The 57,671-nt window shown below is 70.4% G+C and carries 41 protein-coding genes, 1 tRNA gene and 1 pseudogene (2 of these 43 running past the window's edge); 31 read left to right on the forward strand and 12 right to left on the reverse strand.

Annotated elements, in window-relative coordinates:
* On the forward strand, positions 1-568 hold the 3' portion of the coding sequence (locus ACFWEE_RS09425) for an MBL fold metallo-hydrolase (RefSeq protein WP_386887864.1). Its footprint begins 263 nt before the window's first position; the window shows 568 of its 831 coding nt (coding positions 264-831); the start codon falls outside the window, past its left edge; it ends in the stop codon at positions 566-568.
* A gap of 160 nt (positions 569-728) precedes the next feature.
* Here ACFWEE_RS09425 and ACFWEE_RS09430 read toward each other — a convergent pair whose 3' ends face one another.
* A complete protein-coding gene (locus ACFWEE_RS09430) occupies positions 729-1,403 on the reverse strand; it encodes a Crp/Fnr family transcriptional regulator (RefSeq protein ID WP_150489041.1) in 675 nt (224 codons plus the stop codon).
* 586 nt (positions 1,404-1,989) lie between these two features.
* Here ACFWEE_RS09430 and nth point away from each other — a divergent pair.
* The 3 genes from nth to ACFWEE_RS09445 all read left to right on the forward strand — a co-directional run bounded on the left by nth (position 1,990) and on the right by ACFWEE_RS09445 (position 5,081).
* Positions 1,990-2,835: an endonuclease III gene (gene nth, locus ACFWEE_RS09435; RefSeq protein ID WP_386887954.1), complete on the forward strand. Its 846-nt coding sequence runs from the start codon at positions 1,990-1,992 to the stop codon at positions 2,833-2,835.
* Positions 2,836-3,036: 201 nt separating this feature from the next.
* Entirely contained in the window at positions 3,037-3,795 is a 759-nt protein-coding gene (locus ACFWEE_RS09440) for an NUDIX hydrolase (RefSeq protein ID WP_386887866.1), read from the forward strand.
* Between the two features lie 86 nt (positions 3,796-3,881).
* Positions 3,882-5,081 carry a MarP family serine protease gene (locus ACFWEE_RS09445; protein WP_386887868.1) on the forward strand — a complete coding sequence of 400 codons (1,200 nt, stop codon included), beginning with the start codon at positions 3,882-3,884 and terminating at the stop codon, positions 5,079-5,081.
* 105 nt (positions 5,082-5,186) lie between these two features.
* Here the strand turns inward: ACFWEE_RS09445 and ACFWEE_RS09450 are convergent, their stop codons facing one another.
* From ACFWEE_RS09450 to ACFWEE_RS09475, 6 genes are all read right to left on the reverse strand, one after another.
* Positions 5,187-5,390 (reverse strand): hypothetical protein, encoded by a 204-nt coding sequence (locus ACFWEE_RS09450; protein WP_386887870.1) that lies wholly within the window; start codon positions 5,388-5,390, stop codon positions 5,187-5,189.
* 106 nt (positions 5,391-5,496) lie between these two features.
* Positions 5,497-6,585, reverse strand: a complete 1,089-nt coding sequence (locus ACFWEE_RS09455) for an alpha/beta fold hydrolase (RefSeq protein ID WP_386887872.1) — start codon at positions 6,583-6,585, stop codon at positions 5,497-5,499.
* Positions 6,582-7,115, reverse strand: a complete 534-nt coding sequence (locus tag ACFWEE_RS09460) for a phage holin family protein (RefSeq protein WP_386887874.1) — start codon at positions 7,113-7,115, stop codon at positions 6,582-6,584. Before ACFWEE_RS09460 ends, ACFWEE_RS09455 begins: the two co-directional genes overlap by 4 nt.
* A gap of 39 nt (positions 7,116-7,154) precedes the next feature.
* On the reverse strand, positions 7,155-8,555 hold the full coding sequence (gene nhaA, locus ACFWEE_RS09465; RefSeq protein WP_386887956.1) for a Na+/H+ antiporter NhaA: 1,401 nt from the start codon (positions 8,553-8,555) through the stop codon (positions 7,155-7,157).
* Positions 8,556-9,005: 450 nt separating this feature from the next.
* Complete coding sequence (acs, locus tag ACFWEE_RS09470) at positions 9,006-11,003, reverse strand: acetate--CoA ligase (protein WP_386887876.1); 1,998 nt, start codon at positions 11,001-11,003, stop codon at positions 9,006-9,008.
* A gap of 193 nt (positions 11,004-11,196) precedes the next feature.
* Complete coding sequence (locus ACFWEE_RS09475; RefSeq protein ID WP_386887878.1) at positions 11,197-13,743, reverse strand: SulP family inorganic anion transporter; 2,547 nt, start codon at positions 13,741-13,743, stop codon at positions 11,197-11,199.
* A 282-nt stretch (positions 13,744-14,025) separates the two neighbouring features.
* On the opposite strand from ACFWEE_RS09475, the gene ACFWEE_RS09480 reads away from it, so the two are divergent.
* Positions 14,026-15,405 carry a hypothetical protein gene (locus ACFWEE_RS09480; protein ID WP_386887879.1) on the forward strand — a complete coding sequence of 460 codons (1,380 nt, stop codon included), beginning with the start codon at positions 14,026-14,028 and terminating at the stop codon, positions 15,403-15,405.
* A 249-nt stretch (positions 15,406-15,654) separates the two neighbouring features.
* Here the strand turns inward: ACFWEE_RS09480 and ACFWEE_RS09485 are convergent, their stop codons facing one another.
* Positions 15,655-16,647, reverse strand: coding sequence for an ATP-binding protein (locus ACFWEE_RS09485; RefSeq protein ID WP_386887881.1), 993 nt, complete (start codon positions 16,645-16,647; stop codon positions 15,655-15,657).
* 102 nt (positions 16,648-16,749) lie between these two features.
* On the opposite strand from ACFWEE_RS09485, the gene ACFWEE_RS09490 reads away from it, so the two are divergent.
* Positions 16,750-17,574, forward strand: a complete 825-nt coding sequence (locus tag ACFWEE_RS09490) for an oxidoreductase (protein WP_386887883.1) — start codon at positions 16,750-16,752, stop codon at positions 17,572-17,574.
* Between the two features lie 447 nt (positions 17,575-18,021).
* Here ACFWEE_RS09490 and ACFWEE_RS09495 read toward each other — a convergent pair whose 3' ends face one another.
* Positions 18,022-18,858: an HAD family hydrolase gene (locus ACFWEE_RS09495; protein ID WP_386887885.1), complete on the reverse strand. Its 837-nt coding sequence runs from the start codon at positions 18,856-18,858 to the stop codon at positions 18,022-18,024.
* A 560-nt stretch (positions 18,859-19,418) separates the two neighbouring features.
* Between ACFWEE_RS09495 and ssd the strand changes: the two genes are divergently transcribed.
* From ssd to ACFWEE_RS09530, 7 genes and pseudogenes are all read left to right on the forward strand, one after another.
* Complete coding sequence (gene ssd, locus ACFWEE_RS09500) at positions 19,419-20,474, forward strand: septum site-determining protein Ssd (RefSeq protein ID WP_386887887.1); 1,056 nt, start codon at positions 19,419-19,421, stop codon at positions 20,472-20,474.
* Entirely contained in the window at positions 20,471-21,616 is a 1,146-nt protein-coding gene (locus tag ACFWEE_RS09505; RefSeq protein WP_386887889.1) for a TadA family conjugal transfer-associated ATPase, read from the forward strand. Before ssd ends, ACFWEE_RS09505 begins: the two co-directional genes overlap by 4 nt.
* Complete coding sequence (locus ACFWEE_RS09510) at positions 21,616-22,539, forward strand: type II secretion system F family protein (protein ID WP_386887890.1); 924 nt, start codon at positions 21,616-21,618, stop codon at positions 22,537-22,539. The genes ACFWEE_RS09505 and ACFWEE_RS09510 overlap by 1 nt, the downstream gene beginning before the upstream one ends.
* Positions 22,540-22,544: 5 nt before the next feature.
* Entirely contained in the window at positions 22,545-23,474 is a 930-nt protein-coding gene (locus tag ACFWEE_RS09515) for a type II secretion system F family protein (RefSeq protein ID WP_386887892.1), read from the forward strand.
* 231 nt (positions 23,475-23,705) lie between these two features.
* Positions 23,706-23,900 carry a DUF4244 domain-containing protein gene (locus tag ACFWEE_RS09520; RefSeq protein WP_386887957.1) on the forward strand — a complete coding sequence of 65 codons (195 nt, stop codon included), beginning with the start codon at positions 23,706-23,708 and terminating at the stop codon, positions 23,898-23,900.
* A complete protein-coding gene (locus ACFWEE_RS09525; protein WP_386887894.1) occupies positions 23,887-24,432 on the forward strand; it encodes a TadE family type IV pilus minor pilin in 546 nt (181 codons plus the stop codon). Before ACFWEE_RS09520 ends, ACFWEE_RS09525 begins: the two co-directional genes overlap by 14 nt.
* A 32-nt stretch (positions 24,433-24,464) precedes the next feature.
* Positions 24,465-24,707: pseudogene (locus tag ACFWEE_RS09530) on the forward strand (Rv3654c family TadE-like protein); the annotation flags it as partial.
* Between the two features lie 40 nt (positions 24,708-24,747).
* On the opposite strand, the gene ACFWEE_RS09535 reads toward ACFWEE_RS09530, so the two are convergent.
* Positions 24,748-27,303, reverse strand: a complete 2,556-nt coding sequence (locus ACFWEE_RS09535; RefSeq protein WP_386887896.1) for a DEAD/DEAH box helicase — start codon at positions 27,301-27,303, stop codon at positions 24,748-24,750.
* A 78-nt stretch (positions 27,304-27,381) separates the two neighbouring features.
* Between ACFWEE_RS09535 and ACFWEE_RS09540 the strand changes: the two genes are divergently transcribed.
* The 14 genes from ACFWEE_RS09540 to ACFWEE_RS09605 all read left to right on the forward strand — a co-directional run bounded on the left by ACFWEE_RS09540 (position 27,382) and on the right by ACFWEE_RS09605 (position 50,339).
* The gene (locus ACFWEE_RS09540; protein WP_003967428.1) at positions 27,382-27,735 is read left to right on the forward strand and encodes an STAS domain-containing protein; all 354 of its coding nucleotides are present in this window, start codon (positions 27,382-27,384) and stop codon (positions 27,733-27,735) included.
* Positions 27,736-27,928: 193 nt separating this feature from the next.
* Positions 27,929-28,405, forward strand: coding sequence for an ATP-binding protein (locus tag ACFWEE_RS09545; protein ID WP_386887898.1), 477 nt, complete (start codon positions 27,929-27,931; stop codon positions 28,403-28,405).
* Between the two features lie 605 nt (positions 28,406-29,010).
* Positions 29,011-29,607 carry a small secreted protein gene (locus ACFWEE_RS09550; protein WP_386887899.1) on the forward strand — a complete coding sequence of 199 codons (597 nt, stop codon included), beginning with the start codon at positions 29,011-29,013 and terminating at the stop codon, positions 29,605-29,607.
* A 177-nt stretch (positions 29,608-29,784) separates the two neighbouring features.
* On the forward strand, positions 29,785-31,266 hold the full coding sequence (locus ACFWEE_RS09555) for a methyltransferase (RefSeq protein ID WP_386887959.1): 1,482 nt from the start codon (positions 29,785-29,787) through the stop codon (positions 31,264-31,266).
* A 195-nt stretch (positions 31,267-31,461) separates the two neighbouring features.
* Positions 31,462-31,659, forward strand: a complete 198-nt coding sequence (locus ACFWEE_RS09560) for a hypothetical protein (protein ID WP_386887901.1) — start codon at positions 31,462-31,464, stop codon at positions 31,657-31,659.
* A 423-nt stretch (positions 31,660-32,082) separates the two neighbouring features.
* Positions 32,083-34,971, forward strand: coding sequence for a type I DNA topoisomerase (topA, locus tag ACFWEE_RS09565; RefSeq protein ID WP_386887903.1), 2,889 nt, complete (start codon positions 32,083-32,085; stop codon positions 34,969-34,971).
* Positions 34,972-35,243: 272 nt separating this feature from the next.
* Positions 35,244-38,582: a dTMP kinase gene (tmk, locus tag ACFWEE_RS09570; protein WP_386887905.1), complete on the forward strand. Its 3,339-nt coding sequence runs from the start codon at positions 35,244-35,246 to the stop codon at positions 38,580-38,582.
* A gap of 274 nt (positions 38,583-38,856) precedes the next feature.
* Entirely contained in the window at positions 38,857-40,062 is a 1,206-nt protein-coding gene (locus ACFWEE_RS09575; RefSeq protein WP_386887906.1) for a DNA polymerase III subunit delta', read from the forward strand.
* A gap of 165 nt (positions 40,063-40,227) precedes the next feature.
* A complete protein-coding gene (locus tag ACFWEE_RS09580) occupies positions 40,228-41,766 on the forward strand; it encodes an alpha/beta hydrolase (RefSeq protein WP_386887908.1) in 1,539 nt (512 codons plus the stop codon).
* A gap of 213 nt (positions 41,767-41,979) precedes the next feature.
* Positions 41,980-42,053 (forward strand) — tRNA-Thr (locus ACFWEE_RS09585).
* 434 nt (positions 42,054-42,487) lie between these two features.
* Positions 42,488-44,971, forward strand: a complete 2,484-nt coding sequence (locus ACFWEE_RS09590) for an N-6 DNA methylase (protein ID WP_386887910.1) — start codon at positions 42,488-42,490, stop codon at positions 44,969-44,971.
* Between the two features lie 181 nt (positions 44,972-45,152).
* Entirely contained in the window at positions 45,153-46,205 is a 1,053-nt protein-coding gene (locus ACFWEE_RS09595) for a restriction endonuclease subunit S (RefSeq protein ID WP_386887912.1), read from the forward strand.
* A gap of 42 nt (positions 46,206-46,247) precedes the next feature.
* Positions 46,248-49,604, forward strand: coding sequence for a type I restriction endonuclease subunit R (locus tag ACFWEE_RS09600; protein ID WP_386887913.1), 3,357 nt, complete (start codon positions 46,248-46,250; stop codon positions 49,602-49,604).
* A gap of 6 nt (positions 49,605-49,610) precedes the next feature.
* Entirely contained in the window at positions 49,611-50,339 is a 729-nt protein-coding gene (locus ACFWEE_RS09605) for a M48 family metallopeptidase (protein WP_386887915.1), read from the forward strand.
* A 230-nt stretch (positions 50,340-50,569) separates the two neighbouring features.
* Here ACFWEE_RS09605 and ACFWEE_RS09610 read toward each other — a convergent pair whose 3' ends face one another.
* Complete coding sequence (locus ACFWEE_RS09610) at positions 50,570-51,001, reverse strand: hypothetical protein (RefSeq protein WP_386887917.1); 432 nt, start codon at positions 50,999-51,001, stop codon at positions 50,570-50,572.
* A 63-nt stretch (positions 51,002-51,064) separates the two neighbouring features.
* Positions 51,065-51,499, reverse strand: a complete 435-nt coding sequence (locus ACFWEE_RS09615; protein WP_386887918.1) for a hypothetical protein — start codon at positions 51,497-51,499, stop codon at positions 51,065-51,067.
* 1,641 nt (positions 51,500-53,140) lie between these two features.
* Here ACFWEE_RS09615 and asnB point away from each other — a divergent pair.
* The 4 genes in view from asnB to ACFWEE_RS09635 are tightly spaced (at most 52 nt apart) and all read left to right on the forward strand, a layout consistent with a single transcriptional unit that may run on beyond the window.
* On the forward strand, positions 53,141-55,309 hold the full coding sequence (gene asnB, locus ACFWEE_RS09620; RefSeq protein WP_386887920.1) for an asparagine synthase (glutamine-hydrolyzing): 2,169 nt from the start codon (positions 53,141-53,143) through the stop codon (positions 55,307-55,309).
* 10 nt (positions 55,310-55,319) lie between these two features.
* Positions 55,320-56,366 (forward strand): diiron oxygenase, encoded by a 1,047-nt coding sequence (locus ACFWEE_RS09625; protein WP_386887922.1) that lies wholly within the window; start codon positions 55,320-55,322, stop codon positions 56,364-56,366.
* A complete protein-coding gene (locus ACFWEE_RS09630; protein WP_386887923.1) occupies positions 56,363-57,610 on the forward strand; it encodes an MFS transporter in 1,248 nt (415 codons plus the stop codon). The genes ACFWEE_RS09625 and ACFWEE_RS09630 overlap by 4 nt, the downstream gene beginning before the upstream one ends.
* A gap of 52 nt (positions 57,611-57,662) precedes the next feature.
* Positions 57,663-57,671, forward strand: the beginning of a protein-coding gene (locus ACFWEE_RS09635) for a hypothetical protein (protein WP_386887925.1). Its footprint extends 780 nt past the window's final position; only the first 9 of its 789 coding nucleotides appear in the window; the start codon lies at positions 57,663-57,665; the stop codon falls past the right edge of the window.

Genomic DNA, 57,671 nt, shown 5'->3' on the forward strand with positions numbered 1-57,671 from the left:
TCACCCGGACCACGCCGAGGGCGCCGCCCGTTTCGCCGAGCTCACGCGCACGAAGGTGCGCGCGCTCGACCCGGCGCTCCGGCTCGGCGACGAGGGGCTGGCGGCGGGAGACGTGATCACCACCGGAGGGCTCGAACTCCGGGTCGTCCCCACACCCGGCCACACCGCCGACTCGCTCTGCTTCCACCTGCCCGCGGACGGCGCGGTGCTCACCGGCGACACGATCCTCGGCCGGGGCACGACCGTCGTCGCGCATCCGGACGGCCGGCTCGGCGACTACCTCGACACCCTGCGACGGCTGCGCTCGCTGACCACGGACGACGGCGTCCACACCGTGCTGCCGGGCCACGGGCCGGTCCTGGAGGACGCGCAGGGCGCGGTGGAGTTCTATCTCGCGCACCGCGCGCACCGGCTCGCCCAGGTGGAGACGGCGGTGGAGTCCGGGCTGCTCACGCCGTCCGAGGTGGTGGCCCGGGTGTACGCGGACGTCGACCGGTCCCTGTGGCCGGCGGCGGAGCTGTCCGTACGGGCACAGCTGGAGTACCTGGCGGAGCACGGGCTGATCTGACCCGGGTCCTCCGTCCCCCGGAGAGCCCGTGTGCCGGGGAACGCCGAGAGGCCCCGCCTGGCGGCAGGGCCTCTTCGTGCGTGTACTGCGTCGCGGTACGCCGGTGTACGGCGTCGCGTGCACGGACGGCGTGCGGTACGGGCTCCGGGAGCCCACCGGGTCAGCGCGAGCGCTTCGCCAGCCGCTCGACGTCGAGCAGGATCACGGCGCGGGCCTCCAGGCGGAGCCAGCCACGGCCCGCGAAGTCCGCGAGCGCCTTGTTGACCGTCTCGCGGGAGGCGCCGACCAGCTGGGCCAGCTCCTCCTGGGTGAGGTCGTGGACGACGTGGATGCCTTCCTCGGACTGGACGCCGAAGCGGCGGGACAGGTCCAGAAGTGCGCGGGCGACACGGCCCGGCACGTCGGAGAAGACCAGGTCGGACATCTGGTCGTTGGTCTTGCGCAGACGGCGGGCGACCGCGCGCAGCAGCGCGGTGGCGACCTCGGGGCGGGCGTTCAGCCAGGGCTGGAGGTCCCCGTGGCCGAGGCCGAGCAGCTTGACCTCGGTGAGCGCGGTCGCGGTGGCGGTGCGCGGACCCGGGTCGAACAGGGACAGCTCGCCGATCAGCTCCCCGGGGCCCAAGACGGCGAGCATGTTCTCGCGGCCGTCGGGGGAGGTGCGGTGGAGCTTCACCTTGCCGTCGGTGACCACGTACAGGCGGTCGCCGGGGTCACCCTCGTGGAACAGCGCGTCTCCGCGCGCGAGGGTCACCTCACTCATCGAGGCGCGGAGTTCCGCGGCCTGCTCGTCATCGAGCGCCGCGAAAAGCGGGGCGCGTCGTAGAACGTCGTCCACGAGATCTCTCCTTGTCGGCCTGTTCAGGGAACCGTGGTCCCCATCATGCCGGACGGTAAAACAGTGCGATCAATCACAAACCAGTTTGACGCACGAGCCGCCCGGATCGTACGGCAGGGGGCCGATCGGGGGTGGAAACCCGCCGACAAGGGCGAATCCGGGGGCCGGGGACACCTCCGGCCCCGCGCGTCGGGCGGCGGGCTCCCCGGTACCGGCCCCCCGGCCCCCCGCGGATTCGCCGGCCCGTCCGAACGCGTCCCGTACGCGCGCGGTCCTCCGCCTCGCGATGCACCGCGCCGGACACCGGCCGCCGATCCGACGCGAAGTGCCGGACACGGCCTAGGCTGACCGGGTGTCCGGAAAGCTGCTGGGAGCGAAGGGCGAGGGGGCCGTCGAGGTGTCGGAGAAGCGAGATTCAGCTGTGGGCGAACAGGGCTCGGGGGCGTCGCGGAAGGCCCGTACCCGGACGCCCGCCACCGCCGCCCGGACCTCCGACCGGCCCGCCGCGAAGGCAGGCCCGGCCCGGTCGAGAACCGTCGGCGCGTCGAAGACCGTACGGGCGAAGCCGGCCAAGCCGGAGTCGCATCTGGCGATGGTCCGCCGCGCCCGCCGGATCAATCGCGAACTGGCCGAGGTCTACCCGTACGCCCATCCGGAACTGGACTTCCGCAACCCCTTCGAACTTCTCGTCGCCACCGTCCTTTCCGCCCAGACCACCGACCTGAGGGTCAACCAGACCACCCCGGCGCTCTTCGCCGCGTACCCGACCCCCGAGGACATGGCCGCCGCCGTCCCGGAGGACATGGAGGAGCTGATCCGGCCGACCGGGTTCTTCCGGGCGAAGACCAGGTCGCTCCTCGGGCTCTCGGCGGCGCTCCGGGACAACTTCGGAGGCGAGGTGCCCGGCCGGCTGGAGGATCTCGTGACGCTGCCGGGCGTCGGCCGCAAGACGGCCAACGTGGTCCTCGGCAACGCCTTCGGAGTCCCCGGAATCACCGTCGACACCCACTTCGGCCGCCTTGTGCGGCGCTGGAAGTGGACCGACGAGGAGGACCCGGTGAAGGTGGAGGCCGTCGTCGCCGGGATCTTCCCCAAGAGCGAGTGGACGATGCTCTCCCACCGGGTCGTCTTCCACGGCCGCCGGATCTGTCACTCGCGCAAGCCAGCGTGCGGCGCGTGCCCGATCGCGCCGCTCTGCCCCTCGTACGGAGAGGGGGAGACCGACCCCGAGAAGGCCGGAAAGCTGCTGAAGTACGAGAAGGGCGGCTATCCGGGACAGCGCCTGAGCCCGCCCGCCGACTACCCGGGCGACCCCGCGCCCGGCCTGGGCGAGCGGGAGGCCGCCGCACAGGCCGCCGCCCTGGTGACCGCGCTGGAGGACGGGGCCGGGGGCGCGGGCTCCACGGCCGCGCCGGGTACGGGAACCGCATGAGGGAGAACGCGCCCCGCCCGAGGGAGAAGGAGGCCCGCGCCTTACGCCCGGAGCCCGCCGCGCCCCCGCCGCCCCCGGCGACCGCGGTGGGCCGTGCGCCCTCGGCGGCCGTCGTCATGGAACGTCCCGGTGCGTCCCCCGTACGGATGAGGCCGGAACGAAATGGCAGATGACAGGCGTTGTGAGAAATCGGGGGTGCCCATGACCTACACATCGAGCACGACGCGGCCGACGAGCGCCGCGCAGACGGACGACGGCACGCACCGGCCGGGCGGGCGGCCCGCCGCCGGGGACGCGGTCACCGTCACCACCGAGGGCATGCCGTCGTGGCTCGCCCCGGTCGCCGAGGCCGCCCGCGGGGTGCGCCCGCAGCAGCTGAGCCGCTTCCTGCCGCCGGAGAGCGGGGCCGGGCGCCAGTCGGCCGTCCTCATCCTCTTCGGCGAGGGCGCACGCGGACCGGAGCTGCTGCTGATGGAGCGCGCCGGAACCCTCCGCTCGCACGCGGGGCAGCCGGCCTTTCCGGGCGGCGCGCTCGACCCCGAGGACGGCGACCCGGCGACGAGCGGTCCGCTCCGGGCGGCGCTGCGGGAGGCCGAGGAGGAGACCGGTCTCGACCCGCGGGGCGTGCAGATCTTCAGCGTGCTGCCCCGGCTCTACATCCCGGTCAGCGGCTTCGTGGTGACCCCGGTGCTCGGCTGGTGGCGGATCCCGAGCCCGGTGCGCGCGGTCGACGCCGCCGAGACGGCCCGGGTCTTCACCGTCCCCGTGGCCGATCTCACGGACCCGGCCAACCGGGTGATCACCAAGCACCCCAGCGGCTTTCTGGGCCCGGCGTTCCAGGTGGAGAACGCCCTGGTCTGGGGGTTCACCGCCGGTCTGATCGACCGGATTCTCCACTTCGCGGGCTGGGAACGCCCCTGGGACAGGACCAGGCAGGTGCCGCTCGACTGGCACGCATGACAGGCTGGCTCCCCTGCTGGGCTGTTCCGGGCCCCCGGACCCCGTCACCCGACGGGCCAGGTGACGAATCTGCGAGGCTATAGACGGTGAACGTGCTGGACATCCTGCTGCTCGTCGGCGCCGTGTGGTTCGCGGTCATCGGCTACCGCCAGGGTTTCGTCGTCGGCATCCTGTCCGTGATCGGCTTCCTGGGGGGAGGCCTGGCCGCGGTCTACCTGCTGCCGCTCCTCTGGGACCGGGTCACGGCCAACTCCGAGGTCTCCTCGACGGCCGCCGTGGTGGCGGTCGTGATCGTGATCGTCTGCGCGTCGGTGGGCCAGGCCCTCACCACCCACCTCGGCAACAAGCTCCGCGGGCACATCACCTGGTCGCCCGCGCGCGCCGTGGACGCCACCGGCGGCGCCCTGGTCAACGTGTGTGCGATGCTGCTGGTCGCCTGGCTGATCGGGTCCGCCCTGGCCGGCACGTCCCTCCCCACCCTGGGCAAGCAGGTCCGCAACTCCTCCGTCCTGCTGGGTGTCTCCCGCGTGATGCCCCAGCAGACGTCGACCTGGTTCGACGACTTCTCGTCGGTCCTCGCCCAGAACGGCTTCCCGCAGGTCTTCAGCCCGTTCGCCAACGAACCCATCACCGAAGTCGAGCCTCCCGACCCGGCGTTGACCGGCAGCCCGGTGGTGGCCCGTGCGAAGAAGTCCGTCGTCAAGGTCGTCGGCATGGCCCCGAGCTGCGGAAAGGTCCTGGAAGGCACCGGTTTCGTCTTCGCGGACGGGCGCGTCATGACCAACGCCCACGTCGTCGGCGGCGTCGACGAGCCCACCGTCCAGGTCGGCGGCGAGGGACGGGTGTACGACGCGAAGGCCGTCGTCTACGACTGGCAGCGCGACATCGCCGTGCTCGACGTTCCGGAACTCCGGGCCACCGCACTGGACTTCACCGGGACGGACGCCAAGACCGGCGACAGCGCCATCGTGGCCGGCTTCCCGGAGAACGGCGCCTACGACGTCCGCTCCGCCCGGGTCCGCGGCCGGATCGAGGCCAGCGGACTCGACATCTACCACCGGGGCACCGTCCACCGCGACGTGTACTCGCTCTACGCCCTCGTACGGCAGGGCAACTCCGGTGGCCCCCTGCTCACTCCGGACGGCCAGGTGTACGGAGTGGTGTTCGCCAAGTCCCGCGACGACGCCGACACCGGTTACGTGCTGACCGCCGACGAGATCCGCCCGGACATCGACGCCGGCCGCACGGCCGACCAGCAGGTCGACACCCAGGGGTGCGCTCTCTGACAGCCGTCGCCTCCCCGCGCGGGCGAAGTGCCGGTGCGGGGAGACGACTGTGTACGTGGGTGGTCGGGTGTGTACGGGGTGGTCGGGTGTGTGCCCGGGTCGCGGTCAGGCGCGGGGATGGCGCAGCCGCGCCGACACCCAGCGGGCCCGCCGACGGAGGATGCGAGGAATGCCGAGCCGAGGATCGTGTATGACCTGCACGGTATGCGTCTGGCCCGTGGGGCCGCCCCCCTCGTGAGTGCTCACCGCGGCAGTGGCGGTCGAGCGGCGGTTGCGTGCTGCGTCACCGAAGTCGTGCGTCCAGCCCATACCCCGACGTCTGCCCCTGACCCATGGTCGGTAATCGTGGGGAAGCAAGCCAATTGGCCTATGCGCCCGGCACGTGGCCGTCCGGCGCACACCTGTACGGATCGGGTCAGCGATCGGGCTCGGGATCCTTGAGCCAGTTGATGAGTTCGGCCGAGAAGGCGGCCGGATCCTCCTCGTGCGGGAAGTGCCCGAGACCGTCGAAAAGTCGCCACCGGTAGGGGGCTTCGACGTACTCGCCGGATCCCGCCGAACTCCGCGTACGCATCGCTGGATCGAGTGAACCGTGCAGGTGCAGGGTGGGCACCCGGACCGGTCGCTTCATGCGCCGGTAGAACTGCACCCCGTCGGGCCGGGCCAGGGACCGCACCATCCACCGGTACGGCTCCACCGAGCAGTGCGCCGTCGACGGGATGCACATCGCCCGGCGGTAGACGTCCAGTGTCGGGTCGTCCGGGAAGGCGATGTCGTTCGGACCGGCCCACTCCTCGATCAGCCGGCCCACCAGGGCGCCCTCGTCCGCAACGAGCTGACGTTCCGGCAGCCACGGCCGCTGGAAGCCCCAGACGTACGAACCGGCCCGGGACTGGGCGAAGTCCGAGAGCATGGAGGAACGCCAGCGGCGCGGATGCGGCATCGAGGACACCACGAGGCGCCGCACCAGCTTCGGCCGCATCACGGCCGCCGTCCACGCGAGGTAGCCGCCCATGTCGTGGCCGACCAGAGCCGCGTCCGGCTCGCCGAGCGACCGGATCACTCCGGTGACGTCGAGCGCCAGGTTGGCGGGGTCGTAGCCCCTGGGCGTACGGTCGCTGCCCCCGACGCCGCGCAGGTCCATCGCGACGGCGCGGAAGCCCGCCTCGGCGAGCGCGGGCAGCTGGTGGCGCCAGGTCCACCAGAACTGCGGGAAGCCGTGCAGCAGGAGCACGAGGGGGCCGGAGCCCATCTCCGCGATGTGGAACCGCGCCCCGTTGGCGGCCACGTCGCGGTGCGTCCAGGGGCCGTCCAGCCGGACGGGGCCGCCGGACGGCGCCGGGCTTCCGGCGCCGTCCGGAGCGACGGGGACCACCGGACCGGACGGTGCCGTCGGCCCGCCGCCCGGGGCGGGCCGTGCACCGTCCGGGGTGGACCCGGACGGCTCCGGCGCGGGGCGCGCGGAGCCTGTCGTACCGAATGCGCTGCTTTCGGGGACCGTCATGCCGAAGAGCGTGCCACAGTGGACGACTTGTCCTGAACCGGGCTCTTCTCGACGGCCTTGTCCGCGAGGGAGGAGCCACCGATCGCGGGGCGGGACGGGCCGGGCGCGGTGACCGGGCGGGGGTGCGGCTTGACGCCCTGAAGGACGGCCGCGCTCTGCTTCGCGGACGCGATCGACTTCTCCGGCGGCTTGACCTTCTTGAACTTGGCGACGGCGAAGAGTGCCAGCAGTACACCCAGGAGAATGAAGGCTCCACCGACGATCAGGAACGACCAGGCCAGGCCCAGTCCCAGGTTGTGGATGCCGTACGCTGCCGCGAAGCTCAGCGTCGGGATCGCGAAGAGGAGCAGCACGCCCGCGATGATGCCGGCGGCGCTGCCCATGACGCCCCGCTTGACGTCCTGGCGTACCTCGGCCTTGGCCAGGGCGATTTCGTCGTGCACCAGTGCGGACATCTCGGCGGTCGCCGTGGCGACCAGCTGTCCCAGACTGCGGTCCGCGCCGCCCACGAAATTGCCGGGGTCGCTCATCCCTGACTCCCTCTCCTCTTCAACACATCCGGTGACAGATCATGCCGGACTGTCCGGCTTGTTGCGCGCTGCCCCCGCCCGTTCGGCGAGACGGCGGTGTTCGGCCGCCTTCCGTTCGTGGAGTGCGGCCATCCGCAGGTGGTACCCGGGATCGTCCTGCTCGTAGACGTCGGGAACCCCCGACGCGTCCTCGTCCCGCTCCTCCGCCTCGTACAGCGCCCGGTGGACGCGTACCCGGAGTTTGAGCAGTACACCGGAGACTACGGTGGCGATGAGCGAACCGAGCAGAACGGACGCCTTGACTTCGTTGGTCATGTCCTCGTCGCCGGCGAAGGCGAGCTCGCCGATGAGCAGCGAGACGGTGAATCCGATTCCGGCGAGCGCGGCGACCGCGAAGACGTCCGCCCAGGCCAGGGCCGGGTTGAGCTCGGCCCTGGTGAAGCGGGTGGCGAGCCGGGCGCCCCCGTAGATGCCGACGGTCTTGCCGACGACGAGGCCGAGGACCACCCCGAGCGTCTCGGGCCGGGTGAACACGTCGGCGAGCGCGTCGCCGCGCAGGGTCACGCCGGCGGCGAAGAGCGCGAACAGCGGGACGGCCAGCCCGGCGGAGAGCGGGCGCACCAGATGCTCGATCCGCTCCCCGGGCGACCGCTCCTCGCCCTCGCGCCGGACGCACCGCAGCATCAGCCCCATGGCGACGCCCGCGATGGTGGCGTGGACGCCGCTGTTGTACATCAGCCCCCAGACGACGACGGCCAGCGGTACGTACACCCACCAGCCGCGGACCTCGAAGCGGAGCAGGGCCCAGAAGAGGGCCAGCCCGAGGAAGGCGCCGCCCAGGGCCAGCAAGTCGATCGACTCGGTGAAGAACACCGCGATGATCAGGATGGCGAAGAGGTCGTCGACGACGGCCAGGGTCAGCAGGAAGGCCCGGAGCGAGCCCGGCAGCGCGGTGCCGAGGACGGCGAGGACGGCGAGCGCGAAGGCGATGTCGGTCGCGGTCGGCACGGCCCAGCCGCCCAGGCTGCCCCCGCCGACGGTGTTGGTGAGTACGTAGACGAGCGCGGGCACCGCCATGCCGCACAGGGCGGCCACGACGGGCAGGGCGGCCGTCCTGGGGTCGCGGAGTTCGCCCGCGACCAGTTCACGCTTGAGCTCCGCGCCCGCCACGAAGAAGAAGACGGCGAGCAGCCCGTCGGCGGCCCAGTGCTCCACGGAGAGGTCGAGCCCGAGGGCCGCCGGGCCGAAGTGGTAGTCGCTGACCGCCGTGTAGGAAGAGCCGAGCACATTGGCCCAGACGAGTGCCGCGATGGCCGCAACCAGCAGGACGACGCCGCCCACCGTCTCCGTGCGCAGCGCGTCCGCGAGGTAGGTCCGCTCCGGCAGCGACAGGCGGCCCAGCAGGGTCGGCCGCGAGGACGCGGAGAGACACGAGGACACGGAGAGGCGCGGGGACGCGGAGGGCTTGGACGGCCCGGAGGGAGCCTCTGCCGGGGGCGCCGGGGCTGCGGCCGTCGAGTCCGACGCTGTTGGGGCTCCGGCGGTCGGGTCGGATGCCGTCGGGTCGGGCGCCGTCGGGTCGGATGCCGGGGTGCGGCGGGGTTCTGCCACGGGAGAGACCTCCGGGGTTCGGGGCGGCGGTGAGGACATGGCTGACGCGCTCGCCGACCAGACTTCCCGGCACCCCTATGAAGATCTTCCCCGCTTTCGCGCGGCCACGGCCACTCGCGGGTACGGCCACTGTAGACCCGTGGCCCGCACGCCCGAGGGGCATCCGGCGCGTGCGTTGCCGGATGCCCCTCGGAGCCGTACCTCTGCTGCGGGTTCTCGGTGCCGGCCTGCTGTCAGGCCGTGCCTGTCGTCAGGCTGTGCCCGCTCCCGGGACGGGCCTCAGTCCCCGGAGGGTTCCTTGGGGAACTCCGCCTGGATCAGGGACATCACCGACGGGTCGGTGAGCGTGGTGACGTCGCCCAGCTCGCGGTTCTCGGCCTTGTCGCGCAGCAGACGGCGCATGATCTTGCCCGAGCGGGTCTTGGGCAGCTCCGCCACCGGCAGCACCCGCTTCGGCTTGGCGATCGGGCCGAGCGTGGCGCCGACGTGGTTGCGGAGCTCGGCCAGCAGCTCGTCGGAGGAGGTCGCCGTCCCGCGCAGGATGACGAAGGCGACGATCGCCTGACCGGTCGTCTCGTCGGCCGCGCCGACCACCGCCGCCTCGGCGACCGCCGGGTGCGACACGAGAGCCGACTCGACCTCGGTGGTCGAGATGTTGTGACCGGAGACGAGCATGACGTCGTCGACCCGGCCGAGCAGCCAGACGTCGCCGTCCTCGTCCTTCTTGGCACCGTCGCCCGCGAAGTACTTGCCCTCGAACCGCGACCAGTAGGTGTCGATGAAGCGCTGGTCGTCGCCCCAGATGGTGCGGAGCATCGACGGCCACGGCTCGGTGAGGACGAGGTAGCCGCCCCCGCCGTCCGGAACCTCGCGGGCCTCGTCGTCGACGACCGTGGCCGAGATGCCGGGCAGGGCGCGCTGCGCCGAACCGGGCTTCGTCGCCGTGACACCGGGCAGCGGCGAGATCATCATCGCGCCGGTCTCGGTCTGCCACCAGGTGTCCACGACGGGGCACTTGTCGGCACCGATGTGCTTGCGGTACCAGACCCACGCCTCGGGGTTGATCGGCTCGCCGACCGAGCCGAGGACGCGCAGGCTGCTCAGGTCGAACTTGGCGGGGATGTCGTCCCCCCACTTCATGAACGTGCGGATCGCGGTCGGCGCGGTGTAGAGGATCGAGACGCCGTACTTCTGCACGATCTCCCAGAACCGGCCCTGGTGCGGAGTGTCGGGCGTGCCCTCGTACATGACCTGGGTCGCGCCGTTCGCCAGCGGCCCGTAGACGATGTACGAGTGGCCGGTGACCCAGCCGATGTCGGCCGTGCACCAGTAGACGTCGGTCTCGGGCTTCAGGTCGAAGACGGCGTGGTGGGTGTAGGCCGCCTGGGTGAGGTAGCCGCCGGAGGTGTGCAGGATGCCCTTCGGCTTACCCGTCGTCCCCGAGGTGTACAGGATGAAGAGCGGCTGCTCCGCCTCGAAGGCCTCGGGGGTGTGCTCGGCGGACTGGCGGCCGGTGATCTCGTCCCACCAGATGTCCCGGCCCTCGGTCCACGCGGTGTCCTGACCGGTGCGGCGCACGACCACGACGTGCTCGACGCTCTCGATGCGGGACACCGCGTCGTCGACCGCCGGCTTCAGCGCCGACGGCTTGCCGCGGCGGTAACCGCCGTCCGCGGTGACGACGACCTTGGCGTCGGCGTCCCGGATGCGGGCGGCGATGGCGTCGGCGGAGAAGCCGCCGAAGACCACCGAGTGGGCGGCGCCGATGCGGGCGCAGGCCAGCATCGTGATGGCCGCCTCGGGGATCATCGGCAGGTAGACGGCGACCCGGTCGCCCTTGCCGACGCCCAGTTCGGTCAGCGCGTTGGCCGCCCGGGAGACCTCGTCCTTCAGCTCGGCGTAGGTGATCGCCCGGCTGTCGCCCGGCTCGCCCTCGAAGTGGATGGCGACCCGGTCGCCGTTGCCCGCCTCCACATGGCGGTCCACGCAGTTGTACGCGACGTTGAGCGTGCCGTCCGCGAACCACTTCGCGAACGGCGGGTTGCTCCAGTCGAGCGTCTCGGTCGGCTCGGTGGCCCAGGTGAGGCGGCGGGCCTGCTCGGCCCAGAAGCCCAGCCGGTCCGCGGCTGCCTGTTCGTACGCCTCCGCCGTGACATTGGCGTTCGCGGCCAGCTCGGCCGGCGGCTCGAACCGACGCTCTTCCCGCAGCAGGTTGGCCAGGCTTTCGTTGCTCACGACATCTCCCATTCCCAGGGTGACCGTTGTGTCCCGGGGCATAGCTCATCAGGCGAAAGGCCGAGTGACAAGTGTCTGCCGGGAATTGGTTTAGACCTTTTCCTCGTGGAGGGAGGACTCCACCGGCCCGTCCCGCCGGCGCGGAAGCCGGTACGGCGTGTCCGTACCGGCTCGTGCCGCGCCCGCGGGAGAGCGGCGGAACCACAAGGTCTCACGGCCCGGGGGTGCCGCTGGTTCAGACGAAGCTGTGTCCGGCCTCCTCCTGACCGGGGCCCGCGCTGGAGAGCGCTTCCTCCCGGTCGGGGGCGATGCCCGGCGCCACCCGCTCGAAGACCTCGTCCGGAGCCGGACCGGAACCGGCTCCCTCCGTCAGCAGATAGGCCTGCGCCTCCCCGACGTGGAAGTACATGCCGTGCAGCTGGAGAGTGCCGTCCGCCAGCCGGCGCGCCACCGACTCGTGCGCGCGGAGGTGGTCGAGCTGCTGGACGACGTTGGTCAGGCAGAGCTGCTCCACCTCGTCGGCGGGCAGCCGACCGGAGAGGCGCGCCGAGGAACGCTCGCGGGAGGACATGCGGTCCAGGCTCGGCAGCCCGTGGCGCAGCCATCGCCACAGGGGCGTGGTGCGGGGCGTCCCCGGCTCGGCGTTGAGCAGCGCCTGCATGGCACCGCAGCCGGAGTGCCCGCAGACGGTGATGGACTCGACCCGCAGCACGTCCACCGCGTACTCGATCGCCGCGGCCACCGAGTCGTCACCGCCCGCGTCGGCCCCGGCCCCCGGCGGGGGCACGAGATTGCCCACGTTGCGCACGGTGAACAGGTCGCCGGGCCCGCTCGACGTGATCATGCTCGTGACGAGGCGGGAGTCCGCACAGGTGAGGAAGAGCTGCGACGGCCGCTGGCCCTCCGCCGCGAGCCGGGCGAGCTCCTCGCGGACCAGCGGGGCCGTGTTGAGCTGGAAGGAGCTGATGCCGCTCAGCAGGCGGTGTCCACCGCGCCGGGGAGCGTCGGCGCGCTCCGGGGGGTGCCCGTCCGCCTCCGTGGCGTGCTTCTCCGGAAGCCCGCCGGTACGGACCGGCTCGGCGCGCGGGTGGTCCGCCGCGGTGGTGGGCTGGTGGGGGCGGTCGTGGCAGTGGTGGTTGCGCCAGGGCGTCCACGGGCGGCAGCAGGAGTGCGCCGCCGACGCGGGTTCCGCGATCCTCCCTCCGGACCTGCCGGTGAAGACGATGCTGCCGCCGTGGGCCACCTGGGTGGCGCGCCAGTCCTGAATGGCCTCGTAGGCCGCGTGGTCCATGAAGAATCCGTCCAGTTCGACGATCGCGTCGACGCCTTGGGGGAGTTGGTTGAGGATGCGGCTGAGACGCGGCACCGCGAGGAAGGTCAACTGGCCCCGCACGATGACCAGGTAACGGCCGTCGCTCTCGCTCACGGTGACGCGGGTGCGGGCGAGCCGGTGCAGGGCCATGCCTACGGCGGCGGCGATGCCGATCGCGACGCCGGCCAGCACGCCGAACCCCACGACGCCGGTGATGGTGGCGCCGTAGACCAGGAATTCGCGGTGCCGGTGGACGTTCCTGATGTGGGCGTAGTTCACCATCTGGATGCCGACGACCATGACGAGGGCGGCCAGCGCGGCGAGTGGGATCCATTCGAGCACGGCCACCAGGAAGGCCGCCGCGAGCAGCACCCAGACGCCGTGCAGCACGGTCGCGGCGCGTCCGGTGGCCCCGGCGCGGACGTTCGCCGAACTGCGCACCGCGCCACCGGAGATCGGCAGTCCGCCGAGCAGCCCGGCCAGCGTGTTGGTGATGCCCTGGCCCCGCAACTCGCGGTCCAGGTCGGAGCGGGCGACGCGCGGCAGCGGCATGTCCGGCTCGCGCGTGGCGTGTTGGGCGGCACGGTCGGAGGCCAGCTTGTCCACCGCCACGGCCGCCAGCAGTGACTCCAGGCTGCCGACCAGCATCACGGTGAACATGGCAGTGGCGAGGGCGAGTACGGGCCCGTGCGGCATTTCGGGCAGGAGGTGCGAGCTCCACGAGGGCAGATCCACCCGGCTGATGCGGGGTGCGGCGACGGACGCGACCGCCGTGGCCACGGCGACCGAGGCGAGCGCAGCCGGAATCCTGCGGAGCGCGCGGCCCGCTCGACCGGGAATCCGCGGCCACAGCACCAGCAGGGCGATGGTCAGGGCTCCGATCAGCGGTGCGGCCGGACTGATCCGCGCCAACTGCTCGGGCAGCGCGAGGGCGTTGTCCACGGCGGAGCTCTGCGGGGAGCCGCCGAGAACGATGTGCAACTGGGCGAGCGCGATGGCCACCCCGATCCCGGCGAGGGTGCCGTGGACGATCGCGGGGCTGACGGCGAGGGCGGCCCGCGCCGCTCTCAACGAACCCAGCAGGATCTGGAGCAGCCCCGCCCCGATGGTGATGGCGCAGGTCGTGCGCCAGCCGTAGACCTGGATCAACTCGGCCGTCACGACGGTCAGTCCGGCGGACGGCCCGCTGACCTGGAGGGGGGTGCCGCCGATCAGTCCGGCGACGATGCCGCCGAGCGCGGCGGAGATCAGACCGGCTTCCAGCGGCGCGTCCATGGCGACGGCGAGGCCGAGCGACATGGGGACGGCGATGAGGAAGACCGTGATCGAGGCGGAGAGGTCCCCCGCGGTGACGCGGAAGCGCCGGCCTCCGCGCGGCGGTGGGCTGTGGGGTCGCTTCTCCCCGGCGGTGCGAGGGAGGTAGGAGTCGTGGTGGTTTCGGTTCTTTCGGGTGGGTACGCAGGCAGGCATTTCCCGTCTCCTCCGGGGCAGCGCGGTCGCGGAACGTGGGGGACGCGGCCGTGGGTCACGGCGTGCAGCGGCGGGATTTCTCAACGCTAGGTAAATGAATCGTAATGCAGAGTAAAGAAGCATGGTTCACATATCAGGCAAATAGTCGACAGGATCACCCAATTCAGTGAATAAGCATCTTTTCTTACGGCCTGTCGCCCGGAGGCATCCGAGCTGCGTGTGACCGTGACCGCGCCGGTCGGCACATTCCACGCAAACGAGCCGCAAGGAAGAGGTGGGCGGATGATCGCCGCCACGAAGAGAGTCGCCCTGGGCGTCACCACCGCAGCCGTGTTCGCCGCGCTCGCCGGGTGCTCCGGCGCCGGAACGAACGGGGCGTCGGGACCCGCCGAGAAGGCGCACGGTGCCAAGGAGAAGCCCGACGGGCAGAACGCTCCCGCCCCCGGCAACGCCGTCCAGCTGATCGGCGACGGATCCACGGCCTTCACGGGCGCTCAGCCCAACCTCCCTGTCCCCAAGCGCCTCGCGCCGGGTGAGAAGCCCCCGCAGTTCGTGGTGTTCTCCTGGGACGGTGCCGGTGAGGACAGCCAGAAGCTCTTCTCGCACTTCCGCGGAGTCGCCAAGAAGTACGGCGTGAAGATGACGTACTTCCTCAGCGGTGTCTATCTGCTGCCCGAGGCGAAGAAGGACCTCTACGACCCGCCCCAGCACTCGCCCGGCCGCTCCGACATCGGCTTCAACGACACGAAGGGCATCCACGACACCCTCAGGGAGGTGCGCGCCGCCTGGAAGGAGGGCAACGAGATCGGCACCCACTTCAACGGCCACTTCTGCGGTCCCGACGGCGGCGGTGGCACCTGGTCGGTGGACGAGTGGAAGAGCGAGATCCGCCAGGCCAAGTCCTTCGTGAAGAACTGGAAGACGAACGATCCGGAGCTCAAGTCCGAGGCGCCGCTCCCCTTCGACTACGACAAGGAACTCGTCGGCGGCCGTACCCCGTGCCTCGAAGGCCGGGAGAACATGGTCGCCGCCGCCCGGGACATGGGGTTCCGCTACGACTCCAGCGGCATCAACAACCAGGTCTGGCCGGCAAAGAAGGACGGTGTCTGGGACCTCTCGCTCCAGCTCGTACCGGTCCCGGGGCGCGACTTCGAGACGCTCTCGATGGACTACAACTTCATGTTCAACCAGTCCGGCATCACCCAGGGCGACCCGGCGGAGCACGAGTACTGGGGCGATCAGATGCGTGACGGCCTCCTGGAAGCCTTCGACCGGTCGTACGACGGGAACCGCGCCCCGCTGATCATCGGCAACCACTTCGAGTCCTGGAACGGCGGCACCTACATGCGTGCCGTGGAGGAGACGATCGCCTCCGTCTGCACCAAGTCGGACGTGCGCTGCGTCTCCTTCCGCCAGCTCGCGGACTGGCTGGACGCCCAGGACCCGGCGGTGGTGGCCAAGCTCGGAACGCTCGGTGTCGGCGAGGCACCCAAGGGCGGCTGGTCCTCCTACCTCGCGGCCCCGGCCGTGGCCGCCGGTGGCAAGCCGATGAGCCCTGCGGCGAAGGGTGCGGCGAAGGACGCGGCCAAGGGCAAGAGCGCGGACGAGGAGGCGGCGAGGGGCGCGGGCAGGGAGGCGGCGAAGGACGCGGACGAGAAGTAACGTTTCTTCAGCTTGGGCTGCCGTTCGGGCTCCGGGGCTCCGGGGCTCCGGGACCGGGCATTCAGGTCCGGGCTCCGGGACCAGCGTCCAGGTCCGGGCTCCGGGCTCCGGGCTCCGGGCGCTGGGACCAGCGTCCAGGTCCGGGCTCCGGGCTCCGGGGCGTGCGAGGGCGGGACCGCCGCGGGTATTCCGTGCGGGTCCCGCCCTTCCGGCGCGGCCCCTACCCGCAGGACCGCCGTCGTCGCTCGGTCACGCGGGGGCGGACGCGCCCGTCACCAGGCGGTCGTCGAGCGTGAACGCGGGGTCTACCTGGGCGGCCAGATCGGCGCCGGTCTTCTCGTTGCCCCAACTCTCGGCGTTCTTCAGGTGGAAGTGCACCATCTGGCGCGTGTACCGCTCGCGGTCGCGCAGCGCGTACGAGTCCTCGGCCGCGTCCTGGAGTGCCTGGAGCGCCATCCTGTTGTCGGCCTCCAGCAGTTCGAAGCGGTCCGGCCGCCCCTTCTCCATCGACCGCACCCAGTCGGAGTGGCCGACCCCGACGAGCAGGTCCTCGCCGACCTCCGCACGCAGGAAGTCCAGGTCGTCCGGGCCCTGCACCTTGTTGCCGACCACGCGGAGCGTCACGCCGAAGTCCCGCGCGTACTCCTTGTACTGGCGGTAGACCGACACGCCCTTCCGGGTCGGCTCTGCGACCAGGAACGTCATGTCGAACCGGGTGAACATCCCCGAGGCGAACGAGTCGGATCCGGCGGTCATGTCGACCACGACGTACTCGTCCGGTCCGTCGACCATGTGGTTGAGGCAGAGCTCCACCGCGCCCACCTTGGAGTGGTAGCAGGCGACGCCGAGGTCGGACTCGTTGAACGCGCCCGTGGCCATCAGCCGGATGTCGCCGTCGTCCAGCCGGACGGTGCGCGCGCAGGCGTCGTAGACGGGGTTGTCCTCGCGGACGCGCAGCAGGCGTGAACCCTCGCCGGGCGGCGTCGTCTTGATCATCGTCTCGGCGGAGGCGATCCGGGGGTTGGTGCCGCGCAGATAGTCCTTGATCAGCGGGAGTTCTGCGCCCATGGACGGAAGCGCCCCCGCCTCCTGCTCGTCGAGGCCGAGCGCGGCCCCGAGGTGCTGGTTGATGTCGGCGTCCACGGCGATGACATGGGCTTCGTTGGCGGCGAGGTGGCGGATGAAGAGAGAGGACAGCGTGGTCTTGCCGCTGCCGCCCTTCCCTACGAAAGCGATCTTCATGTTCACCTAGGGTAGTCGCACCGCTGCGTAAAGTCGTCGCGCTTCGTGAAGAACGACACGTGGGGGTCGCGAGGGTGTATGGGGCGCGTAGCCTCGTTACTTATGAGTACGACTGCCTCGGATCCGCTCGCCGCCCTCGCCGCTCTGCCGGGGGTTCCCGACTCCGTGGACTCGGTCCGCAAGGCCGTGGACCGGGTCTACGGCCACCGTGTGATGCGCCGCCGCAGCAACGAGGTGACCTCGGAGGCCGCGCTGCGCGGAGCGCGCGGTTCGGCGGCGCTGTCCGGTGCCGACTGGAATCTGGAAGAGGTGCGCCGGCGCACCGATTTCAGCGGCGACGCGGAGGCGCGGACGGTGGGCGCCGCGCTGCGTCTCACCGCAGAGGCCGGTCAACTCCTCTCCATCTGGCGGCAGTCTCCCCTGAGGGTTCTGGCCAGGTTTCACCTGGTCGCGGCCGGGGGTGGCGCCTCCGACGACGCGGTGGGGCGCCCGCGGCTGGCCGGGGAGACGGTCGACGAACCCCTCGTGGAGGCCCCTCTGCCGGGCGCCGACGAAGTGGCCGGGCGACTCGACGGGCTGTCGCGGCTGATCATCGACGGGAGCACCGCCCCCGCGCTGGTCACGGCCGCCATCGTGCACGGAGAGCTGCTCGCCCTGCGCCCCTTCGGTTCGTCCAACGGGCTGGTGGCGCGGACCGCCGAGCGTATCGTGCTGATCGGCAGTGGTCTGGACCCGAAGTCGATCTGCCCGGCCGAGGTCGGTCACGCCGAGCAGGGGCGCGCTGCCTACGTGGCGGCGTTCGAGGGATACGTGTCGGGGACGCCGGAGGGGATGGCGGCCTGGATCGCGCACTGCGGGCGCGCGGTGGAGCTGGGTGTCAGGGAATCGACCGCGGTCTGCGAGGCGCTGCAGCGCGGCGCCGCCTGACGGTACGCCGCCCGACGGTGCGGGAGTACGCGCTCCCTCGGGCGACGGCGGGGCGCCAAGAGTTGCGGCGGTACCGGAACCGGTACCGCCGCTGGCACTTCCGCCGGGTTACCAAGCGTCCTCGAACTGTGCCCATCAGGTCGGGTTCTTTGCCCGTCACCTGGTGCGGCTGGCCCGTAATCGACGGGTCGACGTCGCGTGGGTGCTCGGCTTCGGTGCTCGGTCCGTGGGGCCATGCTGCGTGAAAGGTCATCCTCTCGGATGTCCCCGGTCTCGCGGGCCGTTGACTCCTTTGTACTCCCGGAGCGCGGTAAGCGGTACCCCAGGCTCCACTTCTTTACTTTCGCGTTCAATCACTCATGGCCGGGTGCTGTCGACACCCCGTCCCTCGCGCCGGGTTGCCGGACGTTGCCCGAGTACGGGCCGTCCGTACACGGCGGGCGGTGGTCAGGCGGTGGCCGCGGCGCGTCGGCGCGCGGCGTACCAGACGAGACCCGCAGTGGCGGCAGCCGCTCCCACGGCTGCGGCGGCGACGAGTGCGGGACGCGGCGGCAGCGAGAAGCTGGGCAGCCGCTGCTTGAGCCGCACCGGGCGGTTGAAGACGAGGATCGGCCACTGCCTGGCACCGGCTTCGCGGCGCAGGGCCCGGTCCGGGTTCACCGCGTGCGGGTGGCCGACCGACTCCAGCATGGGGACGTCGGTGGCGGAGTCGCTGTAGGCGTAGCAGCGGGAGAGGTCGTACCCCTCCGACGCGGCCAGTTCCTTGACGGCCTCGGCCTTGGTCGGGCCGTAGGCGTAGTACTCGACCTCGCCCGTGAAGCAGCCGTCGTCTCCGACGACCATCCGGGTGGCCACGACGCGGTCGGCGCCGAGCAGTTCACCGATGGGCTCCACCACCTCGGCGCCCGAGGTGGAGACGATCACCACGTCGCGCCCGGCGGCGTGGTGCTCCTCGATCAGGGTCGCGGCCTCGTCGTAGATGATCGGGTCGATCAGGTCGTGCAGGGTCTCGGCGACGATCTCCTTGACCTGTGCCACGTTCCACCCCTTGCAGAGCGCGGAGAGGTATTCGCGCATCCCCTCCATCTGATCGTGATCCGCGCCTCCGGCGAGGAAGACGAACTGTGCGTACGCCGTGCGCAGCACCGCGCGGCGGTTGATCAGGCCGCCTTGGTAGAAGGACTTGCTGAAGGCCAGCGTCGAAGACTTCGCAATGACCGTCTTGTCCAGGTCGAAGAAGGCGGCTGTGCGCGGCGAGAAGCGGTTTTCCACAAGGCTGAGCATAGGGGGCCTCCATTCGGCTCAAACTCCGGTGCGCGGGTTTGCCTGGCAGGGTGCTCGGGTACACCATGGAAGTCACGGATCGTTCGCGACCGTGCTAACCCGGTCCGACTCCACCCCCCCCGAGTCGGCCGTGGGGACGACCCCCGCTCTCCCCCCCGGCGGGGGTCGTCGCACGTCCGGGTGGCTTTTCCCCGGAATCAAGCGGTTTCTCCCTCTCCGCCGCGAGCTTTGCGCCCGGTGTGCGAGCGGCTGCGCCCAGCGCATGTGACTGTGCGTAGTGAATAGGGTGCGCTCCGAATGTCCCCGTTTCGAGTGACCGAGTTATTCACAACGCGCGAGTTGTCCACAGTTCTCCATCAAGATCCACATCTTTTTCCGTGAGCTCGCATGGTGATTCCGCCCGCGAAGTCCGCGGGTTCCTCCAATCACCTGTCCCGAAACTTCCGGGATCAGCGTGAACGGTGCTCAAGGATCTGTGAGAAGGGGTGGAGATCGTGGCCCGGTCCCTTGCGCGGGAAGGATTCCCGATCGCCGATGAGCGGTGCGGTGTACCGCTGATCGTGACGGAGGACATTGATCTGCTCGACGATCTGCTGCGTCTCTGTGCGGCGGCCGGAGTGGAACCGGAGGTTCATCACGGCGTACCGGAGGACCGCGAGGTGTGGCGGCGGGCGCCGCTGGTCCTGGTGGGCGACGACGTGGTCCAGCGGTGCCACGGACTCGCGCGGCGGCGCGGGGTGATGCTCGTCGGGCGGGAGCAGGACGCGCCGGATGTCTGGCGGCAGGCGGTCGAGCTCGGCGCCGAACACGTGCTGAGGCTCCCCGATGCCGAGGGCTGGCTCGTCGAGCAGCTCGCCAACGCGACGGAAGGCGCAGGGCACCCCGCGCTCACCGTGGCGGTGGTGGGCGGCAGAGGCGGGGCCGGTGCGTCGACGCTCGCCTGCGCGCTCGCCGTGACCGCCGCCCGGGCGGGACTGCGGGCCACGCTGATCGACGGCGATCCGCTGGGCGGAGGCATCGACGTCCTGCTCGGCGGAGAGCGTACGGAGGGCCGGAGATGGCCCGACTTCGTTCACACCAGGGGCCGGCTCGGCAGTGGAGTCCTGGAGGGTTCGCTGCCCGCCCTGCACGGGCTGAGGGTGCTCAGCCGGGGGCGTGAATGCGGCGTCGCCGTACCGCCCCAAGCGGTGCGGTCGGTGCTGGCGGCGGCCCGGCGGCTGGGCGGGGTCGTCGTCGTGGACCTGCCCCGGCAGGTGGACGAAAGCGTCGCGGAGGCGCTCTCCCAGTCGGACATCGGGCTCCTGGTCGTGCCCGGTGAACTGCGCGCCGTGGCAGCCGCGAAATGCGTCGCGTCGGCGATCGGCACGTCCCTCGACGATCTGCGGGTGGTGGCGCGGGCGCCATTCGCACCAGGGCTGGACGGCCCCTGGGTGGCCCGCGCGCTCGCCCTGCCGCTGCTGGGTGAACTGCCGGTGGAACCAGGCGCTTCGGCGCACCAGGACGGTGTCCTTCCGCCGGGCTCCGGGCCGCGCGGTCCGCTCGCCCGGTTCTGCGCCGCGTTCTGGGAGAAGGCGTACGTCGGCGGTCGTCCCGTTCCCGTGGGAGGGGCGTCATGAGCGAGGGCCTGCTGGACGCCGTGCGGCAGCGGCTGGCGCTCAGCGGGGAGGCGCCCACCCCGGCGGGTGTGGCCGCCGCCGTGCGGGCGCAGGGCCGTCTGCTGGGCGACGAGGAAATCCTGGGCGCCGCGGCCGAGTTGCGCGGCGAGCTGGTCGGCACGGGCGCGCTGGAGCCCTTGCTGGCCGATCCGGCCGTGACCGACGTCCTGGTCTCGGCGCCCGACCGGGTGTGGGTGGACCGGGGCGGGGGGCTGGAGCTGACCGGGGTCACCTTCCCCGACTCCGCGGCCGTGCGCAGGCTCGCGCAGCGCCTCGCGGCGGTGGCCGGCCGGCGCCTGGACGACGCACGGCCCTGGGTGGACGCGCGGCTGCCGGACGGGACGCGGATGCACGCGGTGCTGCCTCCGGTGTCCGTCGGGTCGACCTGCCTCTCCCTGCGTGTCGTCCGCCCCCGGGCCTTCACCCTGGAGGAGCTGGTCCGGGCGGGCACGGTGCCGCCCGGTGGCGACCGGATGCTGCGGCGTCTGGTGCGCGCCCGGGTTTCGTACCTCATCAGCGGGGGCACGGGCGCGGGGAAGACCACGCTGCTGTCGAGCCTGCTGGGGGAGGTCGGCCCGCACGAACGGATCGTGCTGGCCGAGGACTCGTCCGAACTGCGCCCGGACCACCCGCACGTGGTGCGCCTGGAGTCCCGGCCGGCCAACCAGGAGGGCGCGGGCCGTGTGACGCTCCGGGAACTGGTCCGTCAGGCGCTGCGCATGCGTCCGGACCGGCTGGTCGTCGGCGAGGTGCGAGGCGCCGAAGTGACGGATCTGCTCGCCGCGTTGAACACCGGCCACGAAGGCGGGTGCGGCACGGTGCACGCCAACGCCGCGTCGCACGTACCCGCTCGGCTGGAGGCGCTGGGGACGGCCGCCGGGCTCGACCGGCCCTCGTTGCACAGCCAGTTGGCCGCGGCGCTGTCGGTCGTGCTCCACCTGGCGCGCGACCGGACGGGACGACGGCGCCTCGCCGAGGTCCATGTGCTGGAACGCGACCCCGCCGGGCTGGTGTTCACCGTGCCCGCGCTGACCGGCGGGCCCGACGGTTTCGTGCGGGCGCCCGGCTGGCAGAGGCTGGCCGCGCTCGTCGGGGGTGCCTGATGAGCGGAGTGGTGTCCGAGGGCTCGACGTGGGGAGCGGCGGCCTGTGCCGCGCCCGCGGTCCTGCTGGTCCTGCGCCGCGGCTCCGGCGGCACGGCGCGGGCGAGGTGCGCGGAGCTGGCGCGTGGCGCCTCGGGCCCCGGTGGCGGCGGTACGGGCATCGGCGGCGCGGAGACCGGCGTACCGGCCGGGGTGGTGCGGAGCGCGGCGGTGCTGCGGGCACGCGCGGGTGAGCTGCTGGGCCGCCGCCGCGCATGGGTGTGCGTTCCGGTGGCCGTGGCGCTCGCGATGCTCGGAAAGTCGTGGTTGCCGCTGGTCGCGGGGGCCGTGGCGGTACCGCTGGTTCGGCGGTGGCTGCGCGGGCGGGACGAGCGGGCCGTGTGCGAGCGGTCGGACGACGCGGTGACGGCGCTCTGTGGTGCGGTCGTCGGCGAGTTGCGGGCCGGACGCGAACCGGGGCAGGCCCTGATCCGTGCCGTGCGGGAGACCCGGGGGCTGGGCGCGGCCGAGCCGCCGCTGCTCGCCGCCGCGCGGTTCGGCGGCGACGTGCCCGCCGCCTTGCACCGCGCGTCCCTGATGCCGGGGCTGGGGTCGCTGGCCGGGTTCGCGGCGTGCTGGCGGGTGTCGGTGGACGGCGGCGCGGGGCTCGCGGCAGGGCTGGACCGTCTGGAAGGCGCGCTGCGGGCCGAGCGGCGGCGCCGGGAGGAGCTGCGGGCACGGCTCGCCGGAGCCTGGTCGACGGTGGTGGTGCTGGCGCTGCTGCCGCTGGCGGGGCTGGGTATGGGCGCAGCGCTCGGCGCGGAGCCCCTCCGCGTCCTGCTGCACACCCCGGCGGGGCTGGTCTGCCTGGCGACCGGTCTGCTGCTGGAGGCGGTCGGGCTTCTCTGGGCCGGGCGGATCGTACGGGCGGGGGAACCGGGGTGAACACGGTGTCCGGAGAAGTTGTCCACAGCCTGGGGATCTGGCTCTCGGTGGGCGTGGCTGCCCTGTGCTCGGTGCTGTCGCTCACCGGCACCCGGCGCGAACGGTCCCGGCTGAGGAGAGGTGCGGCGCTCCTCGGAGGGGCGGACCGCGCCATGGGTGCCGTCGGTGCGGCATGCGGGAAGCGACTGCGGCGCGTGCCGTCCCGATCGGCCCCGGGCGTCCGTGAGGCCCGGGACGTCCGTGAGGCCCCGGGAGCTCGTGGCGTCGCGGGAGTCCGTGGCGTCGCGGGAGTCCGGGGCGTCCCGGGGGTCCGTGACGTGGTGGCGCGGTGGGGAGAACCGGCCGGAGCGGTTCTGACGGCGTGGATTCTCCTGGGAGGTGCCACCGGGGCCGTGGTCGGCGTGGCGGGGGCCGCCGCGGTGTGGCACGTCCGGCGCACCGGACGGGCCCGGCGTTCGGCAGGGCCCGGGAAGCCGACGGAGGACGAGCTCTCGGCGTCCCGGCAACTCCCGCTGGCGGCGGATCTCCTGGCTGCCTGCGTCTCCGCCGGAGCCGGTCCCCGGCAGGCCGCGGAGGCCGTGGGGGAGTCGCTGGGGGGACCTCTCGGTGAACGGCTGGTCCGCGCGGCCGTCGAGATCCGCCTCGGCGGTGATCCCTCCCTGGCCTGGGGCCGCCTCGGGGACGTCCCGGGGGCGGGGCCGCTGGCCCGGTGCCTGGACCGGGCCGGCGAGACCGGGGCCCCGGCGGCCGAGCCGGTCGCCCGGCTGGCCGACGCCATACGCTCCGCGCGCGCCGACGCCGCCGTGGCGAGGGCTCAGCGCGCGGGCGTGCTCATCACCGCGCCGGTGGGGCTCTGCTTTCTCCCGGCCTTCCTGGCGGTCGGGGTCGCGCCGGTGATCGTCGGTCTCGCGGGAGGACTCCTGCACACCGGCTGAACCGCCCCCGCGGATCCGTCTCCACATTCCAGGACCAACGAACGGCGCACCGCAGGTGCGCCGGTCATCCGACCATGCCCGTCGAAGGGCGGAACGAGGACTGACATGAGCGCCGACAAGGGTGTCGAAACAAGTGGGAACGTCGCGGACGGTGCGCGCGGCGGGAAGGGCCGACGTGGTCGGCACACCTTCCGCGAGGCGGCGCGGCCGGCGCGATGCCGGTTCCGGACCGTGTTGCGGGACCAGCGGGTCCGGTGGACCCGGAGGTTCGGCGGAGCCGACCGGGGGATGACCACGTCCGAGTACGCGATGGGGACGATCGCGGCCTGCGCGTTCGCCGCCGTGCTCTACAAGGTGGTCAACAGCGGTGCGGTCCAGAACGCGTTGCAGTCGCTGATCGAGGGTGCGCTCGATGGCTCGTTCTGAGTGGGGCGACGGAAGGGAACGCGAAGCGGAACGGCGGCGGAACCGCGCCCGGCGCCCTGGCGGGGACACCGGCTCGGTCACCGCCGAGGCGGCGATGGTGCTGCCGGTGCTGGTGGCCCTCACCCTGGTGCTGGTCTGGGCGCTGGTGGCAGCGGCCGATCAGATCCGGTGCGTGGACGCGGCGCGGGCCGGTGCGCGGGCCGCGGCACGTTCCGAGCCGGAGGGGGTGGTGCGGGCCACGGCCCGCACGGCGGCCCCCGCCCGGGCTCTGGTCGTCGTACGGCGGGAAGGCGAGCTCTGGCGCGTACGCGTGGAGGCGGCCACACCAGGGCCACGCGCCCTGGCCCTCACGCTGAGCGCCGAAGCGGCAGCCCTGGCCGAGGACACGGTGGGCGCAGGTCCCGGCGCCGGCGAAGGTGCCGGCAGCGATCCCGGCACTGGCGCCGATTCCGGCACTGGCGCCGATTCCGGCACCGGCGTGGATCCCGGGAACGCCGGGGGCGCGTCCGGCCCGGCCGGAGGCGGGCGATGAACCGGTCCGGTGGCCACCGTCGCGATCAGGGGATGGCGACCGTCTGGGTGGCCCTGACGGTGGCCACCCTGTGCTCGGTGTGCGCGGTGATCCTCGCGTTCGGGCAGGCGGTCGCCGCCCGGCACCGTGCCGGTGGGGCGGCGGACCTGGCCGCTCTCGCCGCTGCCGACCGCGCGCTCCAGGGGCAGGGGGCCGCCTGTGCGGCGGCCCGGCGGGTGGCGGACGCGCAAGGCGCCCTGCTGGTGCGGTGCTCGGTGCGGGGAGAGATCGCCGACGTGACGGCACGGGTGGCGTTCGGGCCGTACGCGCCGCAGGTCAGGGCCCGCGCGGGCCCTTGGGCCTTTCCGGGGCCGGTGAGCCCCGGTCCGACGGGCCCGGGTCCGGCTTCCCCGGCGCCTCTGACTCCTCCGGGGGTGGCGGGTCCGTGGGGGCCGCCCTGAGGAGTTCGGTCAGCAGCCGTACCGCACCTCGCTTGTGGAGAGGCTCGTTGCCGTTCCCGCACTTGGGGGACTGGATGCAGGAAGGGCAGCCCGCCTCGCACTCGCAGGACGCGATGGCCTCGCGCGTCGCGGTGAGCCAGGTGCGGGCGGTGTGGAAGGCGCGCTCGGCGAACCCGGCACCGCCGGGATGGCCGTCGTACACGAAGACGGTGGGCAGCAGGGTGTCCGGGTGCAGTGGTACGGAGACCCCGCCGATGTCCCAGCGGTCGCACGTGGCGAACAGGGGGAGCATCCCGATCGAAGCGTGTTCGGCGGCGTGCAGCGCACCGCCGAGGATCTCCGGATTGATCCGGGCGGCGTCGAGCTGGTCCTCGGTGACGGTCCACCAGACGGCCCGGGTGCGCAGGGTGCGGGGTGGCAGTTCGAGCTTGGTCTCGCCCAGCACCTCTCCGGTGATCAGCTTGCGGCGCAGGAAGGAGACGACCTGGTTGGTGACTTCGACGGAGCCGTAGCAGAGGCGCCCGTCGCCCCAGGGGATCGTGGTGTCGGTCTCCAGGACCGTGATGGCGGTGGTGTCGCGGGCGTTGGTCGAGTACGGCGGACTCGCCTCCTCCACGAGCGCGACGGAGTCCCCCAGGTCCAGCTTCCTGACCAGGTAGGTACGCCCCTGGTGGAGGTGGACGGCGCCCTCGTGCACCGCGGTGTGGGAGGCGGCCTCGTCGACGGTGCCCAGCAGCCTGCCGGTGCCCTCCTCGACGATCTGCACCGGACGGCCTCCCCCGCCCCGGATGTCGGTGAGATCGGCGGCCCGTTCGCGGCGGGTCCAGTGCCAGCCGGCCGCCCGCCTGCGCAGCAGCTTCGCGGCCTCCAGCTGTGGAAGCAGCTCCGGCACGGCGGGTCCGAAGAGAGCGATGTCCGCGGTGGTGAGGGGTAGTTCGGCGGCGGCGGCGCACAGATGGGGGGCGAGTACGTAGGGATTGTCCGGGTCCAGGACGGTCGACTCCACGGGCTGCTGGAACAGGGCCTCGGGGTGGTGCACGAGGAAGGTGTCCAGCGGATCGTCCCGTGCCACCAGTACGGCCAGGGCGCCCTGGCCCGAACGGCCGGCGCGGCCCGCCTGTTGCCAGAGGGAGGCCCGGGTGCCCGGGTAACCGGCGATCACGACGGCGTCCAGACCGGAGACGTCGATCCCCAGTTCGAGGGCGGTGGTGGCGGCGAGACCCAGGAGTGCACCGGAGTGCAGGGCGCGCTCCAGGGCGCGTCGTTCCTCCGGCAGATAGCCGCCCCGGTAGGCGGCGACCCGTCGCGGCAGCGAGCGGTCGACCTCGCCGAGCCGCTCCTTGGCGATCACGGAGATCAGTTCCGCTCCGCGCCGGGAGCGGACGAAGGCGACCGAGCGGACGCCCTGGAGCGTCAGGTCGGTGAGCAGGTCGGCGGTCTCGGCGGTCGCGGTACGCCGCACGGGCGCGCCCTTCTCGCCCTGCAGGTCGGTGAGCGGCGGCTCCCAGAGCGCGAAGACCAGTTCGCCGCGGGGCGAGGCGTCGTCGGCGATCTCCCTGACCGGCAGCCCGGTGAGACGGCCGGCCGCGACCGACGGTTCGGCCGCGGTCGCGGAGGCGAGCAGGAAGACCGGATCGGAGCCGTACCGGGCGCACAGCCGCCGCAGGCGGCGCAGGACTTGGGCGACGTGCGAGCCGAAGACGCCCCGGTAGGTGTGGCATTCGTCGATGACGACGAAGCGCAGCGCACGCAGGAAGGAGGCCCAGCGGGGATGGGACGGCAGGATTCCCCGGTGCAGCATGTCGGGGTTGGTGAGGACGTAGTTGGCGTACTGGCGTACCCACTCGCGTTCCTCCACGGGCGTGTCACCGTCGTAGACGGCGGGCCTGACCGCGTTGCCGAGCGGCGAGGCGAGAGCCTTCACCGACCGGCGCTGGTCGGCCGCGAGCGCTTTGGTGGGGGAGAGGTAGAGCGCCGTGGCCGCACGTCCGTTCGGTGCCTCGGAGCCGTCGAGCAGCGTACTGAGCACCGGAGCGAGATAGGCGAGCGACTTTCCGGACGCCGTGCCGGTGGCGATCACCACGGATTCGCCGTCGAGCGCGCATTCGGCCGCAGCCGCCTGATGGACCCACGGATGGTCGATTCCGGCACGCCCGATCGCCGCGACGACTTCCGGGCGGATGCGATCCGGCCAGATGGCATGGGTTCCCGGTCGCGGGGGCAAGTGCTCCGTATGAGTGATGCGCGCGGCCCGGCCCGCCCCTGCGGCGAGCCGGTCGAGGATCATGTCGGGGGAGGGGCGGGAGCCTCCGCTCTCGGTGGGTCCGCTGGGGCGGTGATTCTTGGCCATCGGCACCGAGTGTGTCACTGGCGTGACGGACAATGGTCCCAAGGCGTCGTGCATGGCTGCTGGTAAGTGATTGAATGCCATCGCGGCTGGCGATCCGTCCCCTGGCTCCGTCGGGGAGACCGAGGGGCGACCGCTCGATAGCAAGGTGCTGGAGGATCCGTGGACCTGTCCCTGTCGACTCGCAATGTGTCCGGCCCTGGTGGCGACCGTACGGTCGTCGAGGTCGGTGGCGAGATTGATGTGTATACCGCGCCCAAGCTGCGCGAGCAGTTGGTCGAGTTGGTGAATGACGGCAGTTACCACCTGGTTGTCGACATGGAGGGCGTCGACTTCCTCGACTCCACCGGCCTCGGCGTGCTGGTGGGCGGCCTGAAGCGTGTCCGGGCCCATGAGGGCTCGCTGCGCCTGGTCTGCAACCAGGAGCGCATTCTCAAGATCTTCCGGATCACGGGCCTGACCAAGGTGTTTCCGATTCACACCACGGTCGACGAGGCCGTCGCCGCCACCGACTGACGTCGGAGCGGCCCGCCGGCCCCGGCCGGCGGACCGTGGACGGCCCGGACGGCGGCAGCCGCGCCGGGCCGCGCTGAGCAGGCGGTCGACCCTGGGTCGGCCGTCCGCTCCGTGGGCTCCCGGAGGAGACACAGGGGTACGGGCGCCACGCCCGGGCCTCTGAGACGCACGCCCTACGTTCGAGGGGGATCTCATGGCCACCGTTGAACTCCGCTTCAGCGCACAGCCTGAACATGTCCGGACGGCCCGCCTGGTGGCAGCCGCTGTGGCACGCCGGGCCGGCGTCGACGAAGCGGTGCTCGACGAGGTCAGACTCGCGGTGGGCGAGGCGTGCAGCCGTGCTGTGGGGCTGCACCACGCTCACGGCATCGACACCCCGGTGGCCGTGGTGCTGACGGACGAGGAGAAGTCGTTCTCCATCGAGGTCGGCGACGATGTGCCGGGCCTCGGCGGCGATGCCGGAAGCGCCGTTCCCAGCGCCCGCCGGGCCTCCCCCGTCACGCCGGTGGGACTCGACGACCCCGAGCCGGAGCCGGACGGTGAGGGCGAGGACGAAATGGGTCTCGCCGTCATCAAGGGCCTGGTGGACGACGTCGAGGTCCGGTCGGGGGCGAACGGCGGGGTGATCCGCATGACCTGGCCGACCGCCCACGCGGTGCTCTTTCCCTGAGCCTTTCCCGGCCGGGATTCCGTCGCTGTTCCAGGGCTTCTTCGGTGCCGCTGGGGCGGTGAGTCGTTCAGTTCATGTGCGCGGGTGCCTGTGTGGTCCTGAACCCGTGAGTACCGTCGGACCGGTGATCGGCCGAGGCGTCGTGCCGGCCGGCCTGCTTGCCCGCTCCTCCGCCTGCCCCGTCGGCCGGGCGCTGGACGCACCGGCGTGATGTGCGTACCCCTTGCGGCACCGCGCGTGGACCCGACGCGCCTTCGGCGAACGCCCGGAGATCTCCTGGCGGATCCCACGAGGAACCCCGTGGCCAGAAAGTGACGCATATGCACATCACATGCGCCGCATGGGTGCTGATGTCCCATCGGTCACCGAGGGGAAGCGCGAGGGGAAGCGCGAGGGGGAGGATCTTCATCCGTTCGGGTGAAGGTGAGGGGCGGTCCGAGGGGTGGTTCCGCTGGTCGGCGCGGGCGTGCGGGGTGAGTTGAATCTCCCTTGTCGCTCTTGGTGCAAATGGCTGCAAAAGGGTGCAGACCGGTAGACCGGCACCCGGTTGTCGCCCACTTGGCGTGTAAGTTCCGGGGCCGAGAGCCTTGGAAGGGACCGATCCGGTGAACAAGAAGCTTGCGGCCGCACTGTCCGGCGGTGCGGTACTCGTACTGACGCTGACGGGTTGCAGCGACGACAGCAACGACGAGGTCAACGACTGGGCCAAGAAGGTGTGCGGCCAGATCCAGCCGCAGTTGCAGAAGATCGCGGACGCCAACGCCGCCATCCAGGAGCAGACCGCGGACAACAGCCAGCCGGCCGACGTGCAGCGGACCGACTCGGCCGCCTTCCAGCAGATCTCGGAGGCGTACAAGGCGCTCGGCTCGGCCGTGGACTCGGCCGGAGCCCCGCCCGTCGACGACGGCGAGGCCACGCAGCAGGAGGCGGTGAAGGGGCTCAACGCCTCCTCCGAGGCGTACGCGAACCTCAAGACCAAGGTGGACGCGCTCGACACCGAGGACCAGGCGAAGTTCGCCGACGGCCTCAAGGACATCGCCGACGAGCTGAAGAACATCAGCAGCACGGGCGCCAACGCGCTGAACAAGCTGCAGTCCGGCGAGGTGGGCAGCGCGATGGCCAAGCAGGACAGCTGCAAGAGCCCTTCGGCTTCGGCCTCCCCCGGCTCGGGCGCCCCGGCCTCCTCGGCCAAGGCCTCGTAGCCCGCGGCGCCGACGACGGCAGCGGCCCGGTCACCCCTCCTCGGGGGCCGGGCCGCTGCCGTTGTCGGTGGGAGCGGCGACAATGGGTGCGTGAGTACGAAGAGCCCCTCAGCACCGACGAGCCCCACGGGGCCCCGCCTTCCGCGGTCCGAGCACGTTCCCGCACTCCGCGAGGCGCTGCTCGCGGCTGCCTTCACCGCGGACGGGCTCCTGGACCTGCTCGGCGCACCGGCCTACGCGGCGCTGGCGCGCGCCGAGACGGTTCCCGCGCTCCGGGCCACCCGGGGGGACGCCGCGCTCGACACGTTGGTGCGGCTCTTCCTTCTCCAGCGCGCCGTTCCGGTGGAGCGGGCGAAGGCCGCCCTTCCGCTCGCCGTCTGCCTGGCGGACGGCTGGGTGCGGGAGGAGGACGGCGAGGTGCGGGCGACCGTCGACGTCCGCCCGTACGGCGGTCCCGAGGGCCAGGACTGGTTCATCGTCTCCGACCTCGGCTGTGCCGTCGGAGGCGCGGGCGGCATCGGATCGCACGAGGAGGGGGTCGTGCTCGGTGTCGGTGGTGCGTCCACCACGCTCGCCGGGATCACGGTCCGCACCCCGGTGGCCTCCGCCCTCGACCTGGGCACGGGCTCCGGTATCCAGGCGCTGCACGCCGCGCAGCACGCGACGCGCGTCACCGCGACCGACCTCAATCCGCGCGCCCTGGACTTCACGCGGCTCACCCTCGCGCTCTCCGGCGCGGCGCCCGCGGATCTGCGGGAGGGCTCCCTCTTCGAGCCGGTGGCCGACGAGACGTACGACCTGATTGTCTCGAACCCGCCGTTCGTCATCTCTCCCGGCGCCCGCCTCACCTACCGCGACGGCGGCATGGGCGGCGACGACCTCTGCCGCACCCTGGTCCAGCAGTCCGGCGAACGGCTGAACGACGGCGGATACGCCCAGTTCCTCGCCAACTGGCAGCACGTGGAGGGCGAGGAGTGGCAGGACCGGCTCCGTTCCTGGGTGCCGGAGGGCTGCGACGCCTGGATCGTGCAGCGCGAGGTGCAGGACGTCACGCAGTACGCCGAGCTCTGGCTGCGCGACAGCGGTGACCACCGGGCCGATCCGGCCGAGTACACGGCCCGGTACGAGGCGTGGCTCGACGAGTTCGAGGCGCGGGGGACCACGGCGGTCGGATTTGGCTGGATCACGGTACGCAAGTCCGCCGCAGCCGCCGCCGGGAATCCGTCGGTCGTCGTGGAGGAGTGGCCGCACACCATCGAGCAGCCGCTCGGCCCGGCGGTCCTCGCCCACTTCGCCCGCCAGGACTATCTGCGCGCCCAGGACGACGCCTCGCTGCTCGCGGGCCACTTCGTCCTCGCCGAGGAGGTCGTGCAGGAGCAGGTCGGCCTGCCGGGCGCCGAGGACCCCGAGCACGTGGTGCTCCGTCAGCACCGGGGGATGCGCCGGGCCACCAAGGTCGACTCGGTGGGCGCCGGGTTCGCGGGCGTCTGTGACGGATCGCTGCCCGCCGGCCGCATTCTGGACGCCATCGCCCAGTTGATGGGGGAGGACCCCGTGCTGCTGCGGGACCGTACCCCGCAGGCGATTCGGCTCCTGGTCGAGGAGGGCTTCCTGGAGCCGGTGGAGCCGGGAGCGGGCGGGGCCGGGCGCACGGCCTGATCGGCCCCGAGCCCTTGGCGCGCCGCCTGTGCCCCGGTGCGGGTGGGCGGGCGCCCGTGCGCCGGGGGCCCGCTGTTCACCCGGGGTTCGCGTGGCCGACGTCCGGGGGTGGCAGCCTCGCCCTGCGCGCCCTGAGGGCGAGCCGGTCCCGGCCGGGACCGGCCGACCGGGGCGGCCGGGACGGGGTGCGGAGAGATGGAGAGCGGACCGGCGGTCCTCGCGGGATCGGTCTTCGCGCTGTTCGGCGCCGCGCTCCTCATCTGGACGGGGGCGCGCACCGCCCGCCGCGCGCCGGTGGCCCATGGGGTGAGCCCCGTCTCCGCCGCCGTGCTTTCCACGGTCTTCGGCGTACTTTTCCTCGTCCTCGGCGTGTGGGTCCTCGCCCGCGTCTGATCCGGACGCACGGCCCGTGAGCCTCGGCCGCCGGTCCCTGCCCGTCTGCCCCGCCCTGCCCGTCTGCCCGGCGCCCGTCCGCGCACCGCTGCGTCCGCGCCCCCGGCCGTCGGCCCGCCCGCCCCGTGCCCGGTGCGCTTGTTCACGTTCTCTTCGCTCTCCCTCCGCACCCTCTCCGCACTCCTTCGCGCCCCTCCTCCGGTATCCCGAAACCCGCAGGCAGCTGCCGTACGCAGTGCGGAACGGACAGTCCGGGCGGCAGGAATGCCGGAAGTCGGGTTACCGTTCGAGTGGCCGTTGCGGGCTTTTGCCGTTTGACACGGGGGCGGGTTGTACCGTCACACTCCGCAGCGACAGCACCGCCAGTGGCTCATCGCCGCCGCGTGGATGCGCATCGAGTGCCGACCGGAGAGAAGAGCGAAGTTGTCCCCGACCAGCGAGACCGCACAGGGCGGCCGCCGACTCGTCATCGTCGAGTCGCCTGCCAAGGCGAAGACGATCAAGGGCTATCTCGGCCCCGGATACGTCGTCGAGGCGAGCGTCGGGCACATCCGCGACCTCCCGAACGGCGCGGCCGAGGTTCCCGACGAGTACACCGGCGAGGTGCGGCGGCTCGGGGTCGACGTCGAGCACGACTTCCAGCCCGTATACGTCGTCAACGCGGACAAGAAGGCCCAGGTCAGGAAGCTCAAGCAGCTGCTGGCCGAGTCCGACGAACTCTTCCTCGCCACCGATGAGGACCGCGAGGGCGAAGCCATCGCGTGGCACCTGCAGGAAGTTCTGAAGCCCAAGGTCCCGGTCCACCGGATGGTCTTCCACGAGATCACCAAGGACGCGATCCGGGCCGCCGTGGCCAACCCGCGCGAGCTCAACCAGCGCATGGTCGACGCCCAGGAGACCCGCCGCATCCTCGACCGCCTCTACGGCTACGAGGTCTCGCCGGTCCTGTGGAAGAAGGTCATGCCCCGGCTGTCGGCGGGCCGTGTCCAGTCCGTCGCCACCCGGCTCGTCGTCGAGCGGGAGCGTGAGCGCATCGCCTTCCGCTCCGCCTCGTACTGGGACCTGACCGGTACCTTCGCCACCGGCCGTACCGGTGACGCCTCGGACCCGTCCACGCTGACCGCCCGTCTCAGCGCGGTCGACGGGCGCCGCGTCGCCCAGGGCCGCGACTTCGGTGCGGACGGCCGGCTGAAGGCCGCGTCCGGCCAGGTCATGCACCTGGACGAGACGAACGCCCGCGCCCTGGCCGCCGCCCTCGCCGACTCCGCCTTCGCGGTCCGCTCGGTCGAGTCGAAGCCGTACCGCCGCTCCCCGTACGCCCCGTTCCGTACGACCACCCTCCAGCAGGAGGCGAGCCGCAAGCTGGGCTTCGGGGCGAAGGCCACCATGCAGGTCGCGCAGAAGCTGTACGAGAACGGCTTCATCACCTACATGCGTACGGACTCCACGACCCTCTCGGACACGGCGGTCTCCGCCGCCCGGGCTCAGGTCACCCAGCTCTACGGCGCGAACTACCTGCCGGAGAAGCCGCGGACCTACGCGGGCAAGGTCAAGAACGCCCAGGAGGCGCACGAGGCGATCCGCCCCTCCGGCGACCGCTTCCGTACCCCGGCCGAGACCGGGCTGACCGGCGACCAGTTCCGTCTGTACGAGCTGATCTGGAAGCGGACCGTCGCCTCCCAGATGAAGGACGCGGTCGGCAACTCCGTCACCGTCAAGATCGGTGGCCGGGCGAGCGACGGCCGGGACGCCGAGTTCTCCGCCTCCGGCAAGACGATCACCTTCCACGGCTTCATGAAGGCGTACGTCGAGGGCGCCGACGACCCCAACGCCGAGCTGGACGACCGCGAGCGCCGGCTGCCGCAGGTCGCCGAGGGCGACGCGCTCTCCGCCGAGGAGATCACCGCCGACGGCCACTCCACCAAGCCGCCGGCCCGCTACACCGAGGCCTCGCTGGTCAAGGAGCTCGAAGAGCGCGAGATCGGCCGCCCGTCGACGTACGCCTCGATCATCGGGACGATCCTCGACCGCGGTTACGTCTTCAAGAAGGGCACGGCGCTCGTCCCGTCGTTCCTCTCCTTCGCCGTCGTCAACCTGCTGGAGAAGCACTTCGGCCGGCTCGTCGACTACGACTTCACCGCGCGCATGGAGGACGACCTCGACCGCATCGCGCGGGGCGAGGCCCAGTCCGTGCCGTGGCTGAAGCGTTTCTACTTCGGCGCGGGCGAGGACAACGCCGGTGCCGGTGCGGCCTCCGACGCGGGCAACGGCGACGGCGACCACCTCGGCGGCCTCAAGGAGCTCGTCACCGACCTCGGCGCCATCGACGCCCGGGAGATCTCCTCGTTCCCCGTCGGCAACGACATCAAGCTCCGCGTCGGCCGGTACGGCCCGTACATCGAGCGTGGCGAGAAGGACGCCGAGGGCCACCAGCGCGCGGACGTCCCCGACGACCTGGCGCCGGACGAGCTCTCCGTCGAGTACGCGGAGGAGCTGCTCGCCAAGCCGAGCGGCGACTTCGAGCTGGGCGCCGACCCCGTGTCCGGCAACCAGATCATCGCCAAGGACGGCCGGTACGGCCCGTACGTCACCGAGGTGCTGCCCGAGGGCACGCCGAAGACCGGCAAGAACGCGGTGAAGCCGCGGACCGCCTCCCTCTTCAAGTCGATGTCGCTCGACACGGTGACGCTGGCCGACGCGCTCAAGCTGATGTCGCTGCCGCGCGTCGTCGGCGAGGACGCCGAGGGCGTCGAGATCACCGCGCAGAACGGCCGCTACGGCCCGTACCTGAAGAAGGGGACGGACTCGCGGTCGCTCACCTCCGAGGAACAGCTCTTCGACATCACCCTCGACGAGGCCCTCGCCATCTACGCGCAGCCCAAGCAGCGCGGCCGGGCCGCCGCCAAGCCGCCGCTGAAGGAGCTGGGCACCGACCCGGTCAGCGGCGCGCCGGTGGTCGTGAAGGACGGGCGCTTCGGCCCGTACGTCACCGACGGCGAGACCAACGCGACGCTGCGCACCGGCGACAGCGTCGAGGAGATCACGCCGGAGCGCGGGTACGAGCTGCTCGCGGAGAAGCGTGCCAAGGGCCCCGCCAAGAAGAAGACGGCGAAGAAGGCGCCCGCCAAGAAGGCCGCCACCGCGAAGAAGGCCCCGGCCAAGAAGACGACGACCGCGGCGAAGAAGACGACGGCGGCCAAGAAGACGACGACCGCCGCGAAGAAGACGACCGCAGCCGCGAAGAAGACCACGGCCGCGGCGAAGAAGGCGACGAGCTCCGCGGCCTCCTCGGCGACGCCCACGGAGGACTGAACCGGGGTGCGGGACGCCCCGCACCCCCGCGACACGCGCGACCGCCGCCCCCGGTTCTTGACCGGGGGCGGCGGACGTGTGTCCGGGTCCCCTCCTCCCAGGGGTAGATCTCGGACGCACCGGGGAGGCGGCGGAGGCGGTACCCGCGCTGGTTCCCGACCGGGTTTCCGACCGGGCCCCGACCGGGTTCGCGGACGGGGTAACGGTCCGCCGTGCGGTCGTATGTTCGGCCGGGGCAACGACGACCGTACGGCTGCCGATAGGCTGGACGGATGACGCGAGCCGAGCAGCCAACGGTCGTGAGCCCCACCTCCGACGCACTTGCCGCAGACTCACGCGAGCGCGCCCTACGGGCCCTGTTGCGCATCCAGCCGCTGAAGCGGCTGTGGAGCGCCCAGCTCGTCGGCGGGATCGGCGATGCACTCGCCTTCCTCGTGCTGGTGCTGCTGTCGCTGCAAGCGGCGGTCGTCGAGGGCTCATTCGGCACCGGATACCGCGGGGCGGCCTTCGCCGTCGCCGCCGTCTTCGGTGTCCGGATCTTTTCCACCGTGCTCTTCGGAGCCGTACTCCTGGGTCCGCTGACGACGCTCACGACCCCCGGCGGGGTGCTGGACCGGCGATGGCTGATGATCGGCGCCGACGGGCTCAGGCTCGCGCTGCTGGTCGTCGCGCCGCTCTGGATCGACTGGACGCCCGACAACGCGCTCCTGATGATCCTGATCACCGTCTTCCTCGCCGGAGCCGGGGAGCGCCTGTGGTCGGTGGCCAAGGAGAGCGCGGCTCCCGCGCTGCTGCCGGCCCCGCCGATCGAGGGCGCGGCCGTACGCCCGCTCCCCGACCACCTCGACGCGCTGCGCCGCCTCTCGCTGCGCACCGACTTCCTCGCGGTGCCCGCCGCCGCGGTGGTCCTGCTGGCCGCCACGCTGGTCGGCAACCTCCTGGGCGCGGGCCTGGACTGGTTCTCGCTGCACCAGGCGGCTCTCGGCTCGTACGTCGCGGCCGGGCTGTTCTCCGCCTCCATCTCGACCCTGTACTTCCTCGAACTGCCGGGCCTCCCCACGCCCCGGCCGCGTTCGCCGCTGGAGGGCCTGCGCCGCCCGGCCGCCGGAACGGACGGGGCCGCTGACAACAAGGGCCGTACCGGGGCGCTCCGGCTGCTGGTCGCCACCTGCGCGGCCGTCGCCGGGGCGATCGCCGCGGCAGCCGGTGTCGCCGTGCTCCACGCCGCCGACCTGGGCGGCGGGCCCGCGACGTACGCCCTGCTGGTCCTCGGGCTGACCGGCGGCACCGCCCTCGGCATCCGTACCGCCGTGAAGGTGCTGCCCGCGCTCTCGCGGCGTCGGCTGCTCGCCCTCGCGCTCGCCCTCACCGGCGTGGCGCTGCTGGTGCTCGGCCTGGTGCCGGACACCGCGACCGGGCTGATGATCGCCCTGTTCGCCGGGTGGGCCGCGGGGATCGCCGCGCACACCGGCCACAGCCTCATCGACCAGGAGACCGAGGAGCCGCGGCGCGCCAGGACCACCGCGCACCTCCAGGCGGTCGTCCGGGTGGCCGTCGCGGTCGGCGCGGTCGGCGGCCCGCTGCTGGCCGCCGCGTTCGGCCGGCACCGCCTCGTCGCCGGGGACTTCGTCTTCGCCCACGGCGGGGCCGCCTTCGCCCTGATGCTCGTCGGCGCCCTGCTGCTGCCCGTCGCCGCGCTCGTCCTCGCCAAGACGGACGACCGCGCGGGGGTCCCGCTCCGGCGCGACCTGCGGGAGGCACTGCGCGGCGGCGACCCGGCCGTCGCCCCCGCCGCGACCGGCTTCTTCATCGCCCTGGAGGGCGGCGACGGCGCCGGAAAGTCCACCCAGGTCGAGGCGCTCGCCTCGTGGATCCGGTCCAAGGGCCACGAGGTCGTGGTGACCCGCGAACCGGGGGCCACCCCGGTCGGCAAGCGGCTCCGTTCGATCCTTCTCGACGTCTCCTCGGCCGGACTCTCCAACCGCGCCGAAGCGCTGCTGTACGCCGCCGACCGCGCCGAGCACGTCGACTCCGTCGTCCGCCCGGCCCTGGAACGCGGCGCGGTCGTCATCTCCGACCGCTACATCGACTCCTCCGTCGCCTACCAGGGCGCGGGCCGGGACCTCTCGCCCGTCGAGATCGCCCGCATCTCGCGCTGGGCGACCACCGGTCTCGTCCCGCACCTGACGGTGCTGCTGGACGTCGACCCCGCCACCGCGCGGGAGCGGTTCACCGAGGCGCCGGACCGGCTGGAGTCCGAGCCGCCGGAGTTCCACGCCCGGGTGCGTTCCGGCTTCCTGACCCTCGCGGCGGCCGACCCGGTCCGGTACCTCGTCGTGGACGCGGGCCAGGAACCGGCGGCCATCACCAGCGTCGTACGCCACCGGCTCGACCGGGTCCTGCCGCTCTCCGAGGCCGAGATCAAGGCCCAGGAGGAGGCGCGGAAGGCGGCCGAGGAGGAGGCCCGGCGCAAGGCCGAGGAGGAGGCCGCCCGCAAGGCGGAGGAGGAGCGGCTGGAGCGCGAGCGCCAGGCGCAGCTCGCCAAGCTCCGGGCCGAGGAGGAGGAGCGCAAGCAGCGCGAACTGGAAGAGGCCCGCCAGGCAGAGGCCGAGCGCCAGGCCGAGGAGGCCCGGCAGCGCGCCGAGGAGCTCCGCCTCCGCGAGGAGGAGGACCGGCGCCGCAGCGAGGCCGAGGAGAAGGCCCGCGAGGCCGAGCAGGAGCGGCTGCGCCTCCAGGCCGCCGAGGAGGCCCGGCTCCGCAAGGAGGCCGAGGCGCTCCGGCTGGAGAAGCAGCGCAAGGCCGAGGAGGCCCTGGTGCGGGCGGAGGCCGCCCGCCGCCGGGCCGAGGAGGAGGCCGCCGAGCGTGCCGCCGCCGAGGCAGCCGCACGGGCGAAGGCGGAGGCCGCGGCCCGTGCGGAGGCCGAGCGGGTGGCCGCCGAGCGCGCCGAGGCCGAGCGGGTGGCCGCCGAGCGAGCCGAGGCCGCCCGGAAGGCCGAGGCGGCGCGTGCGGAGGCCTCGCGTCCGGTGCGGGATCCGTGGACGAAGTCGGGTGCGGTGGGTGCGTCCGGCGGCTCCGGTGCTTCCGGGGACGATCTGACGGTGCCGACGCCTGTCGTGAACCCGAACGAGGTCACCCAGCAGGTCCCGAAGGTGCGGCCCACGGAAGGGGAAACGGACTCTTCCTCGGGCTCTTCCGCAGGCTCCTCCGCGGACGGTTCGCGCGGGGCGGAGGGCCGGGCGGGGGCGTCGGAAGGCGACGAGACCACCGTGCTCCCGGCGTACCGCGAGGAGGCGGACGAGACCACCGTCCTTCCGGCGTACCGCCCCGAGGCGCCCGCCGACCGTGTTCCCCGGGGCATCTTCCGGGACGAGGACGCGTCGCCCTCCGCCGCGGAGAGCGAGACCGAGCGGACCCGTGAGCTGCCGCAGATCAGCGGCGACCCGGCGGCCGACCGGGCCGCGTACGAGCGGCCGGACCGTCAGCGCCGGCCGCGTCCGGACTGGGCCGAGGAGACCCCGCTGGACGATCTGCCGACGCTCGCCGACGAACTGCTCGGCGGACACGACGACGAGGACGGGTACGGCAACGGCCGACGGCGCCCGCGCCGCTGACCCGCCACCGCTGACCCGCCACGCTGACCCGTCTCCGCTCAGGACCACCCCGCCGTACGCGTACGGCACCACCGACCGCCCCCGGACCGGACCCCCGGACCGGGGGCGGCCGTGTGCGGCGGGTCCGCCGTACACGAGGTGTGTGCGTGACCCCCGCCCCGGAATCCGTACGGCGTCGGGATTGTCGGTGGGGTCCCCCACAATGGAAGCGCGCAGTACGCCTCCGGTTCTCGTCACCGCAGGACCGCACGACACCACCGGAAGGGCGGTGACCATGTCCGTATGGGACGACCTGGTCGGTCAGGACCGGGTGCAGGAGCAGCTCTCGGCTGCCGCCCGTGACGCCGACGTCCTGGTCACCGCGACGGCCCAGGGCGAGCCCGTGCCCCCGGGCTCGAAGATGACGCACGCCTGGCTGTTCACCGGACCGCCCGGCTCCGGCAGGTCCACCGCCGCCCGGGCGTTCGCCGCCGCCCTGCAGTGCACCAGCCCCGACCGGGCCATGGGCGGGGCCCCCGGCTGCGGGTTCTGCGACGGCTGCCACACCAGCCTCGTCGGCACCCACGCCGACGTCGAGGTGATCCGCACGGACCTGCTCTCCATCGGTGTGAAGGAGACCCGTGAGCTGGTACGCCGCGCCCAGCTCTCGCCCGCCGTCGGCCGGTGGCAGGTCATCGTCCTGGAGGACGCCGACCGCCTGACCGAGGGCGCCGGGAACGTCCTCCTCAAGGCCGTGGAGGAGCCCGCCCCGCGCACGGTGTGGCTGCTCTGCGCGCCCTCGCTGGAGGACGTGCTGCCCACGATCCGCTCCCGCTGCCGCCACCTCACGCTGGGTACGCCCCCGGTGGAGGCGGTGGCGGACGTCCTCATCCGCCGCGACGGCATCGACCCCGAGCGCGCGCACGCCGCGGCCCGCGCCACCCAGGGGCACATCGGCCGCGCCCGCAGGCTCGCGACGGACGAGCGGGCGCGGGCCCGCCGGGCCGCCGTGCTCAAGGTGCCGCTGCGCGTCGCGGACGTGGGCGGCTGCCTCAAGGCGGCGCAGGAGCTGATCGACACGGCCGCCGAGGACGCCAAACAGGTCGCCGAGGAGGTCGACGTCAAGGAGACCGAGGAGATGAAGGCGGCGCTCGGCGCGGCGGCGGGCGGCCGGATGCCGCGCGGCACGGCGGGCGTGATGAAGGAGCTGGAGGACAAGCAGAAGCGACGCAAGACGCGTACCCAGCGCGACAGCCTCGACCTCGCCCTCTCCGACCTCACCGCTTTCTACCGCGATGTGCTGGCCCTCCAGATGGGCTCGCGGATCGCCCTCGCCAACACCGACGCCCAGGACGCGCTCGACCGGATCGCCGAGTCGTCCGCGCCCGCGCAGACCCTTCGCCGTATCGAGGCGGTGATCGCCTGCCGCCGCGCGCTCGACCGGAACGTGGCGCCGCTGCTGGCGGTGGAGGCGATGACGATGGCCCTGCGCGCGGGCTGAGGGGAGGGGCGCGGGCGGTTCCGTACGGCCCGAGGCGGCACAGGCTCGCCGCCCCCGGCGGCACGTCCGCGCGCTCCCTTTGCGCCTGCCTGGCCGCTCCACCTCCCCTTCACCCGAATGAGGAGGAAATCGGACGACTCGTCACTGGGCGACTACGCTCCGGGCATGGAATCCAGGCGCCTGCTCCACACCCTCGCCATCGCCCTCGGCACTGCCGGCCTGCTCGTCTCCGGTTGCACGAGCGGTGGTTCGACGCCCAGCGCGTCCGCCGTCGGCTCCTCGGCGACCGTCTCGGCCGAGGACCTCGCCCCGTACTACGCGCAGAAGCTGAAGTGGGGGGAGTGCGGCGTCGAAGGCTTCCAGTGCGCGACGATGAAGGCGCCGAAGAACTACGGGAAGCCGGGTGACGGGGACGTCGATCTGGCCGTCTCCCGGAAGAAGGCGACCGGGCCGGGCGAGCGGATCGGCTCCCTCCTGGTGAACCCGGGCGGCCCCGGCGGTTCGGCCATCGAGTACCTCCAGGGGTACGCGGCCCTCGGCTACCCCGCGCAGGTCCGGGCCCGGTACGACATGGTCGCCGTCGACCCCCGCGGAGTGGCCCGCAGCGAGCCCGTCGAATGCCTGACCGGCAAGGAGATGGACGCGTTCACCCAGGTCGACCTGACGCCGGACGACGCGGCGGAGATCGACAAGCTGAGCGCGGCCTTCCAGAAGTTCGCCGACGGCTGCGAGAAGCGCTCCGGTGAGATCCTCCCGTACGTCTCCACCGTCGACTCGGCCCGCGACATGGACATCCTGCGCGAGATCCTCGGCGACGAGAAGCTGCACTACGTGGGCGCCTCGTACGGCACCTACCTGGGCGCGACCTACGCCGACCTGTTCCCCGACCGGGTGGGGCGCCTCGTCCTGGACGGGGCTCTGGACCCGTCGCTGCCCGCCGTCGACGTGAACCGCGACCAGACGGCCGGCTTCGAGGGCGCCTTCGAGTCCTTCGCGGCGGACTGCGTGGAGCAGAAGGACTGCCCGCTGGGCACGGGGAGCACGGCCGACGCGGCGGCGGAGCTGAAGCAGCTCTTCGAGGAGCTGGACGCCAAGCCGGTCCCGACCGGGGAGGACCGGAAGCTGGGTGAGTCCCTCGCGACCACCGGCGTGATCGCCGCCATGTACGACGAGTCCGCCTGGCCCCAGCTGCGCGAGGCCATCGCGGGCGCCCAGCACGGCGACGGCTCCGGCCTGCTCGCCCTCTCCGACAGCTACTACGAGCGCTCGCCCGACGGCTCGTACGCCAACCTCATGTACGCCAACTACGCGGTGAACTGCCTCGACCTGCCCGCCGCCTTCTCCGACACCTCGGCCGTGGAGAAGGCCGTCCCGAGCTTCGAGAAGGCCTCCCCGGTCTTCGGCAAGAACTTCGCGTGGGCGGCCCTGAACTGCGCGTACTGGCCGGTCGACCCCACCGGCACCCCGCACGCGACCCACGCGAAGGGCGCCGACCCCATCCTCGTCGTCGGCACCACCCGCGACCCGGCCACCCCGTACAAGTGGGCCGTCTCCCTCGCCGACCAGCTCACCTCCGGCACCCTGCTCACCTACGACGGCGACGGCCACACCGCGTACGGCCGCGGCAGCGACTGCATCGACACGGCGATCAACCGGTACCTGCTGGAGGGCACCGTCCCGAAGGACGGGACGAAGTGCAGCTGAGCCGGTCCTGATCCGGCTCTGATCCGGCCCTGACCCGGTTCCGGCCCGTCGTCGGCCGACCGGCCACCCTGCCTGCCGCCGACCCGCTGCGGCCCTCCCCGCAGGGCCGCCCTGACCTGCGGGGAGGGCCCCCGGGGCGGGTGGTACGGAGCACTCCCGGAAACTGTGTAGACTTGGCCCCGCTGCTGATCGCACCATGGTGCGACAGGGCGTGCCGCCTTAGCTCAGTTGGCCAGAGCAACGCACTCGTAATGCGTAGGTCTCGGGTTCGAATCCCGAAGGCGGCTCGGAATTGCCCCAGGACTCACTCGCCGTGACCTGGGGCTTTTTCTTTTCCTTTGCCTTGTGCTGCAGTGGCGGTTCAGTACGAGAACCGTGGCTGAGGTGGCCGGTGGACAATCGGTGGACACGCGTGCAGTGGGTGTGCGGGACGGTGGATGGGCGAGCGTGCGGGAAGCGGGCCATCGAGTCGGTGAAGATAAGGCTGGAGGACGGTGCACTTTGGCCCGCCGACGGCGTGGCGGTTGGGTGGTTCCCACAAGTGGCGCACTCACAAGAGGACGAGTCTCGGGTGCGCCCGCCTCACTGCCGACCGGTGCGCTGCATGTAGGAGGGGCCCGAAACTCGCTTTGTAGGTCGGATGTCACAGCCAGGCCCTAGGGTGGGTTGGTTGTCACGGGACGCATGTCTTGTGGGACGTGCAGTAAGAGGAGAAACGAGAGTGGCACAGCTCACGTTGCCGCAGCTGGAGCGGCATCTGTACGCCGCCGCAGATATCTTGCGCGGCAAGATGGACGCGGCGCAGTACCAGGACTACATCTTCGGAATGCTGTTCCTGAAGCGCGCCTCCGACCAGTTCGACGTGGCGCAGTTGGCGCTGGTTAAGAAGCTCGTCGCGGAGGGGAAAAGCCAGGAGCAGGCGGAACGGATCTCCGAGGCTCGAGGTGCCTACAAGGCCCATGAGTTCTACGTCCCGCAGGAGTCCCGCTGGTCCACGATCGTCGGCAAGTCCCGGACTGAGCCGGCCGAGGCCCTGAACGTGGCGCTTGCTCAGCTGGAGAATCACAACCACCAGGCGCTCGACGGGGTGCTCTCGTACATCAGCTTCACCGAGTCCCGCGGTGGCAACACCAAGCTGACTAAGCCGGTCATCCAGCAGCTCATCGACCACTTCAGCGAGTACCGGCTCAGCAACGAAGATTTCGAGTTCCCCGATCTCCTTGGCTATGCCTACGAGTACCTGATCGGCGAGTTCGCCGACGAGGGCGGTAAAAAGGGTGGCCAGTTCTACACCCCGCGCTCGGTCATCCGAATGATGAACCAGTTGGTCAAGCCGCAGTCAGGAATGTCCGTCTACGACCCGTGCTGTGGTTCGGCCGGCATGCTGATCCTCGCCAAGGAGTACGTGCAAGACCACGGCGGCGACGAGTCTCACCTGTCGGTGTACGGACAGGAAGACAACGGCAGCGCCTGGGCGATGGCCCGGATGAACCTGCTAATGCATGGCGTAGCCGACGGTGTCATCCACCACGGCGACACCCTCGCCGATCCGCAGCATGTGCAAGGCGGGCAGCTCCAGCGCTTCGACCGCATTCTTACCAACCCGCCGTTCGCGCAGAACTACCGGCGGGCGGGCATGAAGTTTGCTGAGCGGATGGGGTATGGCTGGACGCCTGAGTCAGGCAAGAAGGCTGACCTCATGTTCATCCAGCACGTGCTGGCAGTGCTGGAGGCGGACGGCATCGCGGCTTCCGTCATGCCGCACGGGGTGTTGTTCCGGGGCGGTGAAGAGCAGAAGATCCGCCGACAGGTCATCGAGGAAGGCCGGCTGGAAGCCGTCATCAGCATCGGCCCCAATGTTTTCTACGGAACTGGGATTCCGGCATGCATCCTTGTCCTGCGTGGCCGTGATGGCGCGCCTGAGGGCCGGCGCGATGGCGTGCTCTTCATCAACGCGGATCGAGAGGTCACCGCCGGACGCACACAGAACCTGCTGGAGGCTCAGCACGCGGAGAAAATCGTCTCCGCGTACGAGGGGTGGCGCGAAATCGCCGGATTTGCTCGCGTCGTGAATTTTGCTGAGCTAGCGAAGAATGACTACAACCTCAACATTCGTCGCTATGTGGACAACACGCCCGCGCCGGAGCCGCAGGACGTGCGAGCGCATCTGTACGGAGGCGTGCCGAGGAGCGAGATCGCAGCGCGCAAAGCGCAGTTCGAGGCATTCGGTATCGAGCCCGAAGGGGCGCTTTTCCGGCTGCGGGACGGTGATCTCGAGTACGTCGACTTCTTGAGTGAGGGGTACGCGGCGACGGCGGCGCGGATTCCGGAGCTCGCGCAGGAACGAGAAGTTGTCCTCGGGCGGGCGTTCCACGCGTGGTGGCGCGAACACCGCGAGCAGCTCGCGAAGCTGCCCGTGCATCAGCAGAAGTCGCAGACGCGCGAGGAACTGCTCACTACCTTCGTGGCAGCACTGAAGCCTGTGGGTGTATTGGACCGATATCAGCTGGCGGGAGCGGTCGCCGCCTGGTGGTTCGATGCGAAGAACGACCTCGACGTGCTGATGGCGAAAAATTTCAAGGGTCTGATCGATGGCTGGGTCCGCAGTATTGCCTCGGCATTCGAGGAGCCCTCGGTCAAGGCCGATGCCAAGACGAAGGCCCGCTATCGGGCCGCGATGCGCAAGGCCCGCGAGCACCGGCTGGTCCCGGAGCTGATCCCTGAGTACGTGAAACAACTGGAGACAGCTGAAGCGCTGGTTGCGAAGCTGGACGCAGAGGTGAAGGCGGGATCCCCGCCGAAGAAGACTTCCAAGGCAGGCCAAGGAGGCGGAGAGGGTGAGGACGACGAGGAAGAGCTCGACCTGTCTCGGGTTCTGCCCCCCAAGCAGCTGGCCGCGCTGAAGAAGGAGCAGCGGGAGGCAAAGCTCGAACTCACCTTCATCAAGGCGTCGTTTGTGACCAAACTCAGTGAAGCGGCGAAGGAGTTGACTCCCGCCCAGGCGCAGGAAGTCGTCCTCGGATTTTTGAACGCTGACCTGTATGCCCGCATGACCCGCTTCGTCACTGCCGACCGCCTGGCCCTAGTGAACGCCTTCCGTAGGTGGGGCGAGAAATACGCTGTGACCATGGCGGATCTAGACCAGGAACGCGAAGCTTCGGCCAAGCGCCTCCGGGGGTACCTGGAGGAGCTTGGCTATGTGTGATGCCTGGAAGAGGGTTGCCTTGGGGGATGTCCTCCGACTGCGTTCCGAGCGCAGGCACTCGGTGACGACCCTGCTATCGGTAACTGCTGATCGAGGTGTAATTCGGCAGAGCGAGAGCGGTCGGCGGGATTCATCGAGTGCAGATAAGTCACTGTACTGGGATGTCCATCCTGGTGATGTTGTGTACAACACCATGCGTATGTGGCAGGGCGTCTCTGGTGTCGCGGGCGAGGGAGGAATCGTCAGTCCCGCGTACACGGTGTGCGAACCGGTAGGAGAGGTGAACAGTAGGTTTCTCGGGTGGCTCCTAAAAGACCCGAAGCTCGTGGTGAAGTTCTTGAACCGTTCCCAAGGGCTCGTCAGCGACACGTGGAATCTGAAATACAGTGAATTCGAGAAGATCGATATCGATATCCCGCCGTTGCCGGAACAGCAACGGATTGCGGAGATCCTTGACGAGGTCGACGCGCAGATTCGACTAACGCTTAACGAGGCGCAAAAGGTTGGCGCGGCTCGCAATTCCGGCCTTCGGCACATGCTGGACGAACCCCTAAAATCTCTTGCAGAAGCTGAGGTTTCTCAAGTAGACAGTCTTGTTGGAATGGCTTCGGGGAAGTTTCAGTTCGTGCTCTTGGGGGACCTTATTCAGTCCATCGAGGCAGGGAATAGTCCAGATCTTGAGGGCAAGCCCGCAGGGGAGGGACAGTGGGGATTTCTGAAGGTCAGTGCAGTAGGGCGAGACGGGTTCCGAGAGGAAGAGAACAAGCGGCTAGATGATACGAGTTTGATTGATCCGTCGATTGAAGTGCGGCCTGGCGACTTGTTGATTACTCGGGCGAACACGCCTGATCTCGTGGGAATGGCGTGCGTGGTGGAGCAGACCCGCCCTGGGCTCATGCTCTGCGATAAGACGTTGCGCCTCAATCTGCGCGCCGGCGCGGGATCACCTGAGTTCCTCAGCGACCTGCTGCGTCTTCCAGAGGTGCGTCGGCAGATCGAAGTGGCTGCTACCGGGACAAGTAGCAGCATGAAAAACATCAGTCAGGAATCGATTAAGAATTTGGTCATCCCATGGGGAGCAGTTGATGTTCGGGCGGAGTCCATGAAGCTGGCTTCTGGTTTCAAGGAGAAAAGGGCCAATTTTCTCAAGGATGTCGTCAAGTTGCGTTCTGTGAAAAAGGCACTCATGGACGATCTGCTTTCCGGCAAGATCCGGGTAACCGCCCCCGCATAGCTCACCCGTTCCCGCGTACGCTGACTGAAGGAGATCGCCCTGATGTCCGGCCCCGAGTACAAGTACGTTGAAGCCCCACTGATCGCTCAGCTCACCCACCGCACCATGGGTTGGCGGCACGTAGTGGGGATCCAGGGCGCGGAGTTGCAAGCGCCAGGCGCAGATCCGTACATCCGCCATGGGGCGGACAGCGCGCTGCTCACCGGAATCCTCCGGCGTCAATTGGACCGGCTGAACCGGACGCCGAACGGGACGGCGTGGCTGGACGACGCCCGCGTGGCCGTTGCGATCTCTGCGCTCAGCAAGGGCGGTGCACCCGGCGGCGGGCTCATAGCGGCTAATGAGGCATCAACTCAAGCTCTGATCGAAGGCGTCGCCGTCCCTGGCGTCGACGGCTGGGACGGGGGTAGGGCGCAGAAGGTTCGGTTCGTCGATTGGGAGACACCGGAGAACAACGACTTCCTTGTCGTCTCTCAATTCCCGATGACGATCCCGGGTGCGCGGGACGATCACGGCAAGCCCAGGAAACTCATTGCCGATCTTGTGCTGTTCGTCAACGGCATTCCGTTGGTCGTTATCGAGTGTAAGAAGCTCAAAGCCGGGCAGGGCGATGCGCACAAGGCGATCCAGCAGTTGCGCCGATACGCCAATCAGAGGCGTGATTCGTTCGTGCCCGAAGGTAGCGAACAGCTGTTCCGTACAGTGCAGTTGACTATCGCAACGACTGGGGACACCGCTCTGCTGGGCACGTTCACCTCTCGCCCCCAGGACTACGTGGTCTGGCGGGATGCGCATCCCCTCGACACGGAGCGAGTAGCAGGAACGACGTTCCACAAGCATGACGCCTTTGCCGGCGCCCAAAAGGTTCTCGCGGCAGGGGTGCTTCACCCGCACCGCTTGCTTGACATCGTGCGGAACTTCGTTGTCTTCAAGGATGTCGAGGTATCCGAAGGGCGAACTGCCCGGGTGAAGATTGGTCCGCGCTACCAGCAGTATCGAGCCGTCCATAAGGCGGTGGAGCGGTTGCTAACGGGCGAGACCAAACAGGTCCACGGCAAGGATGACCAGCGCGGTGGCATCGTCTGGCACACCCAGGGCTCGGGTAAGTCGCTGACCATGGTGTTCCTGGTGCGCAAGCTCCGTTCTACTCCTGGCCTGGGTCATTTCAAGATCGTCATTGTCACCGACCGAAGGCAGCTCCAGAAGCAGCTCGCCGAAACAGCCGAGCTTGCAGGCGAAAAGCCGGATGTCATCACTCGCGCGTCCGAGGTGCCGAAGGTCCTTGCTCTGGAGAACGCCGGCCTGGTCTTTGTCATGATCCAGAAGCAGCAGGACGCGGAGAAGGCCCGGCAGAACGCCGCGGACTCCCTTGCCCACGAAGGCACTCCCGGCTGGGGCTTGATCAACAACCGGGATGGCATCCTCATCCTGGTCGACGAGGCACACCGCTCCCACGGTTCTGCCCTCCACCAGAACCTCATGGAGTCCCTGCCCAACGCAGCCCGGATCGGCTTCACCGGTACCCCGATCATCATGAACCGCCGCAAGCTCACCACGACGACGTTCGGTGAGTTCATCGACACCTACCGCCTCAAGGACGCCGAGGACGACGGCGCCATCGTGCCCATCTACTACGAAGGCCACATCGCCAAAGGCGCGGTCAACGAGGGCGAGACCTTGGACGAGGCGTTCGAGGAGGAGTTTGAAGAACTCACCGATGACCAGTACGACGAACTCCAGAAGCGGTACGCCAAGTCCTCGGCTGTCCTCAACGCTGACGACATGATCCGGCGTAAGGCGCGCCACATGCTGCGCCACTACGTCGAAGGGGCCATGAAGGAAGGCTTCAAGGCACAGGTCGTCGCTCATTCGCGTGGCATCGCGGTGCGTTACCGGGAAGCCCTGTGCGACGCACGTGACGAACTGGTCGCCGAAGTAGAGAAGGCTGCCAAGTCCCCTGCCCGCACTCTCGGCAAGGCCCAGGACCTGCTGGCGGAGGACCGTACCCCTAAGCAGCGACTTCTCGTCTCCGCCCACAAGCAGCTTGCGCTGCTCAAGGTCATCGACTTCGTGCCGGTGATCTCCCCCGATTCCGAGGACGACCCGGCATGGGCATCCTGGTCCGACGGGAACGCTCAGGAGAACGCCATCACGGCGTTCCGTAGCCCCTTCCCCAACCCCGCGGACCTCACCGCGGAATCCTCCAAGCCGGTGGCCATCCTCATCGTTCGCACCATGCTGCTTACCGGTTTTGACGCCCCTATAGAGCAGGTCATGTACCTGGATCGCCGGATGCGTGAGGCTGAACTCCTCCAGGCCGTCGCCCGTGTGAACCGCACCTACGGGGAGAAAAAGCAGGCTGGCTTCGTTGTCGATTACGCGGGCGTCTCCAGAGCCCTCCTCGACGCGATGGCCGCTTACGCCTCCGACGAGGCGGAGGGCGGTACCGTCAAAATCGAGGTCGAGGAGAACAAACTTGAGCACCAGTACGACGCGCTCCGCCACCATCTCGGCCTTACTCGAGAACTGATCGACCCCGCTGACACTGCCGCCGTGCATCGGCTGGTGGACACTCTGGAGGATGAGGAACGGCGGATCACCTACCGCAAGCTCCTTCGAGCCTTCCTGAACACCTTTGACCTCCTCCTGCCACGCGAAGCCACCCGCCGCTATCAGCGGCCAGCCAAGCTCTTTGGGTTCATCGCCCAGGTGGCGAAACAGCGGTTCAGCGAGGAGGAGGACGGCTTCGACCCGGCCGCGTACGGTGAGCGAGTCGCAGAGTTGATCAACGAGCACGTCAAGGCCCTGGGCGTGGAACGCGCGATAGAACCCACCCGGCTGACCTCCGACGATTTCCGCACGAAGGTCGAGCAACTGCCGAGCTCCCGCGCTAAGGCGTCGATGATGGCCCACGCCGTCCGTAACCACATCGAACTCCACTTTCAGGAGAATCCTGTTGCCTACAACAGGCTCCGTGAACGCCTAGAAGAAATTCTCAAGAAGTACGCGGAAGACTGGGCCCAGCAGCTCGAAGCCTTCGAGAACCTCTCCCAGAAGACGCAGGATGTCGCCGAGGGGCGTGATTCGGGCCTCCCGGAGGACGTGCGTAGTCTCAGTAAGCTAGAACAGGCCGTGTATCAGCAGCTGACCGCTGTCGTCACAGACGGGGTCATTACCGACGAGGCGCGGCTGGACCTGATCGGGCTGACGCGCGAAGTACGTGCTGTTGCCGTGCGGCACAGCGCGCGCAAGGACTTGTTCTACAACACGGCCGCGCTCCACGATCTCCAGAGCGACATCTGGATGCTTCTCGCCGTGAACGACCGCACGCATCCCGCGGTCGACAGTCTCGCGCCTGCGGTGCGAGAGATCATCCAGCACAACAAGAAGGACTTGTAACCCTTCATGCATGACACCGTGGCTGAACCGCTGGAAGTGGGGGGGCTGGTCATCAATGTCCACCCAGTACCCGGACGTACGAGTGTCCGGGTCACGGTGGAACGCGACGCCCGCATCGTCGCGGCTGTGCCGCCCGGCGCGGATCGCGAGGCCCTCGAAGGTCTGATCCGCACCCGTCTGCCCTGGCTCTACGCCAATGTTCGCGACCGTGAGGTGGATGTAGAGCAGCGCCCGCGCCGCCGGTTCGTCGATGGGGAGGGTTTCTACTACTTGGGGCGCAGCTACCGGCTCAAGACCGTTGATGAAGCTCCCCGCCCGGTGGCCCTGGCGGAAGGCAGGCTCAGGTTGCGACGTGGCCATGAGGGATCAGCTGGCGACGCATTGGTGGCCTGGTACGCGGAGCGGGGTAGGCAATGGCTTCCCCAGCGTCTGCACCCTTGGGCAGACTGCCTCGAAGCTCCGCCCGCTGACCTAGTGGTCCGCCCCCTCGGTTACCGCTGGGGGTCCTGCTCGGATCGGGGCGCCCTTAACATCCACTGGGCGGTTATGCAGCTTCCCGCCGCACTCGTGGACTATGTGCTGGTGCACGAGCTGGCCCACCTGCATGAGCCGAACCACTCACCGAACTTCTGGCGGATGGTGGCCCGAGCTCTTCCCGACTACGAAAATCGGCGGCAGAGGTTGGAGGGTTGGGGAGCCGGAGTGTGGCTGCCTGCCGATGATGTGTCATCTTGAGCTAACGGGGCGGGCAGTTCGAGCTCTTGGAGGCCATAACCTGCCGGCCGACATCTGATGGAGATCGGCTGGCCGGGATATCGCTACACACCGCCTGACACGGCCCTGTTCTCGTATAGCTACGGCGAACGGACATATAGCTCTGAGTAGCTGCCGTAACCCTCGTTTCTCCGCTCTGGCCGCCTCGTTGAACTGGATGAGTGGCGGCGAGGGGTGGGGTGAATGAATCACTAAGGCAGGTGCCGGAGGATCGCTCGGTACGCGGGCCCTTCCATGTAGTCGTCGTCGGGGGCAACCCGGTCGACCTTGGGCGGACCGTATGGGGGTTCCAACGTGTCGAACCACGGCGTCCGGGGGTCGACGTATACGGTCCCGTGTTCGGGGAACTGGTCGGCGGTGATGTCGACGACAAGGCCCTCCCGCTCTGCCCAGGCGTGGGTCTCGTGCGGGTTCTCCCTTTTGCCGCAGGCATACAACCAGCCGTGCAGACCCCGCTCGGCGAGGTAGGTGCACAGCATGACCGTGGCCGCGCCGCAGCTCCCCTGAGGGAAGTCCCGGAACCCTGGGCGTGGTGCGTCGAAGTCGCTGGCCTGCTTGGCGTCCTCGATGGCGCGGCGGAAATGCATGGCCTCCAGCAGCACCTGATCTTCGTACGAAGCCATGGCCGGAACCTACCTGGTGCGGTGAGAGGCAGCGTGTAGGCGCTCAGGCGGCCCTTACGTAACCTACGGCCGCTTGAGTGGGGTGCGTCCGCAGTCGATCGCTTCGGCGGCCTCGTTCTCGTCGTAGCTCGTGGTGCCTTGGCCGTGGCAGTCCTCGCAGGTATCCCACACGAGGGAGTAGCCGTCGGGTGCTTCGTCGTCTTCCTGGCCGACCTGGATGGATCCTTCACCGTCGCATTCGAGGCAGTCGAAGACGTACTCGCCGGGTTCCAGCGCCAGTTCGTCGGCCCACGCCTCGAAGTCGTCGACATTGGTGTTGGGCGCGCTCGAGCGGGCGCGGGCCAGGACGGCGATCCCTCCGGCGAGCGCCGCCATCGCGCCGACGGCCACGGCTGCCCGGCCCATGGGGCCGAGGCGGTCCCAGCGGGCGGTGATACGTCGGCGCAGCGGCGGTCTGGTCTCGGCGTCGTCTGCTGGCTTCTGTGGTCCGTCGGTCATCGTGTGCCCTCGAGTGAAGTGGAGTAGTGGCAAGGGGCGTTCAGTGTGGCAGGAGCGCGGCCGCGATAGGGCGGGAATGCCGGGAGCCCGGCTACAGCTACGCGGCCGCAGCCCCGTGTAGTTACTCAGCGCTAGACGTCGGTTCGCGTAGCTAAATGAGAACAGGGCCGACCTGCACGGATGGCTGGTTTGTAGCGCTTCGAGTCACCCAGGTGCCCCATGGCCAGAGCTCTGCACCAGCAGCGCGCCCCCTCTGAACTGCGCGAACGTCATGCCCAGAGTGGCCAACTGGGCGGCTCAGTCACAAGTCGTCCGCGTCGATCCGCGTGGCTAGTTGCCCTTGAAATCGAATATCCGATCCAATAGTCGCTATGCGTCCGTACGACTTTCCACCTGACCTTCTACGTGACCAGACCGCCTGTTACGGCACCTACCGGCAGCTCACGGACGGTGCCCCAGCCGCCAGCCCGACCGAAGGCTGCCGCCTGCTGGAGCTGTCGGCCCGAATCGCCGACCACCCGTTCTGGAGAGGGCCAGCCGGAACCCCGGCTGCCCGGGGAGTCCTGAACGATCCGAAGTGGCTGGAGTGGCGCGACGGCCCAGACTGCCTGTGGCCCGCTCACCGTCCGCGTGCCGCACCACCAGCACCGGGTGGGTCGCGTCATCGGGCGAGGTGGTCGCCGAGAGCGCGTGCAGCAGTTGTGAGAAGCTGACAAGCGCGTCGGACGGAGGGGCCATGTCGGTTCGGGTCGTCCCACGCGCGCAACGGAATGGTCACTGCGAGCCGCCCGGAGGGGCGCTCCGGTGGACGGCCGGTGGACAGACGCCTTTGGACAGTGCAACACGAGGCGGTGCGGGGCAACCTGCTGCACATGCTCTGACCAGCTCAAACGCTACTTCGCAGCACAGTTCGGCAGCGGTTGGCACAAGCCTTCTCGGTCTCGTAATGCGTAGGTCTCGGGTTCGAATCCCGAAGGCGGCTCGGAATTGCCCCAGGACTCACTCGCCGTGACCTGGGGCTTTTTCGTGCCCTGGCTCCCTTGACCCCGTCCGCCACCGCCCAGCGGCTTCGCCGGCCGGGCGGTGGTGGCCGAGTGGTGACCGCGCGTGCAAACGGTCCGTCTGCGTGTTCGCCCGGGGGCGGAGGGCCCTGCCGCGCCACCGTCCTACCGCGCCCCGTCGGCCCCAGCGGCCCTGGCCGGACCGGCCGGCGCCATGCCCGGTCGACGCCCGCGTGCCGGGGCGCGCCGTGCGGTCTCCGGCTGTCGTGCCGGGGCGCGTCGTGGGGGGTTCCGGCTGTAGTGCCGCCGGGCTTCTGCCAGGGTCCAACACTCCCTGTGGTCGGCCGTGTTCGGTCAGGAGCGAATCCCTGGCCCTGCGGGCGGCGGCGTGTTTAGCTCCTCCCACCGGAAAGGCGGGGGCCGAAAAGTCCCGCCGGTCCGGAATTACTGGATAGAGAGGTGATTTCACATGGTGAAGTACTCCAAGCCGACCGCCAAGACGGTCTCGCAGGGCACCATCCTGCGCACCAACTCCTGATCTCAGGAGCATTGGTTGAAGGTGTGCATGCCTTTCCGGAGGCATGCACACCTACCTTTATTTTGTCCCACGCCGGGCGCGCGCGAATGTGAAGGAACGGATATGTGTGGTCTCGCGGGCATCGCCCGGCTTGACGGGCAGAATCTCGGGCCGGGAACCGATTCCCTGCTGAATGAACTCGCCGACATAATGCACCACCGGGGCCCGGACGACCGGGAGTTGCTTCGCAACGGACCGGTGGGTCTGGCGTTCACCCGGCTTTCGCTGGTGGATCCCGCGGACGGCAGTCAGCCGCTGATCAGCGACGACGGCAACCTCGTGCTGATCGCCAATGGCGAGGTCTACAACCACAAGGAGCTCGCCGCCGCCCTTCCTTCGGGCGTCAAGCTCAAGACCGGCTCGGACTGCGAGGTCCTGCTCTACCTCTACCGCCAGCACGGTCTGGACTTCCTCCGTGACGTACGCGGCATGTTCGCCGTCATTCTGTGGGACCGCGCCAAGGGCCAACTGATACTCGCCCGCGACCGGTTCGGCATCAAGCCGCTCTATTACCACCGCAACCGCGAGCGGATCGTGCTGTCCTCGGAGATCAAGGGGCTGTTCGCCGATCCGGCGACGCCCCGCCGATTCCTCTGGGAAGAGGCGCTCGCCAATCCGACGATGGCCGCCGCGCCGAGGTTCACCGCGCCGCAGATGTCCACGTGGTTCGAGGGCGTGGAGAGTGTGCCCGCGGCAACGATTCTCCGCGTCGACCTCCAGGACGGACGGACCACACAGCACCGTTACTGGGAGCTGCCCGCTGAGCAGGACGACGCGGCCGACGCGGACTCGCTCGTGGAGCGCTACGGCGAACTGCTCCGGGAGTCCGTCCGGGAGTGCGCCACGGCCGACACCGAGCTCGGGCTCTTCCTGTCGGGCGGGATCGACTCGGCGAGCGTCCTCGCGTTGGCGCTCTCCGAGGTCGAGGAGGTGCACACGTTCACGGCCCTGTCCGGGGGCACGCGCCTCAACGGAGACGCGGAGCACGCCCACTGGCTCGCCCGTGAACTCGGCGTCCACAACCACCAGGTCGTCTTCGCCCCCGATCACGTGCCCACTCCCGAGGAGTGGACCCGCCTGCTCTGGCTGACCGAGACCCCCATGACCGGCCCGGAGATCTACTACAAGCACGAGCTGCACCGGTTCGCCCGTACCGAGCGCCCGGAGCTGCGTGGCATGCTTCTGGGCGCCGCCAGCGACGAGTTCAACGGCGGATACTCCGACGACGTCGGCGGCGACTGGGACAGGTTCCTGGCCAACCTGAAGGGCATGGACCGGGAGACCCGGCTCGACCAGCGGTCGGGCTTGCGTCCCTGGTGGTCAGGCGGCATGGCGTTGCTCTCGGACGCGGTGCTGGACGACATGCGGGGCGGGGGGACGACGGACGTCTACCGCGCCTACGTCGAGTCCGAGTACCGCAAGGTCCAGCAGTACAACGTGTGGCACGAGGACCGCACCGCGGCCGGCAGCGGCATCGAGGCCCGCGTTCCGTTCCTCGACCACCGACTGGTGGAGCTGAGCGCCTCCGTCCCGGAGCGTCTGCGTCCGCGGCTCCTGTGGGACAAGCGCATTCTGCGCGACTCGGTGAAGTCGCTCCTCCCCGCGAGGATCGCCGAACGGACCAAGGCCCCGTTCTTCTACGGCCCCGGCACCCACTACGCGTACCGCATGCTCGTCGACCTGATGCGGAGCAACGACCACGAACTCGTCGAGCGGGCCCTGTCGGCTCCCGGGGCGGACGTCTACCTCGACGCGGACGCAGTCAGGCAGCAGCTGGCGGGCTACGGCCGCGGTGACACGGACGACGCCTCCGTCGAGCTCCTGATGCGCGTGGTCAACATGGGCCTGCTCTCGGAGCTGGTGGAGCAGCCGCCGATCCTGGAGAAGCTGTCCGCCGGAGCCCCGCGGACCGCACTCCCGACCGGACACGACCCCGTCGCCACGACGGAGGAGCTGTTCGCTCCCGCCCGTGCGTACGACCTCGACCGGATCACCGCACTGGCGGAGGAAGCCCTCCTGCTGTCGGACGAGCGGGGGAACTGGTACCTGACGGATCAGGGGCAGATCGAGTTCGTCCTGGAGGACGGGACTCCGATCCTCGCCGTCCTGCGCCTGGTGGACGGCCGGTCCACCCTGGCCGCGGCCCTCAGCCGGGCGGGTGTGGCCTTCGACGAGGTCAGTGGGGAGCTGGACGCCCTCTTCGAGCAGCGCCTCCTCTCCACCGTCGGCTGAGGGCGGTCCCGTGTACCTGCGCGCATTCAAGGAGCAGTTGCTGAGCGGGCCCGTCGGGGCCCGGCCCCAGGACGGGGAGTACGCCAGCCGCTTCGAACGCTGGGACGCCTTGGCGAGTGTGCGCAGGAGGCCCCGGCGGGAGTTCGAAGGGGAAGAGCCCGGGCGCTTCTTCTTCCCGCCGGAGCTCTACCCCGTGGTGCTGCACCCGATGATCGCCTCCCGGGGGGAGGCCGTGGTCCGGGGGCTGCTGCTGCAACGGCTCTACGACTACCTGGACTTCACGACCGAGCTGGAGAGCCTGGCCGTCATCCCCGTGGCGACCAAGATCAGTCGTGGCCGCTCGGGCCTGAGTCTGCCCGACCGCATGAGGGCGGACGCGCACAAGATAGTCACCGACGAGGCCTGGCACGCCCAGTTCTCCGACGACTTCGCCCGACAGATCACGGCCGCGACGGGTACTCCGCGCCTGGGTGCGGAGGGTTGTGCCGGACCGTCGTTCGTCACGAGACTCGACGAGCTGCGGGAGCGGCTGCCCCATGCCCTCAGGGGGGTGGAGGCCCTGCTCTTCGCGATCGTCAGCGAGACACTGATCTCGGGCATCCTCTCGGACATTCCGAGGGACGACCGGCTGCCCTCCGCGGTGCGGGAACTCGTCCGGGACCACGCCGAGGACGAAGGGCGCCACCATGTGTACTTCCGCTCGGTGCTGAGACACCTGTGGCCCGCGCTGACACCGTCGGAGCGACGCGCGATCGGTCCCCTCGTGCCCGGGGCGATCCACGCGTTCCTCGAACCGGACTACGAGCGGGCCGCGTACCACCTCGGTCGCGTCGGGCTGAGCCGCGACGAGATCGATCAGGTCATCTCCGAGTCCTGGCCGGCTCACCGAGTGCGGCACGACATCTCCGGGGCGGCGTCCCAGCTCACGCGCCACTTCGCCGAAGTGGGCGCGCTCGACGACGTCCGGACACTGGACTCATTCGAAGAGGCAGGGCTCGTCGGCGACGTCCGCGAGTCCGAGAAGGCCGGCTTTGTGCCGAGGGAGGTCACGGCGTGACGACAGAGACAACCGCTGCGCCGGGGCCCGGTGTGGCGCAGGTGTTCTGGAGGTACTGGCTGGCCACGACGGTCAGCGAGGTGGGCTCGGCCATGACCGCCGTGGCCTTGCCCCTCGTGGCGGTGACAGCCCTCAAGGCGACCGCTCTGGAGACGACCCTGCTCGCCGCCACGAGCCAGGTGGCGTGGCTGATCCTCTCCCTGCCCGCCGGTGTCATCGTCCAGCGAGCCCCCCTGCGGGGCTTGCAGGTGGCCTTGGACCTCGTGCGGCTGGTGGCGATCGGCTCCCTGCCCGTGGCCTGGTGGATGGGGCACCTCACCTATCCCCATCTGCTGGTGGCGGCCTTCGTCAGCGGCTTGGCCACCGTGCTCTTCTCCATCGGGAACACGACGTTCCTGCCGGCCATCATCGAGAAGGAGGAGCTGAGCTCCCGGAACAGCCTGATGTCGGGGACCCTCGCGGTCACCCAGACCGGTGGGCCCTCCGTGAGCGGTGTGCTCATCCAGCTCACCGGGCCCGTGGGAGTCCTGGCCATCGACGCCGTCAGCTACCTGGTCTCCGCGATCACCCTGCGGACCCTGCCCGAGCGCAGGCCCCTCGTGCAGCCGCAGGCCAGACCTCTCCAACTGATTCGTGAGGGTTGGAACTTCGTCGTCCGGCACCCCGTCATGCGTCCGGCCGTGATCTACGCGACGTTGGTGAACTTCATGAACGCGGCCCTGGTCGCTCTGACGCCGCTGTACCTGGTGCGGGAGGTGAAGGCGTCGGCCACCGTCGTCGGCCTGGTCATCGCCATGGACGGGGTGGGCGCGCTGCTGGGCTCGGCGGTCGCGACCAAGCTGTCCCGGCGCATCGGTACGGCCCGGGCCATGATCGTGGCCAGCACGTTCGGCGGAGTACTGGCGTTGGCCATTCCCCTGACGACCTCGATGACGAACATCTACTTCTACGGACTCGGCATGGCCGGCTTCTCCTTCGGCGTCGTCATCGGCAGCATCATGGCCAAGACCCACCGGCAGACGGACACGCCTCCGGAACTCCTGTCCCGGGTGATGGCCACGGTCCGCTTCGTCTCGTGGGGCGCACTGCCGGTGGGCGCCGCGCTGAGCGGTGTGCTCGCCTCTGCCGCGGGGCTGAGCACGGCGCTGTGGGTGACGTGCGCGGGTACCCTCGTCGCGCCCCTGTCCCTCCTGCTGTCCCAGGTGGGCCGTCGCCGTGATCTGAGCGACGAGCCCCAGGCCTGACGCGCCCGTCCGGCAGCAGGAATCGATACGTGAACCGGTGAAAGGCCAAGGAATGCAGAAA

It is taken from the genome of Streptomyces sp. NPDC060184, assembly GCF_042728795.1.
GTDB lineage: Bacteria > Actinomycetota > Actinomycetes > Streptomycetales > Streptomycetaceae > Streptomyces.

Coding starts and splice junctions, on each gene's coding strand:
- ACFWEE_RS09575 (WP_386887906.1), top strand. CDS start 38,857: ATGTCCGTATGGGACGACCTGGTCGGTCAGGACCGGGTGCAGGAGCAG.
- tmk (WP_386887905.1), top strand. CDS start 35,244: ATGACGCGAGCCGAGCAGCCAACGGTCGTGAGCCCCACCTCCGACGCA.
- ACFWEE_RS09490 (WP_386887883.1), top strand. CDS start 16,750: ATGAGTACGACTGCCTCGGATCCGCTCGCCGCCCTCGCCGCTCTGCCG.
- asnB (WP_386887920.1), top strand. CDS start 53,141: ATGTGTGGTCTCGCGGGCATCGCCCGGCTTGACGGGCAGAATCTCGGG.
- ACFWEE_RS09495 (WP_386887885.1), bottom strand. CDS start 18,858: ATGCTCAGCCTTGTGGAAAACCGCTTCTCGCCGCGCACAGCCGCCTTC.
- ACFWEE_RS09455 (WP_386887872.1), bottom strand. CDS start 6,585: ATGACGGTCCCCGAAAGCAGCGCATTCGGTACGACAGGCTCCGCGCGC.
- ACFWEE_RS09450 (WP_386887870.1), bottom strand. CDS start 5,390: ATGGGCTGGACGCACGACTTCGGTGACGCAGCACGCAACCGCCGCTCG.
- ACFWEE_RS09560 (WP_386887901.1), top strand. CDS start 31,462: ATGGAGAGCGGACCGGCGGTCCTCGCGGGATCGGTCTTCGCGCTGTTC.
- ACFWEE_RS09510 (WP_386887890.1), top strand. CDS start 21,616: ATGAGCGGAGTGGTGTCCGAGGGCTCGACGTGGGGAGCGGCGGCCTGT.
- ACFWEE_RS09475 (WP_386887878.1), bottom strand. CDS start 13,743: ATGCCTGCCTGCGTACCCACCCGAAAGAACCGAAACCACCACGACTCC.
- ACFWEE_RS09505 (WP_386887889.1), top strand. CDS start 20,471: ATGAGCGAGGGCCTGCTGGACGCCGTGCGGCAGCGGCTGGCGCTCAGC.
- acs (WP_386887876.1), bottom strand. CDS start 11,003: ATGCCCCGGGACACAACGGTCACCCTGGGAATGGGAGATGTCGTGAGC.
- ACFWEE_RS09440 (WP_386887866.1), top strand. CDS start 3,037: ATGACCTACACATCGAGCACGACGCGGCCGACGAGCGCCGCGCAGACG.
- ACFWEE_RS09610 (WP_386887917.1), bottom strand. CDS start 51,001: ATGGCTTCGTACGAAGATCAGGTGCTGCTGGAGGCCATGCATTTCCGC.
- ACFWEE_RS09480 (WP_386887879.1), top strand. CDS start 14,026: ATGATCGCCGCCACGAAGAGAGTCGCCCTGGGCGTCACCACCGCAGCC.
- ACFWEE_RS09580 (WP_386887908.1), top strand. CDS start 40,228: ATGGAATCCAGGCGCCTGCTCCACACCCTCGCCATCGCCCTCGGCACT.
- ACFWEE_RS09525 (WP_386887894.1), top strand. CDS start 23,887: ATGGCTCGTTCTGAGTGGGGCGACGGAAGGGAACGCGAAGCGGAACGG.
- ACFWEE_RS09600 (WP_386887913.1), top strand. CDS start 46,248: ATGTCCGGCCCCGAGTACAAGTACGTTGAAGCCCCACTGATCGCTCAG.
- ACFWEE_RS09535 (WP_386887896.1), bottom strand. CDS start 27,303: ATGGCATTCAATCACTTACCAGCAGCCATGCACGACGCCTTGGGACCA.
- ACFWEE_RS09460 (WP_386887874.1), bottom strand. CDS start 7,115: ATGAGCGACCCCGGCAATTTCGTGGGCGGCGCGGACCGCAGTCTGGGA.
- ACFWEE_RS09485 (WP_386887881.1), bottom strand. CDS start 16,647: ATGAAGATCGCTTTCGTAGGGAAGGGCGGCAGCGGCAAGACCACGCTG.
- ACFWEE_RS09605 (WP_386887915.1), top strand. CDS start 49,611: ATGCATGACACCGTGGCTGAACCGCTGGAAGTGGGGGGGCTGGTCATC.
- ACFWEE_RS09615 (WP_386887918.1), bottom strand. CDS start 51,499: ATGACCGACGGACCACAGAAGCCAGCAGACGACGCCGAGACCAGACCG.
- ACFWEE_RS09545 (WP_386887898.1), top strand. CDS start 27,929: ATGGCCACCGTTGAACTCCGCTTCAGCGCACAGCCTGAACATGTCCGG.